The sequence below is a fragment of the Paenibacillus sp. 2TAF8 genome, assembly GCF_052114825.1.
Lineage (GTDB): Bacteria > Bacillota > Bacilli > Paenibacillales > Paenibacillaceae > Paenibacillus.
Genome location: NZ_JBFRFN010000006.1, coordinates 288,358 through 346,028, shown reverse-complemented (window position 1 = coordinate 346,028; position 57,671 = coordinate 288,358). Strand labels below are relative to the sequence as shown.

The 57,671-nt window shown below is 46.1% G+C and carries 55 protein-coding genes and 2 other annotated features (2 of these 57 only partly in view); of the genes, 8 read left to right on the top strand and 47 right to left on the bottom strand.

Annotation, left to right across the window (positions count from 1 at the left end; translation table 11 throughout):
* The 8 genes from AB4Z30_RS11655 to AB4Z30_RS11620 form a co-directional block, all read right to left on the bottom strand.
* Positions 1 to 297 carry the start of an APC family permease gene (locus tag AB4Z30_RS11655; RefSeq protein WP_441926387.1) on the bottom strand. It extends 1,521 nt beyond the left edge of the window, so only the first 297 of its 1,818 coding nucleotides appear in the window; its start codon is at positions 295 to 297; its stop codon lies off the left edge, out of view.
* A 339-nt stretch (positions 298 to 636) separates the two neighbouring features.
* Positions 637 to 1,488 (bottom strand): rhamnulose-1-phosphate aldolase, encoded by an 852-nt coding sequence (rhaD, locus tag AB4Z30_RS11650; protein ID WP_441926385.1) that lies wholly within the window; start codon positions 1,486 to 1,488, stop codon positions 637 to 639.
* A gap of 437 nt (positions 1,489 to 1,925) precedes the next feature.
* Positions 1,926 to 2,465, bottom strand: coding sequence for a GNAT family N-acetyltransferase (locus tag AB4Z30_RS11645; protein ID WP_441926383.1), 540 nt, complete (start codon positions 2,463 to 2,465; stop codon positions 1,926 to 1,928).
* 85 nt (positions 2,466 to 2,550) lie between these two features.
* Positions 2,551 to 3,240 carry a hypothetical protein gene (locus AB4Z30_RS11640; RefSeq protein WP_441926381.1) on the bottom strand — a complete coding sequence of 230 codons (690 nt, stop codon included), beginning with the start codon at positions 3,238 to 3,240 and terminating at the stop codon, positions 2,551 to 2,553.
* Between the two features lie 154 nt (positions 3,241 to 3,394).
* Complete coding sequence (locus AB4Z30_RS11635; RefSeq protein ID WP_441926379.1) at positions 3,395 to 3,676, bottom strand: hypothetical protein; 282 nt, start codon at positions 3,674 to 3,676, stop codon at positions 3,395 to 3,397.
* A 184-nt stretch (positions 3,677 to 3,860) separates the two neighbouring features.
* Entirely contained in the window at positions 3,861 to 4,349 is a 489-nt protein-coding gene (locus AB4Z30_RS11630; RefSeq protein ID WP_441926377.1) for a DinB family protein, read from the bottom strand.
* Positions 4,350 to 4,374: 25 nt separating this feature from the next.
* Positions 4,375 to 5,337: a DUF6597 domain-containing transcriptional factor gene (locus AB4Z30_RS11625; protein WP_441926375.1), complete on the bottom strand. Its 963-nt coding sequence runs from the start codon at positions 5,335 to 5,337 to the stop codon at positions 4,375 to 4,377.
* A 310-nt stretch (positions 5,338 to 5,647) separates the two neighbouring features.
* Positions 5,648 to 6,496: an AraC family ligand binding domain-containing protein gene (locus AB4Z30_RS11620; RefSeq protein WP_441926373.1), complete on the bottom strand. Its 849-nt coding sequence runs from the start codon at positions 6,494 to 6,496 to the stop codon at positions 5,648 to 5,650.
* 116 nt (positions 6,497 to 6,612) lie between these two features.
* On the opposite strand from AB4Z30_RS11620, the gene AB4Z30_RS11615 reads away from it, so the two are divergent.
* Entirely contained in the window at positions 6,613 to 9,753 is a 3,141-nt protein-coding gene (locus AB4Z30_RS11615; RefSeq protein WP_441926371.1) for a glycoside hydrolase family 2 TIM barrel-domain containing protein, read from the top strand.
* A gap of 108 nt (positions 9,754 to 9,861) precedes the next feature.
* On the opposite strand, the gene AB4Z30_RS11610 is transcribed toward AB4Z30_RS11615, so the two are convergent.
* From AB4Z30_RS11610 to AB4Z30_RS11570, 9 genes are all read right to left on the bottom strand, one after another.
* Positions 9,862 to 10,212 (bottom strand): hypothetical protein, encoded by a 351-nt coding sequence (locus tag AB4Z30_RS11610; RefSeq protein WP_441926369.1) that lies wholly within the window; start codon positions 10,210 to 10,212, stop codon positions 9,862 to 9,864.
* A 69-nt stretch (positions 10,213 to 10,281) separates the two neighbouring features.
* Complete coding sequence (locus tag AB4Z30_RS11605; RefSeq protein WP_441926367.1) at positions 10,282 to 10,518, bottom strand: hypothetical protein; 237 nt, start codon at positions 10,516 to 10,518, stop codon at positions 10,282 to 10,284.
* Positions 10,519 to 10,674: 156 nt separating this feature from the next.
* Entirely contained in the window at positions 10,675 to 12,306 is a 1,632-nt protein-coding gene (groL, locus tag AB4Z30_RS11600; protein ID WP_441926365.1) for a chaperonin GroEL, read from the bottom strand.
* A 74-nt stretch (positions 12,307 to 12,380) separates the two neighbouring features.
* Positions 12,381 to 12,662, bottom strand: coding sequence for a co-chaperone GroES (groES, locus tag AB4Z30_RS11595; protein WP_056694371.1), 282 nt, complete (start codon positions 12,660 to 12,662; stop codon positions 12,381 to 12,383).
* 461 nt (positions 12,663 to 13,123) lie between these two features.
* On the bottom strand, positions 13,124 to 13,906 hold the full coding sequence (gene tatC / locus AB4Z30_RS11590; protein WP_441926362.1) for a twin-arginine translocase subunit TatC: 783 nt from the start codon (positions 13,904 to 13,906) through the stop codon (positions 13,124 to 13,126).
* Positions 13,907 to 13,984: 78 nt separating this feature from the next.
* The gene (tatA, locus tag AB4Z30_RS11585; RefSeq protein WP_441926360.1) at positions 13,985 to 14,233 is read right to left on the bottom strand and encodes a twin-arginine translocase TatA/TatE family subunit; all 249 of its coding nucleotides are present in this window, start codon (positions 14,231 to 14,233) and stop codon (positions 13,985 to 13,987) included.
* Between the two features lie 150 nt (positions 14,234 to 14,383).
* Positions 14,384 to 14,869 (bottom strand): MogA/MoaB family molybdenum cofactor biosynthesis protein, encoded by a 486-nt coding sequence (locus AB4Z30_RS11580; RefSeq protein WP_017690080.1) that lies wholly within the window; start codon positions 14,867 to 14,869, stop codon positions 14,384 to 14,386.
* 37 nt (positions 14,870 to 14,906) lie between these two features.
* Entirely contained in the window at positions 14,907 to 15,410 is a 504-nt protein-coding gene (gene moaC / locus AB4Z30_RS11575; RefSeq protein WP_441926357.1) for a cyclic pyranopterin monophosphate synthase MoaC, read from the bottom strand.
* A 15-nt stretch (positions 15,411 to 15,425) separates the two neighbouring features.
* Positions 15,426 to 16,064 (bottom strand): 5-formyltetrahydrofolate cyclo-ligase, encoded by a 639-nt coding sequence (locus AB4Z30_RS11570; protein ID WP_441926355.1) that lies wholly within the window; start codon positions 16,062 to 16,064, stop codon positions 15,426 to 15,428.
* A gap of 275 nt (positions 16,065 to 16,339) precedes the next feature.
* On the opposite strand from AB4Z30_RS11570, the gene AB4Z30_RS11565 reads away from it, so the two are divergent.
* On the top strand, positions 16,340 to 18,304 hold the full coding sequence (locus AB4Z30_RS11565) for an ABC-F family ATP-binding cassette domain-containing protein (protein WP_441926353.1): 1,965 nt from the start codon (positions 16,340 to 16,342) through the stop codon (positions 18,302 to 18,304).
* A 637-nt stretch (positions 18,305 to 18,941) separates the two neighbouring features.
* On the opposite strand, the gene AB4Z30_RS11560 is transcribed toward AB4Z30_RS11565, so the two are convergent.
* The 7 genes from AB4Z30_RS11560 to AB4Z30_RS11530 form a co-directional block, all read right to left on the bottom strand.
* The gene (locus AB4Z30_RS11560; RefSeq protein ID WP_441926351.1) at positions 18,942 to 20,498 is read right to left on the bottom strand and encodes a 2-isopropylmalate synthase; all 1,557 of its coding nucleotides are present in this window, start codon (positions 20,496 to 20,498) and stop codon (positions 18,942 to 18,944) included.
* 280 nt (positions 20,499 to 20,778) lie between these two features.
* Positions 20,779 to 21,118 (bottom strand) — a binding site (T-box leader).
* A gap of 59 nt (positions 21,119 to 21,177) precedes the next feature.
* Positions 21,178 to 21,540, bottom strand: a binding site (T-box leader).
* 324 nt (positions 21,541 to 21,864) lie between these two features.
* Positions 21,865 to 22,923 (bottom strand): tRNA (adenosine(37)-N6)-threonylcarbamoyltransferase complex transferase subunit TsaD, encoded by a 1,059-nt coding sequence (gene tsaD, locus AB4Z30_RS11555; protein WP_441926349.1) that lies wholly within the window; start codon positions 22,921 to 22,923, stop codon positions 21,865 to 21,867.
* Positions 22,920 to 23,441, bottom strand: a complete 522-nt coding sequence (gene rimI / locus AB4Z30_RS11550; protein WP_441926347.1) for a ribosomal protein S18-alanine N-acetyltransferase — start codon at positions 23,439 to 23,441, stop codon at positions 22,920 to 22,922. Before rimI ends, tsaD begins: the two co-directional genes overlap by 4 nt.
* Before the next feature lie 16 nt (positions 23,442 to 23,457).
* The gene (gene tsaB / locus AB4Z30_RS11545) at positions 23,458 to 24,306 is read right to left on the bottom strand and encodes a tRNA (adenosine(37)-N6)-threonylcarbamoyltransferase complex dimerization subunit type 1 TsaB (protein ID WP_441926345.1); all 849 of its coding nucleotides are present in this window, start codon (positions 24,304 to 24,306) and stop codon (positions 23,458 to 23,460) included.
* Between the two features lie 4 nt (positions 24,307 to 24,310).
* A complete protein-coding gene (tsaE, locus tag AB4Z30_RS11540) occupies positions 24,311 to 24,790 on the bottom strand; it encodes a tRNA (adenosine(37)-N6)-threonylcarbamoyltransferase complex ATPase subunit type 1 TsaE (RefSeq protein WP_441926343.1) in 480 nt (159 codons plus the stop codon).
* Between the two features lie 311 nt (positions 24,791 to 25,101).
* Positions 25,102 to 25,281 carry an H-type small acid-soluble spore protein gene (locus tag AB4Z30_RS11535; protein ID WP_441926630.1) on the bottom strand — a complete coding sequence of 60 codons (180 nt, stop codon included), beginning with the start codon at positions 25,279 to 25,281 and terminating at the stop codon, positions 25,102 to 25,104.
* Positions 25,282 to 25,285: 4 nt separating this feature from the next.
* Positions 25,286 to 25,585, bottom strand: coding sequence for a hypothetical protein (locus AB4Z30_RS11530; protein WP_441926341.1), 300 nt, complete (start codon positions 25,583 to 25,585; stop codon positions 25,286 to 25,288).
* 173 nt (positions 25,586 to 25,758) lie between these two features.
* Here AB4Z30_RS11530 and ku point away from each other — a divergent pair, with 173 nt between their 5' ends.
* From ku to ligD, 5 genes are all read left to right on the top strand, one after another.
* Positions 25,759 to 26,670: a non-homologous end joining protein Ku gene (gene ku, locus AB4Z30_RS11525; protein WP_441926339.1), complete on the top strand. Its 912-nt coding sequence runs from the start codon at positions 25,759 to 25,761 to the stop codon at positions 26,668 to 26,670.
* A 506-nt stretch (positions 26,671 to 27,176) separates the two neighbouring features.
* On the top strand, positions 27,177 to 28,046 hold the full coding sequence (locus AB4Z30_RS11520) for a VOC family protein (protein ID WP_441926337.1): 870 nt from the start codon (positions 27,177 to 27,179) through the stop codon (positions 28,044 to 28,046).
* A 236-nt stretch (positions 28,047 to 28,282) separates the two neighbouring features.
* Positions 28,283 to 29,380 carry a GerAB/ArcD/ProY family transporter gene (locus tag AB4Z30_RS11515; protein WP_441926335.1) on the top strand — a complete coding sequence of 366 codons (1,098 nt, stop codon included), beginning with the start codon at positions 28,283 to 28,285 and terminating at the stop codon, positions 29,378 to 29,380.
* A gap of 63 nt (positions 29,381 to 29,443) precedes the next feature.
* Entirely contained in the window at positions 29,444 to 30,400 is a 957-nt protein-coding gene (locus AB4Z30_RS11510; RefSeq protein ID WP_441926333.1) for an ATP-dependent DNA ligase, read from the top strand.
* 13 nt (positions 30,401 to 30,413) lie between these two features.
* Positions 30,414 to 31,304, top strand: a complete 891-nt coding sequence (ligD, locus tag AB4Z30_RS11505) for a non-homologous end-joining DNA ligase (protein WP_441926331.1) — start codon at positions 30,414 to 30,416, stop codon at positions 31,302 to 31,304.
* 106 nt (positions 31,305 to 31,410) lie between these two features.
* On the opposite strand, the gene AB4Z30_RS11500 is transcribed toward ligD, so the two are convergent.
* On the bottom strand, positions 31,411 to 32,322 hold the full coding sequence (locus AB4Z30_RS11500) for a YitT family protein (protein WP_441926329.1): 912 nt from the start codon (positions 32,320 to 32,322) through the stop codon (positions 31,411 to 31,413).
* A gap of 352 nt (positions 32,323 to 32,674) precedes the next feature.
* Positions 32,675 to 34,114, bottom strand: a complete 1,440-nt coding sequence (gene cls, locus AB4Z30_RS11495) for a cardiolipin synthase (RefSeq protein WP_441926327.1) — start codon at positions 34,112 to 34,114, stop codon at positions 32,675 to 32,677.
* A 419-nt stretch (positions 34,115 to 34,533) separates the two neighbouring features.
* Here cls and AB4Z30_RS11490 point away from each other — a divergent pair, with 419 nt between their 5' ends.
* Positions 34,534 to 35,886 carry a hemolysin family protein gene (locus AB4Z30_RS11490; protein WP_441926325.1) on the top strand — a complete coding sequence of 451 codons (1,353 nt, stop codon included), beginning with the start codon at positions 34,534 to 34,536 and terminating at the stop codon, positions 35,884 to 35,886.
* Positions 35,887 to 35,954: 68 nt separating this feature from the next.
* Here the strand turns inward: AB4Z30_RS11490 and AB4Z30_RS11485 are convergent, their stop codons facing one another.
* From AB4Z30_RS11485 to AB4Z30_RS11385, 21 genes are all read right to left on the bottom strand, one after another.
* The gene (locus AB4Z30_RS11485) at positions 35,955 to 37,031 is read right to left on the bottom strand and encodes an AI-2E family transporter (protein WP_441926323.1); all 1,077 of its coding nucleotides are present in this window, start codon (positions 37,029 to 37,031) and stop codon (positions 35,955 to 35,957) included.
* A gap of 130 nt (positions 37,032 to 37,161) precedes the next feature.
* Entirely contained in the window at positions 37,162 to 37,962 is an 801-nt protein-coding gene (locus tag AB4Z30_RS11480; RefSeq protein ID WP_441926321.1) for an ABC transporter permease, read from the bottom strand.
* Positions 37,946 to 38,857, bottom strand: coding sequence for an ABC transporter ATP-binding protein (locus AB4Z30_RS11475; RefSeq protein ID WP_441926319.1), 912 nt, complete (start codon positions 38,855 to 38,857; stop codon positions 37,946 to 37,948). The genes AB4Z30_RS11480 and AB4Z30_RS11475 overlap by 17 nt, the downstream gene beginning before the upstream one ends.
* A gap of 593 nt (positions 38,858 to 39,450) precedes the next feature.
* Positions 39,451 to 39,945 carry a hypothetical protein gene (locus tag AB4Z30_RS11470; RefSeq protein WP_441926317.1) on the bottom strand — a complete coding sequence of 165 codons (495 nt, stop codon included), beginning with the start codon at positions 39,943 to 39,945 and terminating at the stop codon, positions 39,451 to 39,453.
* 95 nt (positions 39,946 to 40,040) lie between these two features.
* On the bottom strand, positions 40,041 to 40,598 hold the full coding sequence (locus tag AB4Z30_RS11465) for a VanZ family protein (RefSeq protein ID WP_441926315.1): 558 nt from the start codon (positions 40,596 to 40,598) through the stop codon (positions 40,041 to 40,043).
* 28 nt (positions 40,599 to 40,626) lie between these two features.
* Positions 40,627 to 41,544 carry an LCP family glycopolymer transferase gene (locus tag AB4Z30_RS11460; protein WP_441926313.1) on the bottom strand — a complete coding sequence of 306 codons (918 nt, stop codon included), beginning with the start codon at positions 41,542 to 41,544 and terminating at the stop codon, positions 40,627 to 40,629.
* A 40-nt stretch (positions 41,545 to 41,584) separates the two neighbouring features.
* Positions 41,585 to 42,916, bottom strand: coding sequence for a UDP-glucose dehydrogenase family protein (locus tag AB4Z30_RS11455; RefSeq protein ID WP_441926311.1), 1,332 nt, complete (start codon positions 42,914 to 42,916; stop codon positions 41,585 to 41,587).
* A complete protein-coding gene (locus AB4Z30_RS11450; protein ID WP_441926309.1) occupies positions 42,913 to 44,301 on the bottom strand; it encodes a sugar phosphate nucleotidyltransferase in 1,389 nt (462 codons plus the stop codon). The genes AB4Z30_RS11455 and AB4Z30_RS11450 overlap by 4 nt, the downstream gene beginning before the upstream one ends.
* Positions 44,302 to 44,355: 54 nt before the next feature.
* Entirely contained in the window at positions 44,356 to 45,348 is a 993-nt protein-coding gene (locus AB4Z30_RS11445; RefSeq protein WP_441926307.1) for a polysaccharide pyruvyl transferase family protein, read from the bottom strand.
* Positions 45,314 to 46,699 (bottom strand): lipopolysaccharide biosynthesis protein, encoded by a 1,386-nt coding sequence (locus tag AB4Z30_RS11440; RefSeq protein ID WP_441926305.1) that lies wholly within the window; start codon positions 46,697 to 46,699, stop codon positions 45,314 to 45,316. Before AB4Z30_RS11440 ends, AB4Z30_RS11445 begins: the two co-directional genes overlap by 35 nt.
* A complete protein-coding gene (locus tag AB4Z30_RS11435; protein ID WP_441926303.1) occupies positions 46,699 to 47,595 on the bottom strand; it encodes a glycosyltransferase in 897 nt (298 codons plus the stop codon). The genes AB4Z30_RS11440 and AB4Z30_RS11435 overlap by 1 nt, the downstream gene beginning before the upstream one ends.
* Positions 47,592 to 48,794: a glycosyltransferase family 4 protein gene (locus tag AB4Z30_RS11430; protein WP_441926301.1), complete on the bottom strand. Its 1,203-nt coding sequence runs from the start codon at positions 48,792 to 48,794 to the stop codon at positions 47,592 to 47,594. Before AB4Z30_RS11430 ends, AB4Z30_RS11435 begins: the two co-directional genes overlap by 4 nt.
* 45 nt (positions 48,795 to 48,839) lie before the next feature.
* The gene (locus AB4Z30_RS11425) at positions 48,840 to 49,985 is read right to left on the bottom strand and encodes a glycosyltransferase family 4 protein (RefSeq protein ID WP_441926299.1); all 1,146 of its coding nucleotides are present in this window, start codon (positions 49,983 to 49,985) and stop codon (positions 48,840 to 48,842) included.
* A 36-nt stretch (positions 49,986 to 50,021) separates the two neighbouring features.
* Positions 50,022 to 51,104, bottom strand: a complete 1,083-nt coding sequence (locus AB4Z30_RS11420; RefSeq protein WP_441926297.1) for a glycosyltransferase family 4 protein — start codon at positions 51,102 to 51,104, stop codon at positions 50,022 to 50,024.
* A gap of 1 nt (position 51,105) precedes the next feature.
* Positions 51,106 to 52,281: a glycosyltransferase gene (locus tag AB4Z30_RS11415; protein ID WP_441926295.1), complete on the bottom strand. Its 1,176-nt coding sequence runs from the start codon at positions 52,279 to 52,281 to the stop codon at positions 51,106 to 51,108.
* Complete coding sequence (locus AB4Z30_RS11410) at positions 52,278 to 53,591, bottom strand: O-antigen ligase family protein (protein ID WP_441926293.1); 1,314 nt, start codon at positions 53,589 to 53,591, stop codon at positions 52,278 to 52,280. Before AB4Z30_RS11410 ends, AB4Z30_RS11415 begins: the two co-directional genes overlap by 4 nt.
* A 1-nt stretch (position 53,592) precedes the next feature.
* Entirely contained in the window at positions 53,593 to 54,786 is a 1,194-nt protein-coding gene (locus AB4Z30_RS11405) for a glycosyltransferase (RefSeq protein WP_441926291.1), read from the bottom strand.
* Between the two features lie 49 nt (positions 54,787 to 54,835).
* Positions 54,836 to 55,801: a UDP-glucuronic acid decarboxylase family protein gene (locus AB4Z30_RS11400; RefSeq protein WP_441926289.1), complete on the bottom strand. Its 966-nt coding sequence runs from the start codon at positions 55,799 to 55,801 to the stop codon at positions 54,836 to 54,838.
* 32 nt (positions 55,802 to 55,833) lie between these two features.
* Positions 55,834 to 56,502, bottom strand: coding sequence for a sugar transferase (locus AB4Z30_RS11395; protein ID WP_441926287.1), 669 nt, complete (start codon positions 56,500 to 56,502; stop codon positions 55,834 to 55,836).
* Positions 56,499 to 57,407 carry a UTP--glucose-1-phosphate uridylyltransferase GalU gene (gene galU, locus AB4Z30_RS11390; RefSeq protein ID WP_441926285.1) on the bottom strand — a complete coding sequence of 303 codons (909 nt, stop codon included), beginning with the start codon at positions 57,405 to 57,407 and terminating at the stop codon, positions 56,499 to 56,501. The genes AB4Z30_RS11395 and galU overlap by 4 nt, the downstream gene beginning before the upstream one ends.
* Positions 57,408 to 57,639: 232 nt before the next feature.
* Positions 57,640 to 57,671, bottom strand: the end of a protein-coding gene (locus AB4Z30_RS11385) for a CpsD/CapB family tyrosine-protein kinase (RefSeq protein WP_441926283.1). It continues 652 nt past the right edge of the window; 32 of the gene's 684 nt are visible here — the last part of the coding sequence; the start codon falls outside the window, past its right edge; its stop codon occupies positions 57,640 to 57,642.

Genomic DNA, 57,671 nt, shown 5'->3' with positions numbered 1-57,671 from the left:
CTTGGCTACGATATATGCGCCGCCCCCTGTAGGATAAGCAAATATGGTCTGACGATACGAAAAAATTAAAATGACGAGCAATCCCAGCACGGCGATGGAAATCGGAACCGAGTACCACAAGGCGGCGAATCCGGCCGCAACCAGCACCAGCAAAATCTGTTCCGTACCGTAGGCCACGGATGATAAAGCATCGGAGGACAGGATGGCGAGTGCCTTCCATTTCCCCAATTTTTCTGCATCCAATTCAGCCGACTTCATTGGCTTGCCGATTAAGATTCTCTTCATTTTGCCAAGCATGATCATAACTTCCTTCCATCTCTCATCTGTAAGCTTTTTTTCTTCTCATCTGTAAGACAATGTATGTTCTTCAACTGTGAAGCATTGTTATTATGCAAAATCGCAGAGCCATTGACAATACGTCATTTCACCCGAAAATCGCCAGCGCGTGATAATGCATTCTACGATTCAATATTCGATAACAAAGCCATTCTTATTCGGATTTTTGAACGTTTTTGAGCTAAAACGGCGATTGTTTGCCTGAAAAAAGAAAAAGACCTTCAGTTCAGAGAACCAAAGGCCATGATAAGTATTTCATATGATCAGCTTCATATAACATAATTAACATATAGAGATTGTTTACAATGATCTTTCAATGATGCCAGGACGAGGAGTTACTCCAAATTGTTCTGCAAGTGCACGCAGCTGCTCATCCGTAATCCGCTGCCTGATATCGTGACCTGCAACAAGCATGTATACCTGTGCAGCCTTCTCGATGGTTTCAATCAAACCAAAGGCTTCATCAATGGTTGTGCCTGTTCCAAAGATGCCGTGCTGAGGCCAGATAACAGCATGATACTCCTGCATTTTCTCCGCCGTTGCGCGGCCGATTTCATTCGAACCGGGCATCATCCAAGGTATGATCCCAACGCCATCTGGAAATACCACCACACATTCGGTACACATCTGCCAAAGTGTCTTCGTGAACTTGGCCTCATCCAGCTCATGAATGAAGGTCATCGCAAGAACATGTGTCGCATGGTTGTGCATGACAACCCGGTGATTCGGGTCTCTTTTCAAACGTTCAATATGGCTCATAAAATGGGTCGGCAGTTCACTTGTCGGGTTCGCTCCGCCATTCAGTCCCCACAGTACCTCCAGCTCCTGTCCATCTGCCGATACACGAAGCACACCGAGATTACCCTCCGGGTCTGCCAGCACATTTTTGAAATATTTTCCCGATGCCGTAACGATAAAATACTGACCTGCCAGCTCTTGCACGGAAAAGGCAGGTGTAATGGTGCGAATTACCCGATGAATATCAATGTACGATGCAACCTCTTCCTCTTTCAGCAAATAGCTGACATTGCCGCCATTGCGCTCATCCCAGCCATTCTTCCACATATGCTGCGTAATCTCTGCCATCTCGCGTACAAATGGAATATCAAATCCAGCAGATTGCTGTCTTTCGGTCTGAAGGGTCACGTTCATGTTTATCCTCTCCCATGTTCAAGTTAAAATCGGGCTTTCACGATCAAAGTAAGTTCCTTTTTTCACATTTATTATACCTTTGTTTATGTTTGAAAGTCAATGATTTAGACTTGTTTTATCTTTTGTAATACTTTATTTACGTTTGTTTATCTTTGTTGCGGAATCAAAACATGATAACAAGATAGAAATAAAACAAAAAAAATACCCCGCCGTCGCCCGGCAGGGTCAGTCACACATCTATTTAACACGAGAAGGGGTTTACAAGAGTTATCTTATCCCTTTTACCTTAAAAGAAGCTGAAAGCGAAATAAATATAGCATAAAAAAACAGTGGATCATCCCGCATAATGCGAAACTCGTTCAATGACATGATATATGGTGCTGCCTCTAACTAGTTTCCAGCATATTCATTTGGATAACGCCACATGAGGGATGTATTCAGCAGGCTTCATTATTTTTTTGCAACCGATAGAATGGCTGGACCGTATCTGCTGCTTCATCCCGCCGATCCTCCATATGCTCAAATCCCAACTTAATTAAGATATGATATGCCGCTTCATTATCAGGATGATGCTCTGCAACCAGAGCCGAAACTTCTAACTTGTCAAAAGCATAGCGAACAACAGCCTGTGCTGCTTCCTGTGCATATCCTTGTCCCCAGTGATCGCGTGTCAGCAGGAAACCCAGCTCATAGGTATTCTCTTCCGGTGCATAAGGGTACAGACCACAGCAACCGACAAACACGTCAGAATCCTTTTGAAAAAGAGCCCAGTACTGAACCCCCTCCTGCTTCTCACGCTCGATTTCCTGAGTTAGCCTCGCCTCCACCTCCTCTTCACTCAGCACATCGCTGCCGCTGATCCATTTGGTCACCGCATGATCACCCCAGAGCGCAAATGCGAGTGCCTGATCCCGTTCGTCCCATGTCGTAAATACAAGTCGTTCTGTTTCCATTAATTTTGTTCGCTTACGGTTCATTCTATCAACCTCCCGAATCCGAGGCACGATCTCAAGCGTGCGGTCTATACTATTTAATTAATCGTACCGCGTTCGGGATAAACAATTATAGTTTTTTCGCAAGTTTCTCGAATTGCTGGATATAGGGTTTAATCTCTTTTTCTATACTTATGATAAAGGAACGAAACGCTTTGGGATCATACTCATCCCCGACACCAACATTTTTATGTACTTTTCCTTTTTGATACTTAAAAGAGAAGAAATCACCTTCTTTGAGCCCTTTCAAAATTTCTCCTGCCTCACCCAAAATTTGAAGTTGTATTTTTGCATCTTTATAAGCAAAGTAATATGGAGGGTCATACTCTCCCTTGCGCACATCATACCCGTCAATCCACTGATCTTTAGAAAATGTCCCTGTTTGCACTCGCGACTCCAGCATAGCTCCAGTCAGACTAATCTCGTTGACACGCAGCACTCCCTTGCCTTCTTTTCGATCGCTTTTCCAGGTTCCTTCATACTGTGTTTCTGAGATTCGGTCTGTTTCCTGCGTTATCGTCTTATAAACTCCCTGTCCTGAACGTTTGCCTTCAACCCAACTTCCATTGTAAGTTTTGGATTTCCCCCATGTCATTCTTCCTTCCCCGTGAGGTTTTCCGTTTTTGATCTCTCCGTAATATACTGCTCCATCACTGTAATTTAATGTTTGCCTTTCTGCTTGAACTAACATGGGCGCTGATAACAGCACGGTTAAACCTATACTTGCTCCTAGGATGTAACAGAATAATTTTTTAATCATCTTATCTCCCTTTCTTTTCCCTGCAGATTACACTGCTTAATATAGTAACTCATCACACCTTAGTATATTATCACTATAAATCCAAATCACACCAGAAAAAAAGACCCCTGCCGAACATGTCGGACAGAGGCCCATAAGTTTCTACCACACCGGATTACGACAAAGCAACTTCAATCGTACCGGAAGCAGCACCTCCCTGGTTCGCCAGCAAAGCGAAGACCAGCACCTGACTTGCGGTAATGCTCAAACTGCTGTTCACCGGAACAACGTAAGTGACAACTGGAGCATTTACACGAGTAATAACGAGAGATACTGGGAACGGTCCATTGTTGTTCACCGTAACACTTGCATTGGTACCGCCAGACAGGTTTTCATAGTAGGATTTACCCACACCCGCCGGCAGATTGTAGAACTGTATTGGTAAAAGGATGGCCATCAAAATCACCTCCTTTTTGCTGTGATACGGTATTCTATGTTTCAAATCTAGCAAAGTCACGGTGAATTGACCGTGGTAGAACGTACATTTATAGCTGACATGCAAGTTTAATAGACAGCTGTATATTCGTAAAAAATAAAACAACCCCACCGGAAATCGGCGGGGCTGCTTGTCCTAGAATATTTTAAGCATACAACATAAAGAAGTTCAATTCGTGTCCCTGTTGCTTGAGATAGTTGTAGAGCTGGGAGCGATGGTGGAACACATGAGTCAGCGTTTCGATCTGCCATTGCACCTGCAGATGACCATGCTCTGCATAGAAGGCTTTGGTTGAACGATTTAGAAAATCCTCTTCGCTAAGACTTGTGATATATGCTTTGTACGCCTCAAAATTACTCCATAGTGTCTTTTCCAGTTGCTCAAGATCCTGGTTGCCGGATAGACTGTTCTCGACCTGACCTACCTCAGCTTCACCTTTCTCTTGCATAATGACAAGATCGGAAGCGGTAATCTGAATAAAATGATGCACCAGCTCCACGAGTGAACGCATATTGTCCTGCGGACGATACGCCCAATCCTCATCACGAATCAGTCGAATTAACGAAGCACCTGTCCGCACGCCCGTCTCAAGCTCAGTTAATAGATGTTCTCGAATTTGCAATGTTCCATTCATTATCCATTACTCCTTTGTCAGTAGTCTATGATTCAAGTATAACGGAACGTTCTGTCCCATGATTGTACTTTTCGGACAACATCTGTTGATGCTCCTGAATAGCAATCAAGGGTGTATCTCCATAAAACTTGCGGAATTGACGGATCAGATGCGCCTGATCGTAGAAACCATGCATCTGTGCCAGTTCAGCTCCATCCGTAGCTCGACCTTTACGAATGCCATGCAACACCTCATGGAAACGAATAATTTCACTAAAACGCTTGGGACTGATGCCCACTTGTTCGGTCATTTTGCGATGTAACTGACGTTCACTGACGGCTTCATTCAGGGCAAGGTCTTGTACACTCAGCCGACCTTTTTCCTTGAAGATCCGATAGAGTACATTGCGAAGCAGATCCTGATCAGCATGATGATGAGCCCAGCTGTTGCGCAAGGTCGTTTGGCGAAGATAATGTTCCATCACCTGCACACGCTGGGCAAAATTCACCGTTTCCTCCATCTTCAGCTGCAACTCGTCCCATCGGGTTGGCCAGCAGTCTTCCAGCGGTATACGTCTGTCTGTGAACAAATCAAGTGATTGCCCGTGTAGAAAAGGCGCTCCACCTGGAAAAAAACGAACACCAAAGGTATATTCCCCCACCGGAGGCTCTGTAAACGACAATGGAAAAGCAAAAGGCTGCATGTAATTACCGCAATAGCTATACGTATACCTTGCTTGCTCCGGATTATAATCGATCAGGATGTCGGTACAGCCGTCTGGCAACACACGGGCAGAAGCCATAGACTTCAACATTAAGTCATTGACTTTCGATCCGATTGCCACCGTTCCACGTTCACCGTTATCTCTATATTTGCGGGTTCCCGACTCCCAGTAACAGGCTACATAAGGTGTAAGCACAGGCGAAGGATCGTGCTCAATATAGTATGTACGGGGATCAATTCCATTCATTTGTATCGGGCGATACAACGGGTGCAGACGAGCGTCCATTCACTTCCCTGCCTTTCCCTTTCATATCAAAATAGAGCTTCATCCGACCCCTATCGATCGGTTCCGTTATGTATCATTATGTTCATTCTTCTCTCTCATCATATCATGAGCATCATCGCTCAGGTAAAAAAAGTGCCCTGCTCGGAGGACAATCCGAGCAGGGCCAGTCACACATCTATTTAACACGAGAAGGGGTTTACAAGAATAATATTAAGCCCCCAACCTTAAGAGATACTGAAATTCAGATGAAGAACAGATCAAAAAACGAGCGAAAAACAGATAATAAATACATAGACATATATGCTCTTACTCAGCCTAAACCATGCAGTTTCCGAAATCGTTCGGGACTCATGCCCGTATGTCGTTTGAATATCGTACAGAAATAACTGGCATTTTCATACCCTACCCTGTCAGCTACTTCATAGATTCGCAGCGCCCTCTCGCTGAACATCAGCTGTTTACTGCGATTGATTCGTTCCTGGTTGACGTAAAATACAGGTCTCACATGTAAAGCTTTCTGAAACAACCGGCACAGATATTGAGGGGATACGACAGCAACGTCTGCCAACTCTTTCAGCGACAGAGGCTGATCCAAGTGCTCTTTAATGTAACGCAGCACGGGTTTCAGACGTTCCATTTCATCATTATCGTTGTCAAACACAATAAGCAAAGGCTTCAAGTCGAGAAGCAGGGCATACAGATGTTTGGAGCTATCCCGATCATCGACAGCATCCATTGTATCCCCTGTACCTTCTCCATTCACAAGCATCTGCTCCAAGCCTTGTAGCAATTCGGGTTTTCTGAGCTTATATACTCCTGAACTGGTTATTCCCGCATAGGCCAGTAGCTGACTGGCCTCCCGCCCCTGAAAGGATACCCACGCCAGCTCCCAGTGATCCGTAATAGGCCTATACTCATGCGGAATATCGGGGTAGGTGATAAACACCTCCCCTGGGCCAACGATATATTCTTCTTCACCCTCTATAATCAGCCTGCCTTGTCCCTGAATGACCTGATGAATCTGGTAATCGGGAAAGCCTTCCGGGCGTTCCGTTTCAAATTGATGTTCCCAATACCCAACGGTCGTCATATAGACGGGCAGACGTGCGGCTTCGTCTGTTTTACCAAAAAAGATTCGTGTATTCATCCGGGACACCATGCTCTCCCCCTTTAGTTTCATATTGTGATATATATGGGCAATATTCTTTATTTTCTAAGTATCTAATCAATTCTATACTGTGAATATATTATAACATGATCAAAGGAGCTGCTGTTATGAGAAAGAAACTCGTGCACACCCCTCCGGTTAACGGATATCCGGAATGGAACAACAATCCCGAGACGTTTCAGGTGAATCGTCTGCCAGCCCATGCCAATATGGTAGCGTTTCCAACAATAGAAGAAGCCTTGTCCAATGAATTCACTTCGTCCCCTTGGTACCAGACGCTAAATGGTTCATGGAAGTTCAGCTTTGCTGAAACGCCAGAACAGCGCATTACTTCTTTTTACGAAACCAGCTACGATGCCAGCAAATGGGATGACATCGCTGTCCCGTCCAACTGGCAGTTGCAGGGCTATGATTACCCTCACTATACGAACATGACTTATCCTTGGGTGGAGCGCGAGCCTGAGTTAAAACCACCTTTTGCACCAGCTACCTATAACCCGGTCGGTTCATATATTCGTACATTTACAGTTCCTGCGGACTGGAAAGATCGTCCGGTCCTGCTGCACTTTGAAGGTGTTGAATCGGCCTTCTATGTATGGGTAAATGGAGAACTTGTTGGTTACAGTGAGGATACCTTCACGCCTGCAGAATTTGATATCACGGCATACCTGACGGAAGGCGAGAACAAGCTGGCAGTCGAGGTTTACCGCTGGTGTGATGCAAGTTGGCTGGAGAATCAGGATTTCTGGCGGCTTAGCGGTATTTTCCGCGGAGTGTATCTACACTCGCCATCACCGGTTCAGATCGCTGATTTCTTCGTTCGTTCGGAGCTGGATGAGGCTTTTCAGAATGCAGAACTGCAAGTGGATGTGAAGCTCTTCAATCATAACCCGGGACAGCATGTAGACGGTTTGACGGTTCAAGCACAGCTTTATGATGCGGAGCAAAAGCTTGTTCTGAATCAACCGCTGGCGGCAGAGGTTACTTTTACTAATGAAGAAGAAGTGACGTTACATCTCTCTGCTCCGGTTGCGAACCCGCTCTTATGGAGTGCCGAAACGCCTAACCTGTACACACTTGTGCTGTCCATCCAGAATACGTCAGGCGAAACGGTAGAGGCTGTTCGTACCCGTGTGGGCTTCCGCAGGTTTGAAATCAAGGACGGCTTGATGAAAATTAACGGCAAACGCATCGTGTTCAAGGGTGTCAATCGCCATGAATTCTCTCCCGATTCAGGACGGGCCATCGGACGTGAGGATATGATTCGTGATATCGAGCTGATGAAAGCCTATAACGTTAATGCCGTTCGTACATCCCACTATCCGAACCAGACGATCTGGTACGAGCTGTGTGATGAATATGGACTGTATGTGATTGACGAGACGAATCTGGAGACACATGGTACGTGGTACTATGGGCAAAAAGAAATGAACGACGACAACATCCCAGCGAGCAAGCCCGAATGGCGCGATAATGTCATTGATCGCTGTAACTCCATGTTCCAGAGGGATAAAAACCATGCGTCCATCATCATCTGGTCACTTGGTAATGAATCGTTTGGCGGCGATAACTTTATCGCCATGTACGACTATCTGAAACAAGCCGACCCAACAAGGCTCGTTCATTATGAAGGCACGTATCACTACCGCCCTTCCGATTCGGCGAGCGATATTGAGTCCACGATGTATATCAGTCCGAATGATATCGAGCAGTACGCACGTATGAAAGGGGATAGAAAACCTTATATCATCTGTGAATACAGCCATGCGATGGGCAACTCCTGCGGCGGACTGCACCTGTACTGGGAGATGTTTGATAAATATGAGATTTTACAAGGGGCATTTATCTGGGACTGGGTGGATCAATCGATCCGAACCAAGACAGCAGACGGTGTAGAATATCTTGCCTACGGCGGAGATTTCGGCGAGTCACCTCATGACGGTAACTTCTGCGGCAACGGACTGATTTTGGCAGATAAAACGGTTACGCCTAAGCTCGAAGAAGTGAAAAAATGTTATCAGAACGTTCGCATGCAGGCGCTCAATCTGCAAACTGGGCTGATTCGCATCACGAATCATTTCCTGTTCACGGATCTGAACGAATATGCACTCGCCTGGACGTTGTCCCATAACGGAGTATCTGTGGAAAAGGGGCATTTGGACATTGCTGCGCAGCCGGGCGAATCCATTGAGGTTCATATCCCTTATACATCATCTTCCGACTTGTACACAGAAGCTGTTCTTACTGTCTCTCTGGAAACCAAGAAGGCAGTCAAATGGGCAGATGCAGGACATGAGATTGGTTGGGAGCAGTTTGTCGTATCTCCGCGTCTGCGTTCAATTCAGCAACCTGCTGCTGGAGCAAGTGATGCTCTTCAAGTGGAGGAACTACAAGATGGCGGATTGAAAGTGAATGCGGGTGAAGTTTCCATAAGCTTTAGTTCGGTTACTGGCGCACTTACTTCCTATCAGATTAACTCTCAGGAGCAATTACTAGCACCTGCTCGCGCGAACTTCTGGCGTGCGATGACCGATAACGATCTGGGTAACAAACTGAATGAACGTGCCGCTTTCTGGCGGGATGCTCACGCGACGAACAAGCTGATTCGTTTCGAACATCATACGAATGAGCAAGGCTGCCATGTGACAACAGATTATACGTGGGATGCCAGCCCGGGAAGTACGCTGTCCATCACGTATCATATCCAACCGAATGGCGAGCTTGAAATCAGTCAAACCCTCGTATCAGGTGCAGGTCTGCCTGAATTGCCTGAGTTCGGCATGTTGTTTGAATTAAAAGATAGTCTGGATACGATCTCCTGGTACGGCAGAGGTCCGCACGATAACTATATCGACCGTCTGACCAGCGCGCGCCTCGGCTATTACACCGGAGCCGTTCGTGATCAGTTCGTGCCTTACCTGAAACCGCAGGAGTGTGGTAACAAAACGGATGTACGTTTTGCGGAGATTACTTCGGCTGTAGGCGGAAATTCTGCAAATGGCAGCAGCGGTCTTCATTTTGAAGCCAATGCGCCGTTTGAAATCAATGCATTGCCATGGTCGCCTGAAGAACTGGAAGCGAACGACCACGTCTACAAATTGCCGGTAAGCTCACATACTATCGCTCGTATCAATTACGTGCAGATGGGTGTTGGCGGCGACGACAGCTGGAGTGCCCGCACGCATCCAGAGTACACACTTCAAGCCAACCGTCCGTATCACTTCACGTTTACGGTGAAACCTGTATAGAGCTTCCCCTCCATTTATTATAATTTCTTAGGTTCCACCATCGTAACAAAAACCAACAATCCCTGCTGGCATAATACTGGCAGGGATTGTTGTGTTGGAGATCGTTAACTATTCAAACGTTACACTATTACTTTTGTCATTCCAGCTAATGTTAAAGGTAACCGGATCTTTGTTATCCACTGGATTCAATGTACCGGACTCGGTAACCGGTGTTTGTTGTTCTTCAAGCGCACGTCCCTGCCGCTCAATGTTTGTTCCTTTAACATTGTAGACAAAATCTTTGACAGTACTCTCATCTCCTATGTAAACAATCCCGTATGAACCTGTTGAACGCTGCAAAGATACGTCCCAGTGCGCGCTCTTCTCATGTTTGATATCATCCGAACCACAGGCGGCCAACATAGCGAACATCAATAGAATACCTAACAACAGTGGTAACTTCATTCGTTTCACTTTCATTCTATCCCCTCCTAATTGGTATTTAACCAATATTGAAAGCGATGATAGAAACATTGAAACACTCTGCAGTTATCTCGTGTAATGATCTATATCCTCTTCCGCTGACTCGTGCACTCTTTTGTGGTATTCTTCGTGCTGGTGAACGTCATTTTTCAGCTTAGCCAAGAACCCCCAACCTGTAAAGAACATGAGTAGCACAGCAATCAACGCATAAGCAAAGCTAAATAGATTCATATAGAAATTCACAAAGATCCCGGCCAATATGAAACCCAGAATCCACAATACCCTTTTTGTACTTTTTCTCATCGCTGTCCCTCCACTCAGTTGAAATTACAAACTCTGTCTTACTCTATGTATTCTCATACATACGCTCTAAAAGAAACACGGTTGCGCCAAAAAGAAAAAAAGCTCCCTTTTCGGGAGCCTTTCCTCTATCGGCATAACGAAGGTTTTACAACCTTATTACATCATGCCGCCCATTCCACCCATACCACCCATATCAGGCATTCCAGCAGCGCCTGCAGGTTCTGGCTTATCAGCGATAACCGCTTCAGTTGTCAGGAACATTGCGGCTACAGAAGCAGCGTTTTGCAAAGCATAACGCGTTACTTTAGCAGGGTCAACGATACCTGCTTCGATCATGTTAACCCATTCGCCAGTCGCAGCATTGAAACCTACGCCCGTTTGTTCTTTTTTCAGACGTTCCACGATTACGGAACCTTCTTCGCCAGCATTAGCTGCGATTGTACGGATTGGTGCTTCCAGAGCTTTCAGGACGATGTTCACACCTGTTTGCTCGTCACCGGACAATGCTACACCAGCAACAGCATGATATACGTTCAGAAGCGCAGTACCACCACCGGATACGATACCTTCTTCAACCGCAGCGCGAGTTGCGTTCAGGGCATCTTCGATACGCAGTTTGCGTTCTTTCAATTCTGTTTCAGTTGCCGCACCGACTTTGATTACGGCTACACCGCCGGACAATTTAGCCAGACGCTCTTGCAGTTTTTCTTTGTCGAACTCGGAAGTTGTTTCTTCCAGTTGAGTACGGATTTGGCTAACACGTGCATCGATATCGGATTTGTTACCAGCACCGTCAACGATGATTGTGTTTTCTTTAGTTACACGGATTTGGCGAGCTGTACCCAGTTGTTCCACAACAGCGGATTTCAGGTCCAGACCCAGTTCTTCCGTGATCAATTGGCCGCCAGTAAGGGCAGCGATATCTTGCAGCATCGCTTTACGACGGTCACCGAATCCTGGAGCTTTAACCGCTACAGCATTGAATGTACCACGCAGTTTGTTCACAACCAACATCGCCAGTGCTTCGCCTTCGATATCTTCAGCGATCAATACGAGTGGTTTACCTTGTTGTACGATTTTCTCAAGCAATGGCAAGATGTCTTGCGTGCTGGAGATTTTCTTGTCTGTGATCAAGATGTACGGGTTATCCAAAACAGCTTCCATTTTGTCCGTATCTGTGATCATGTATGGAGAGATATATCCGCGGTCGAATTGCATACCTTCTACCACTTCAAGCTCCGTAGCGAATCCTTTGGATTCTTCAACAGTGATAACACCGTCTTTACCTACTTTTTCCATTGCTTCAGCGATCAGTTCGCCTACTTCTTCGTCAGCTGCAGAGATTGCTGCAACTTGTGCGATGGATTGTTTTGTTTCGATTGGTTTGGAGATGGCTTGCAGTTCAGCTACCGCAGCTTTAACCGCTTTGTCGATCCCTTTACGGATACCGATCGGGCTAGCGCCTGCAGTTACGTTTTTCAAACCTTCTGTAATCAGGGCTTGAGCAAGTACTGTTGCAGTTGTTGTACCGTCACCGGCAACATCGTTAGTTTTTGTTGCAACTTCTTTAACCAGTTGTGCACCCATGTTCTCAAATGCATCTTCCAGTTCGATTTCTTTTGCAATTGTTACACCGTCATTCGTGATGAGCGGGCTTCCGAATTTTTTCTCCAGAACCACGTTACGGCCTTTTGGTCCGAGCGTTACTTTCACTGCGTTAGCCAATGCATCCACACCACGAAGCATGGAGCGACGAGCGTCTTCACTGAATTTAATGTCTTTAGCCATTTAAGAAAACCTCCCTAGTATATTGTGTAAAATGATACTGCTATATGGTTCGGTTAACCGATTAAAATTTGAAATTAGTCGAGAATCGCGTGAATGTCGCTCTCTTTCATAATCAAATATTCTTTACCTTCGAATTTGATTTCTGTACCGGCATATTTGGAGAAAATAACGCGGTCTCCTTCTTTCACTTCCAGAGCTACACGTACGCCGTCTTTCAGCACTCCAGCGCCAACAGCAATTACTTTACCCTCTTGCGGTTTCTCTTTAGCAGAGTCCGGAAGTACGATCCCGAAAGAAGTCGTTTGCTCTTGCTCCAGTGGTTCTACCAATACGCGTTCACCTAAAGGTCTGATCATGAAAAATAGCCTCCTTTTGAAATTATATAGCCTTGCATTTGTAGGTTGCAGCCATATGTATTAGCACTCGACAGTGTTCAGTGCTAACAACCAACTTTATGATACTCAACTTGAAGCATGATTTCAAGTCTTTTTGATGAATTCTTGCGAGAATTTACGTTGAATTTACATCCATACAGCTTGACCACTTATATCCAGAAGCCAAATCACGCCTGACACAGCTGGATGAATGTTACATTCACGCTTCTATTTTACGAGATTCGTTGCCTTAGATGCAAACTTCGCCCCTCATCCCTTCTCCATTGTATCCATTGACCGGCATAATATGCCTGCGTGTCCACTCCGTTCTTCCTTTCGAACGGAACCCAAAGACCCGGAGCAGACCAAAACGTCTTCACCGGGTCCTATACTTATAACGAGTGAACTAGCTCTCCACCTGAACTCACCAACCCTGGACTTTTCTATCCTGAATGTTGGTTGTCCTCTTTCCGCACATAACGGGCTTCAATCTCTTGATCCGCTGCAAGCTGCTTGCGATACACAATTGCGGATAGAAACACACTGATCTCATACAACAACAATAGCGGAATCATGACGAGCAGATCGGATATTAAATCTGGCGGCGTAATGACCACTGCAATAAAAATCAGTACAAAATAAGAAATTTTGCGCATTTTACGCAGACGAATCGGATTGAGAATGCGCAGCCCCGTCAGGAACATGATGAGCAGTGGCAACTCAAACAGCAGTGACACTGGCAACACAATGCCAAACAGGAAACTGAAGTACTGCTGCATACCGTATGTCTCGACAAGCCCCATTTTCTCCGTAATCGTGGTTGTGAACGCAAGCGCCATTGGAAAAACAACATAATACGAAAAGGCGACGCCCACCAGAAACAGCAGAAATACATAAGGTACATACTTCAGAGATGCCTTACGTTCTTGCGGCCGCAGACCAGGACTAACGAACTTCCAGATCTGATACACCGTAAAGGGCAACGTAATGATAATCGAAAAGAGTCCAGCAATCTTCATATAGATGCCAATACCGTCCCAGAAGGAGAACGCATGCAGTACAAAGCCTTTGGCCGTCTCCGCCTTGGTCAAATAACGATAAACCGGGTCTGCCACGAAGAATCCAGCGATCAGTCCCAGAATAAAAATGCTCAATACATAGATCAGCCGCTTGCGCAGCTCACTCAGATGTTCGGTAAGCGTCATTTCTTCATTTTGCCGCGTCATGCCTGCCTCCCCCTGGAATTCAGCTTTAAAATACAAAACCCTTCCGGCAGGAAGGGGTCTCTCTCATAGCCATAAATCTTATTCCGGCAGGCGTTTATCTACAGGTTTATCAGCAGCCGTTGTATCTGTTGCCACGGGTTTCGCTTTTTCCTGCTCTTTGCGACTGGAAGCATCATCGTCCGAAATAATATCACGCGCGCCTTCCTTGAACTCACGGAACGTACGTCCGACAGCCCGTCCCAATTCCGGCAGCTTGTTAGGCCCAAACAAAAGCAATGCAATCACGGCCAGCAAAATAAATCCTGTTGGTCCAATCGAACTTAACATTGATCTTCCTCCCTGTTTCAAGCGTTCAACATACGCTTACCCGAAGTCATGTTCACAGATGTCTGAACTATATTTGGATTTATGCCCATCATACCACAGATGTAACCACTTACATAACCCGTAAAATGTTATAACTGTGCTTTATTTTCCTTACTGCTTGAATTGACCAGTAACCATCAGGAGTGCTTCCGGAAGCTGATCCATAATGGCTGCCAGATGTTCGTGCACACCCTTCGGCGTACCCGGCAGATTCACAATCAATGTGCGGCCACGAATCCCGCATACCCCGCGGAACAACATCGCAGAGCGATTTTTGCTCATCACACTGTATCTCATCGCCTCAGCCATACCAGGAACTTCACGTTCAATGACCCTTCTGGTCGCTTCAGGAGTAATATCCCGAATGGCCAGCTCCGTTCCACCCGTTGTTAGTACGAGATCGGCGTGAAAATAATCGGTCATCTCGATTAATGCCGCAATAATCTCATCGGGCTCATCCGGAACGATTCGATACTCCACGATCTGACCACCAAGTTCCTCTTCTACAAGTTCCCGTATCACTTGCGCGCTTGTATCCTCACGTTCTCCACGGGCCCCTTTGTCACTGGCTGTCAGGATTGCTGTTCTCCACACCATAAAGATCACCCTTCTCCTCTATGAAAATAAATATCCGTTATCGATTGAAATCACCGTTTTTACCACCGCTCTTGGACTGCAGCATCGTTGGGCCGATGACCATATCTTTTTGCATCGCCTTACACATGTCATAAACCGTAAGTGCCGCAGCCGAGGCCGCCGTGAGTGCCTCCATCTCGACACCTGTTTTGCCTTCTGTCTTGACGGTTGCTTCGATATGGAGTTCGTCCACTCCATTATCATGGAAACGAATATCAACACCATTCAGTGCAAGCGGATGACACATCGGAATCCAGTCAGACGTCTTCTTCGCCCCCTGAATACCCGCAATCTGAGCAACCGCCAGCACATCTCCTTTACCAATACGACCCTGACGGATGGCTTCCAGTGTATCGGGGTTCATCGTGACTTTCGTTACAGCGACAGCGGTGCGCACCGTCACGTCCTTACCCGAAATATCCACCATCCGGGCTCGTCCTTGTTCGTTAAAATGAGTCAGCTTCCCACTGGAAGATCGACCATGGTTTACTTCCGAGTTCAATCACATCACAACCCTTTATTCGATATGTAATATACCTTCGGGTGTTATCAACAGATTCAGCCGCAGATCAAGTGGATCCATCGGAATTTCCGGCTCCAACTGGCCAGGTAATACCAAAGCAGCCATGAGAGGTCTTTTGCTTCGTTCAGCACACTGCATCTCAAGCTGCTCTGCAAATCGGTCATAATAACCGCCACCGTATCCGATGCGTCCTCCTTGAAGGTCGTAACCCAGTCCCGGTACGAGCACCAGATCCAGATCGGGCCAGTTCTCAGGGTGCAACACTTCACAAGATGCCTTAGGTTCAGGTATGCCCCAAACGCCTGGTTCAATATCCTCCCGGCTCGTTACTCGCCGCAATTCCATCCGAGGCGGGTCAGCGAGTACTTTGGGCGCTAGCAACATATCCCCCTGCTTCCATCCCTCTTCAAAAAGAAAAGCGGTGGATGCCTCACTCCCATAGGACAGATAGCTGAAAATATTCAGCGGCTTACGCATGTGCCTGTTCTTGCTCAACCGCAGGCGATCCAGCTCACGCTTCAGTCCGTCATTCATTCGTGTGCTGGCCTCCTCCCGCATCTGCTCGTCCAATCGATCGCGCAATTTTCTGAGCCGGGAGCGAAGTTGCTTCTTCTGTTCCGTACGATCCTGCATAATACTGACGAACCTCCTGTTGATCTGGAAGGTAAGAAAATAATTCATGCCATTATTTATATGTTAAGACAAGATGTTATCTGGATGATCAGTTAAAATGATTCATTTTCTGCAAAATCCTCATGGTATAACATGTCTTCTTTCAGTTTATCATTGATTGACCAAAAAGACTACAAGCCGGAGCCGTTCCCAATCGGTGCATTTGCTCTGTATTTCATGTAAACTGGGATGTAAGTGTCTATATCAGAACTCGACTTATGGAGGAACTTAATTCTATGTTGCTGCAAGTATCCGGAATTATTAAACGTTTTGGTGTCGATCCAATCCTGGACGGCGTGAACTTACAAATATTAGAGCGTGAGCGCATCGGCCTGGTTGGTGTTAACGGTGCAGGTAAATCGACTTTGCTCAAAATAATCGCCGGGGAGATGTCCTATGACGGCGGACAAATCTTCAAATCCAAAGAAACTACGCTTGGTTACCTCGCTCAGAACAGCGGCCTGCAGTCCAATCGCAGCATCTGGGAAGAAATGATGCATGTCTTCGCGCATCTTACCCAGACCGAAGCAGAGCTGAGACAGATGGAGCATGATATTGCCGATCCTGCATTAATGGAAGATGAGAAACGCTATGCTGATCTGTTGGAGCGCTATGCAAGACGTTCAGACTGGTTCAAAGATCATGGTGGTTACGAGATGGAAACGCGTATTCGCAGCGTTCTGCACGGTATGGGTTTTGGAGAATTTGCACCTGATACCCCGATTGGTACCCTCAGTGGCGGACAGAAGACCAGACTCGCATTAGCTCGCATTCTGTTACAGGCTCCTGATCTGCTCATGCTGGACGAGCCGACGAACTATCTGGACATCGCTACACTTACATGGCTTGAGGATTATCTGAGGGGATACTCAGGCGCACTATTAGTCGTATCCCATGACCGGTACTTCCTAGACAGACTCGTAACTAACATTGTTGAGATTGAACGTCATCGCTCCAAGAAATATACGGGCAATTACAGCCGCTATATGGAGCTGAAAGCAGCCGAGTACGAGATTCAGATGAAACAATACGAGAAACAACAGGACGAAATCTCCAAGATGGAGGACTTTGTTCAAAAAAATATCGTACGCGCTTCGACAACGAAGCGTGCCCAGAGTCGCCGCAAAGCACTGGAGAAGATGGATCGTCTCGACAAACCGCTCGGTGATCTCAAGAAAGCCCACTTTTCCTTCGAAACTGCCGTTATGTCCGGCAAAGAAGTGTTGCGTGTAGAACAATTATCCGTTGCGTATGAAGAAGGTTCGCCTCTGTTCCGCAATGTGTCCTTTGATCTAAGACGCGGCGAAACCGTTGCACTGATCGGGCCGAACGGAATTGGAAAATCGACGTTGCTGAAGTGCCTCACCGGAAGTCTTCGTCCTGCGCAAGGCGATATTCAGTGGGGTACCAAAGTACAGATCGGTTATTATGACCAGGAGCAGACTGGACTGAATCCGTCCAACACCGTGCTCGAAGAGCTGTGGAGTGCTTATCCGGGCATGGAAGAAGCGCGCATTCGAACCGTACTGGGTAACTTTTTGTTCAGCGGTGATGATGTGCTCAAAAAAATTTCCTCGCTCAGCGGTGGAGAGAAGGCTCGTGTGTCTCTGTCCAAACTCATGCTGAAGGAAGCCAATGTGCTTATTCTCGATGAGCCGACGAACCATCTCGACCTCTTCGCCAAAGAAGTACTGGAAGCTGCTTTAATGGATTACGAAGGTACACTGCTCTTCATCTCCCACGACCGGTACTTCCTGAACAAAATGGCGGAACGGATCGTTGAGCTTCATCCTGGAGGTACCGAGCACTACCTCGGTAATTATGATGATTATGTGGAAAAAAAACAGGAACTGGAAGACATTGCACGCGAAGCAGCGGAAGCCCGGCAAACATCTTCAAAATCTGCTTCTACAGCAACTTCAAGTGTAAATCCAGCAGTTTCCGAGAAATCCGGTGCAGCTTCTTTTGAGGCAGATAAACAGGCGAAGCGCGAAGAACGAAACAGACAGCGCAGACAGGAAGCATTGGAGCAGCAAATTGCTGAACTGGAGTCCGAGATCACATCGCTGGAAGAACAGATGGCTTTGCCCGAAGTTTATCAGGATTATATGAAACTGCAGGAATTGCAACAGTCAACTGAAGAGCACAAGACACAGCTGGCTGAGGCTTATGAGGAATGGGAAACGCTGGCGATGGGATAGAGGATCTTAGTGAATAAGGAAAGAGATGGCCTAGTTACCCTTATTGTTGTGCTTGTGGAACACATCGAATAAATTATAAATGAGGCCCCGCGATACGAACGTAACGCGGAGCCTCTTTGGGTTAACAGGACAACAACTGTATACAGAGAACAGACTGACTTGAAATGCCTTTATAATACGCACCCCAACAACTCGCTCGAGATCAATAAATCTTGTTTTCACATTTGTCAAATATACTTGAATTACGTAAAATATTTTTGTGAAGACTCACCTCAGTTTTATCCACAAGAGCGAGCACTAATTCACGACTCATTTCACGTAATCAAACGTTGGTAGAATAAGCTTTGTATGAAAAAACCATATTTATCCACCGTTTTATCCACATTATCCACAATATTGTTGGTAACTCAGATGCATTCTATCCCCTGCAAACAACTTGTTTCGAAAACACTCGTTGCAAGACTTGACCTCAGTTACCCACAAATTACACTGGATATGTGGATAACTGTAGTCACATCTTGACAAATCCGATTATCGCTATTTGATTTTTCGTTTATTCCATTCCGCCCAAACCATGGGGAAAGAACCCCTCTTTAGCTCTTTTTTTGCTATATCATCCCCTTATTTCTAAGGCATCTTAATGTACAGATACCTCTTCACTTTCCAGAGATTCCGCTTTTAGTCCGGCTGCGTTACATGCCGCCACATACGCCAATCCTGCGGCCATAACGATATCATGGTGCGTTGCCGTTCCTCTGAACTCTCGGCCGGCACGTTCTACCGTGATCACGGCTTCTGCACTGGCTCCCTCTCCCCCACTCAAGGCATGCATCTCCATGTCTACAAATGTAATATCGTCAGAAATACACTGCCCAATGGCCTGAATTGTTGCATCTACAGGGCCTTTTCCTACAGCAGAATAAGAATGTTCCCCTGCACTTGTGCGAATACGGACCGCAGCCATACGGTCTGTCATGCTGCCTGCAGTAACCTGCAGTTCAAGCAATTCATAGTCCTGTGCCGGAATATTCATCGTTTGGCTTACCATTTGCAGCAACTGGTCATCACTCACCACTTTTTGCTGGTCCGCAGTGACTTTGAACACTTCGTACAACTGCTCCATTTGCTGTTCATCCGGTTCAAATCCGTATTTGCGTACCCGATCCTTCAGAGCGTGACGGCCGGAATGTTTACCCAAAATAATCATACTGCGCGGAATGCCCAGTGCTTCCGGGTCCATAATCTCATACGTGTTGCGGTTCTTCAGCAAACCATCTTGGTGAATGCCCGACTCATGCTGGAAGGCGTTGCGTCCAACAACCGGTTTGTTATAAGCAATCGGAAAGTGCATGGCCCGGCTGATCTGGCGAGATGTCTCATATAGCTGGTTCAGCTTGATATTGGTCGTTGCTCCAATCACATCTCCGCGTGTTTCCAGCGCCATAATCAGTTCCTCTAACGCGCAATTTCCTGTCCGTTCTCCTATTCCATTGATGGTCACTTCGATCTGTGAAGCACCATTGGCAATGGCAGCCAAACTGTTCGCCACCGCAAGCCCCAGATCGTTATGACAGTGCGCACTATAACGCACTTTATCTCCACCTCTTGCTCCCTCACGCACTCGTCGGAACATCTCTCCATACTCATGCGGCAATGCATAACCAACCGTATCTGGCAGGTTGATAATGCTTGCCCCTGCCTCAATGGCCACTTCGACCATTTCAATCAGATCATCCATCTTGGTACGCGCAGCATCCATCGCCGTGAATTCCACGGTATCCGTAAACTGACGTGCGTAGGAAACCATCTCCCGGGCCGTAGCTACCACCTCACTGCGAGGCCGGCGCAGCTGATGCTCAATATGAATATCCGACGAGGATATAAACAGGTGGATTCGGCGCCGGGCAGCATCTGCGGTAGCCTTCACCGCAGAATCGATGTCTCCTTTGACCGCGCGTGCAAACCCGCAGATTTCGACCTGCTGCAATTGTCTTGAGATCGCCTGAACCGCCGCAAACTCCCCTGGACTGGAGATTGGGAATCCAGGCTCAATGACGTCAATGCCAAGAGCTGCCAGCTGGTGAGCCAGTTCTATTTTTTGTTCAGGATGCAGGCTGGCTCCGGGTGCTTGCTCTCCATCTCGCAGTGTTGTATCAAAAATTTCAATCATGCGTTTATTCGGGTTTGTTGTCATTTTCATCAACCTCCATTACATTTTCGGGATATCGTTTTGCCGGGTCCATAATAAACCTGCCTATGCTGGTTTATTATGGAGATAGGCTTTTGATCTCCATCCCATTCTGCTCTGCTATGTTTGTTTGGTAGAAAAGTGATGTTCAATGGTTGGTTCAAAGTGTACGTCGACTTACACTCTGAAATGCTTCTGATTCGGACTGATGCCATGTGCATCCCATATGGTTGTAGCTTTTGCCCACCCTGCTGCCGGCAGCAATACAAATAACCCGCCATCTCATCAAAGAGACGGCGGGTTATTCTCCCCTCCGCGGTACCACTCTCGCTTGATAGCCCAGCCTGCGCTGACACCATCCACCTCGTGTTCTCGTGAAATGCATTGAACTACGCAACATTCTGCGTTAATTCAGTCATTGAATTCAAGAGAAACTCCCTGTAACGGGGGTTAGCCGTTGCCATGTACACATGGGCTTCCTCCTTGAAGGCAGCGGTTAAGCCTATCCCATGTTTCCAAAGCTCTGTTCCCGGGCGAGATTCAAACGTTTCCAGCCACTGCGTCGCACCACCCCGCAGCTCTCTGAGCGCCATCGTCGTTCTACTGCTCCCGTTCATTACATTTGTTTATATGTTAATATTGCTCCAAAATTGAAATCAAAAAAGCCTGCCTTCTCCTGCATAATGCAAGAGACGACAGGCTGTTCACCATCGCGGTACCACTCTTGTTGACTCCCATCCCGTTCAAACAACGGTCTGAAAGTCCCCTCAGTATTGTCCATCGATTCCTGAAACTTAACACTAGTGTAACGGAAGTTGTCTCCGTTTCATTCTAATCCTAAGTAAATCGATCACAATAACCCTTTCACGGAGGCAACCCGTAACGATATACTTCCGACTAGTTTCAGCCTTCGGCTGTCTTCTTGAAATAGCCGTGTTCCATCGTTCCGCTTCCAGGTGAGTTTCAGGTTTCCTTCGGCTGCGTTGCACCATCCCGCAGCTCTCTAATGACCGGGAGTGACCTTACTGTTCCTGTTCATCGCGTTTTTCGGTTCAGGAGATAATTCCTGTTTAATTTTGTAACTAATATACATTCTTCACAATCCGCTGTCAACCATTCATTTCAAAAATGAACAATCTCTTTGCAGAACAGGCTATATAAGTTGAACTAAAGATTTTACACATTTCACTCCGATAACAGAAGAACCTTCCAATCGCTGTTATCCCCAGATTTTTTTGAATTCCCTTCTCCAAAGGGAAAAATCCAGTGATAAAGGCGAGTGCTTCGTTTTTCCAGGTTTTTTCTGTCCTCTCCGTTAAAGTGCAAAAGAATAGTTTATCTTATATACGTTACGTTTCGCTCCCAGAGAACTTTACCCTTCGGATTGTACCGACCAAGCTTCCAGAGAAAGTCCAGGGTCTGCTTTTGCGTCAAAATCAGTGCCCTCGCCGCGAATCCATTTCAGATGTGCCGCCGCGCCGATCATGGCTGCATTATCCGTGCAGTATTCCATAGGCGGAATGACAAGTTCCAGCCCTTCCTTCTCACAGCGTTCTTGCAGAGCCGTCCGCAAACCACGATTGGCGGCAACCCCGCCGCACAGAAGTAACTGGCGTGAACCATATTCACGAACAGCACGTACCGCTTTTTCCACCAACACTTCAACGACAGCTTCCTGAAAACCGCGCGCTACTGCAGACGGCTCCAATGTTTCGCCGCGCATCTTGGCCTGATTCAGTGCGTTAAGTACAGCCGATTTCAATCCACTGAGACTGAAGTCATATGATCCCGCTTCAAGCCACACCCGCGGCAAAGGAACCACATCCTTAGCTTCCGACGCCATACGGTCTACATGCGGCCCTCCTGGATAAGGGCATCCGAGCGCACGAGCTACTTTATCATATGCTTCACCGACAGCATCGTCCCGTGTGCGGCCAATCAGCTTGAATTTGCCCTCTGACTCCAGATGCACAAGCTCTGTATGTCCCCCGGATACGACAAGAGCCATCGCCGGATATTGCAGTTCACGCACAAGACGATTCGCATAAATATGACCAGCAATATGATGGGTGCCGATGAGCGGTTTGCCAAGCGCCATCGCCAGCGTTTTGGCTGCGACGATACCCACCAGCAGCGCGCCGACAAGTCCAGGCCCCTGCGTGACTGCAATTGCGCTCAAATCACGCGGACGAATGCCGGACTGCTCAATAGCCTGTTCAAGCATCAACGTGATAACTTCAACATGCTTGCGTGAAGCCACCTCGGGTACGACTCCGCCAAACGCTTTATGTGTCTCGATCTGACTAGAGATCAGATTGGAGAGCACCTCACGCCCATCCTTTACAACGGCTACCGATGTTTCGTCACAGCTTGTCTCTACCGCCAAAATATAGGATGGCGTTCCGCCTTGATTATCTATAAGATCGTTCATGAATCCACTACGCTTCCTTCCTCTTCGCCGCTCCGGCCTGCAGGCGGAAGCACCGCCCACATGATCATTGCATCCTCTCCGTTATCGGAGTAGTACCCTTTGCGCAGACCTGCCGATTCAAACCCTTTTTTCTGATACAAATTCTGAGCTACGATATTCGACACCCGAACCTCCAGTGTCATTCGCTCCATGCCGAGATAGGCTGCCGTCTTCATTAGCTCGTCCAGCAATTTTTCGCCCAGCTTGCGGCCCTGGTATGCTTTTCTCACCGCGATATTGGTAATGTGTGCCTCATCCATAATGGTCCACATGCCCGCATACCCAATGGCAGTGCCGTCCAGCTCCATGACCATATATTTAGCAAAATGATTATGCTTCAATTCGTTGTGAAAAGCCTCTTCTGTCCAAGGGAGGGTAAATGCCTCATGCTCAACCTCCATCACGTCAGGAATATCTGCCACCGTCATGAGCCTGAACTGAAACCCTGTTTCCTGTCCTTCATTCGCTACGTTGTCCATCCACTTCCCTCTCCCTTCAGCCTTTGCGCAGCAGGTTGGCTTCCGCTTCGGACAGCTGGGTGTAGTTCGGCACCAGGGCATGTACGTCATCGCGCTGACCTGCAAGCAGCGCTTCGGCGCCGAGGCGCCCAATCCAGCGGCCTTCCAGCTCATACGGGACGAGATGGAGCGCCGTTTCTGCGGGGCAGCGGAGCTCTGCCGCTGCCGCCGCATGCTGGCCCGTCTCGCCGACAATCCAGACGGCAGCGGGCCGCTCTTCCGGCGCCGCCTCCGCCAAGCGGGCGGCGAGCTCTTCCAGCCATCCGTGCATCTCACGGATGGCATCCGGCGCCAGCCGGCGGGGCGCAGCGCTGCCGGCAGAGGCGAACAGCGCGGTATAGGCTTGACCGCGCCGCGCATCCACAAGCGGAACGATCCAGTGGACAGCGGCGGCACCCGTGCCGCCCTGGTCCGCGGATGGCGTTCCGCCAGCCCCGGCTGCGGCATCATCTGCCGCAGCTTGCGCCTTGGCGGCGAGGCCGCTGTACCAGCCGCCCCAGGCGAGGGCCTGCAGGCTGGACACCCCGGCAACGGGGATGTCCCAAGCCCAGGCCAGCGTTTTCGCCGCGGTCACCGCAATGCGGATGCCCGTGTACGAGCCTGGCCCAATACCGACGGCGATCCCGTCCAGCTGGCCAGGCTCTGTGCTACTGGCAGAAAGCAGCTGCTCCATCACAGGCACAACGTGCACCGAGTGATTGCGCTCAGCACGTTCATTGCGCTCTTCCAGCAGCGAACGTTCTTCCATCACCGCTGCGGCCATCACTGCGGTGGATGTATCCAACACCAAAAACCGCTGACGCGGCTTTTTTTGCAAATCTTCCATTATTTTAAACTCCATTCTGTCTGAACTGTTCGCATAGTGAAGCATACACCTCACCGTACCCATCCAGCGTTATCGTTCGATCTTCAAGTCCTGTCGTCTCAATCTGCACATGAAGATGCTCTTGCGGCAGCAACTCGGGAATGATGCTGGACCACTCAACCAAACTAACCCCCGTACCGTAAAAATACTCTTCAAGACCCAGCTCGTCCGCTTCTTCCAGCGAAATGCGATATACATCCATGTGATATAGCGGCAATCGCCCCTCGTATTCCTTGATCAGCGTGAAAGTCGGACTACTCACGACACCCTTCACACCCAAATGCCAAGCAAATTTCTGTGAAAAAGCGGTTTTACCCGCGCCCAAATCGCCATCCAGTGCAATGACCATTCCGGCATGCGCCTGCGCCGCAAGTGCGGACGCAAGCCTTTCGGTATCTGCAATGCTATGGGACTCATATACCCACTGCTTATGCGTCTGATTCAATATACGCCCCACCTTTGACGGTTCCCCGTCTGAGTTCACTTTTGAACCTATTATATCGGTCCCTTTCCTTGCCCGCAACATCGAAGGAACATTCTATAAAATCTAGGACTAATAACCATCTTCTATGTAATTCTCTGAAAGGATCATAACGAAAACAACCGGCACCATCCGGTACCGGTCGCACTTAACGATTTCCAATAGATCATCGCTGGTCTTACCCCATTATCTCATCCGGTATACTTCTACGACACTTCGCCTAAAATATCCCTGAATCATCCTGTATTTATACAGTACTTGTCACATTTTTATTGCTACTCCTCCTCCAGACGATCCACACGCACCGTTTGGGTATTGCCCGGTCTGCTACCCACCTGTACAGTCGCCATACCGTTGGCCTCATCTACATTTTCTATCCAGACAGGTTCTCCTTCAAGTGTCACAGCAATGGTATCTTTGGCATCATAAATCGCTTTAGCCCGCTTTGCATCCATCATATTATTCGTAGTCTCCTTCCGGATCTTCGTTATGCTTTTCCTGAACGATCGTATCTGTCGTACTGTCACCAATATAACCATTATCCTCCGTCACCTGACCGCCACCTAATCCCTCGTTCACCATACGATCGATATCCAGCATAAATGATTCACGATCCAGCGGTAGCTTTTCCGAAGTCACCGCTTCCCAATTTACATCGGCTGCTGGCGTATAAAACTCTTCTCCACTCTCAGCATCCTCCAGAGGATAGGGCGTGAACGTGTGCTTGTGCGCCTCTTCCTCATCTCGTCTGTTCATCATCTGGCACCTCCCCATCATGTTTCCGTTATCATCCCCGACTCTTGCAGAACCATTCAAAATGCTGGAGAGCAATCTAGATATCCCAAAACATCATATGATCAAGGGTTTTACGACTATCCCTTACAACACCTGCCCATACTATTAACAAAAAGAACTCGAAAGGAGCCGCCCTTATGCATACGGTCTGGAAAGGTGCAATAAGTTTCGGTCTCGTACATGTACCTGTCAAAATGTTCTCGGCTACCGAGGACAAGGATATCTCCATGCGTTACATTCACAACGTCTGCGGTAGTCCACTTGCTTATGTACGCCAGTGCCCTTCCTGTGAAGTTGAAGTGAAATGGGAAGAGATAACCAAAGGCTATGAGTACGAAAAAGGTAAATTTGTTCTGTTCGAAAAAGAAGAGCTCGAAGCACTTAACGAATCCAGCAACAAAACCATTACCATTCTGGATTTTGTGGATTTAACTGAAATTGACCCAATCTATTTTCAAAAGACATATTACCTCTCTCCCGATCAGGCTGGTGGAAATGCCTACCAATTACTCATGAATGCTATGCGGGATACAGGCAAAATCGGTATTGCCAAAATCTCGATTCGATCCAAAAGTAGTCTGGCTGCCATCCGGGTACTAGAGGATTGTTTGTCAATGGAAACTATCTTTTACCCGGATGAAATCCGTCCGGTGTCTCAGGTTCCCAATCTTCCCGAAATACAAAATGTGAACGAAAAGGAACTTACGATGGCTAAACTGTTGATCGACCAACTATCCACTCCGTTTGAACCTGGCAAATACACGGATGATTACCGAGCCAAATTGCTTGATCTCATTCAACACAAAGTCGCAGGTGAGGAAATCAAGATCGCTCCGGCCAAACCCGAAGCCAATGTAATGGATCTTATGGCTGCCCTTCAAGCAAGTATCGAAGCAGTGAAGCCTGTTCCTGCAGACCCTGGATCAATCACGGCCAAGCCCAAAAAGCGCATTCCGCGAAAAACAACCGTGCAGGCGGCTGCCGGAGGTGAAACCGATACACCTGCTGCCACGAAACGTAAAAAAGCCCCAACCAAACCAAAAGCGTAATCTATGCATGCTGGTGAAGTAGGACCAAGTCCAAAAGATGCATGTTCTGTCGACTCCCTGTTTTTATTTGCTCGCCTAGCTAGGTTCTCTGCTCATGTCTAACGAACCGTTATTGGGTCACATTAGCCAAAAACGACTTTCTCCCGGTTCGTTAGTAGTCGGCAGAATCCATTTTATTTATATATATCAATATCCTCGTCTCATCTACTTCGCGCACCTCCAGATCACTTAGACATTTATGACTATGGACAATCTACATATTTCGGATAAAGTTATTGACTAAAGAAATTAAATATTTTATATTAACTTATGAAAAGTAACTTATTTATTTTTATAAAGTGATTTATAACTAATTTTCAACATTTTGAAGTTATACACTACTTCTTCATTCGATTCCCGATACCAAGTACGCAGAACAAAATTGATATTTGCAAAATATATCCCCTCGTAATTTGTTGAACGCAGAACGTCCAACATCAAGCATCCATCATAAGGAGGAAATAACTATGAGTACCACATATCAAATTCCAGCCACTACCCACTTGGGTGAAGTGAGTCTCAAAATCAGTAATCTAGATCGATCCATTCAGTTTTATACGGACGTTGTCGGCCTCAAACTGCTGACACGCCAGGAGCATATCGCTACAATGACCGCTGACGGAAAAACCGTCCTTCTTCGCCTTGAAGAAGTAAAAGACAGCATCACTTTGCCCGAGCGATCCCATGCGGGCTTGTACCATTTTGCAATCCTGCTACCTGATCGTAAATCGCTAGGACTTGCTATTCGTAATCTTGTCGCATCCGGGATCGATATTGGCCAAGGGGATCATCTGGTGAGCGAAGCGTTCTATATCTCTGACCCCGATCTTAACGGGATTGAAATTTACGCTGACCGTCCTCGTGAAACTTGGAAACGGGATGTTGATAATAATTACATCATGGCGAGTGATCCGGTAGATGTGCAAAGCTTATTTGATCTCTCAGCTAATGAAACTTGGACCGGCCTGCCTGCTGGTACCGTTATTGGTCATGTTCACTTTCACGTCCGCAGTCTGGAAGAAGCCCGCAGCTTCTATACAGGCGTGCTCGGATTTGATATCGTGGGCAACTTTGCCAACATGTCAGCATTGTTTGTTTCTGCCGGCGGTTACCATCACCATCTCGGGCTGAACATCTGGGCTGGTGTCAACGCTCCAGTTAATCCTTCCAATGCTACTGGCATTGACTATTTTGCGATTGTGTATGCCGAGCCCGAAGAGGTGGAACAAGCCGTTGAACGTTTACGCCAAGCGGGCTTTGAAGTAACCCGGGATGCCGAAGCATGGTATGCGGTGGACCCACAAAATATCCGAATCCGCTTGGTTTCAGCAGCATAAAGTCTAATTAGTGTTTTTTTAGACGCAAGCTGCTGCCATCCACTTATTCAGCCGACTTTATTCGCTGCTCCTTCTTTTGACAAACGTGTTACTGCAAAAAGCCTGCCCAGGTTCCTCCAAAGCTTCCTCAGGAGAACAGGGGTCAGGCTTTTTTAATATGTTCACTGATAAAACTGGAAGTATTGGTACATCCTAACCCAGAATTAAACATTGTCAGACGAAGGAGATTTATTGGAATGATTGAAAAGGGACGTTTGACCGTCAGGCAGCTTGCTTCGCTGATGTTCCTTTGTACAATCGGTGAGCAGATCCTCTTTTTCCCATCGATGATCACATCTTTTGCTCAGCAAGATGCCTGGATCTCTTCCTTAGTTGGCGTAGGAGGCGGAATAGGCATACTTCTTATCACGCTCGCTGTATATCGCTTGGATCCGCGTCTGAATTTAATTGAACATGCGCTACGGGTACTGGGGCCTTGGTTGGGAGCTGTTGTCAGCGCATTCTATATTTTTTATTTTCTGATTGGTGCATCGACATTTATTCGTGAAATGGGAGACTTTATGACGACGAACATTCTGAGAAATTCGCCATTATGGGTGTTGCACCTGACATTTATCTGCGCTCTGACCTGGGGATTGCGGTCGGGACTGCCTAACATGGGACGGACTGCCGAAATCCTGTTGCCTATCGTTGTCCTGTTCTTGATTATTCTCACCCTATGTCTACTCCCCAAGGCAGAGTTCGATAATATAAAACCCATTCTTGGTCAGGGATTGCTTGGTCCTTTTAAAGGTTTTATCGCTGTACTTACATATCCGTATTGTGAATTATGTATTTTCATGATGTTATTGCCTTACACCGAGCAACGCCCTCATCTAAAAAGAGATTTTTTGCTCATGGGTATGATCGGCGGATTAATGTTAACGCTAATCATAAGTATGTGTCTGCTTATTTTAGGGCCATTCATGACACAGCATTACTGGTTCACGTCGTTTAATCTGTCCCGTTTGATTAACATCGGGAACTTTTTCGAACGCATCGAGGCTATTATGGCTTCCGTATGGATTATTGCTGTCTTTTTCAAAAGTGTGCTCTTTTTCTACAGCTTTGTGCTTGGCCTAGCTCATCTATTTCGGTTGTCCAGCTATCGGAATTTAATCTTTCCAGCCTCACTTCTTATCTTTGCCTGCTCCATACTGATCGCACCAACTGAAACTTTTTATCTTAAAGTGATCATTCCGTACTGGATTGACTGGGATTTAACTTGCGGTATTTTCCTTCCACTGCTGCTGATTCTGGTTCATCATTTTAAACAACGGTTGCAAAAAAATTAACCTTCTCCACCCACTTGGTTTAACCCGAATACACTGTGGCTGGTTGAGGGAAAGGAGCAGTACATGTTCAAACCCGTCATTCCCTTTGAACCCATATCCAGGGACACGCTACCTGCAGGCTCGCAATGGGTTGCACAGATCAAGTGGGATGGTGTACGTATGCTCGCTTATGAGAACGGGCAGGAATTGAGGCTGATCAATCGCAGGTTACACGACCGGACGACCCAATATCCCGAACTTGTGCAACCTCGCAATCTATGCGCTGGTGCCTCTTATATTCTGGACGGCGAGATCATTGCGCTCGATCCAGAAACAGGCCGGCCCTCCTTTTATCATTTGCTTCGCCGGGATCGGATGAGCAAGCCGGATAACATTGCTCTGGCCACACATCAGATCCCGATTACTTATATGGTATTTGACATTCTTTTTTATGATGGAAATTGGGTAACCAATCAGACACTGTCAGATCGCCAGCAGCTACTCCACCAAGTGCTCCATACCAGCCCTCAAGTACAGGAGGTTACCAACGCACCGGATGCAACAGCCCTGCTTCATGTCATGAGGCAGCATCACATGGAAGGCATCGTCTGCAAAGACCTCTCCAGCACCTACGGGATCGGAGGAAAAGACTCCCGCTGGCAGAAAGTCAAAATCATGCATGATTTGTATGCCATGATCGGGGGCGTCACATATCGTGATGGAATTGTGAATGCCGTTGCGATCGGCGTATATGACGGGCCTCATTTTATTTATATCGGTCATGTTGGAACAGGGAAGCTAAACATGAACCGCTGGCGAGAACTCACTTCACAGGTGCAGCCACTCATTATCAAGGAAAGACCGTTCCATAACGTTCCTGAGCGCAGCGCAGAGACAACTTGGGTAAAACCTGCGATTGGACTTAAGGTGCAGTATATGGAACTGACACATCACCGAACGTTACGGCATCCTAGCATTCAGACTTTCGCAGACGTGACTCCGGAAGACTGTCTGGCAAACCAGCTTCAGCATGAAGATTAAAAAGGAGGCCTCCATGCCACACAAAATCAAAGGCTCCATCATAATCGAAGGTGTAGAACTTACCGTCACGAACCCAGACAAGCTGTTATGGCCTGAAGCTGGTGTAACCAAAGCCATCTACCTGGAAAAACTGGCGGCGCTGGCCCCGTATCTGTTGACCTACACTCGTAACCGATTACTGACAACCATTCGGTATCCTCATGGCGCCGGGGGCACTTTCTTTTATCAAAAAAATGCGCCAGAGCCATTGCCTGATTTCGTGCATACTCAAGATCATGAAGGCATACGTTACATCGTCATGAATGGACTACCTGAGTTGCTCTGGCTGGGGAATCTTGCAGCGCTTGAATTTCACCCTTCGCTGCATGCCATTAACAGTACGCTTCCGTGTGAATGGATGATTGATCTCGACCCTTCGATGGAGCACGAGCCCAGAATCATGCAGGCCGCCTTAATTGTTGGCGAAACCTTGTCTTCACTTGGATTGCAATCCGTTCCCAAAACTTCTGGCGCTACAGGTGTTCAAATTATTGTACCGATTACTCCGGGTGTAACATTTGATGAACTACGGGACGTTGGACACTTCGTAGGTAAATATGTCACGCAAAAACATCCCAAATTGTTTACACTGGAACGGCTCAAAAAAGATCGGGGCGAGCGGATTTACTTTGATTATCTGCAACATTATGGCGGCAAAACACTGGCTGCCCCCTATACACCTCGCGCCAAGCCAAAGGGAACTGTCTCCACACCGCTCACTTGGGATGAGGTGCGCCGAGATGTCTCCATTCAGGATTATCACCTCATGAATATTACGGAACGCCTGAATATCATTGGTGATCTTATTGCGGCCGTACCTCCGCAGCCTCTGGAACTAATCCTGAAACATCTCAAGAAAAAATAGCCGATACCCTGTTATTCAGGATATCGGCTATTTGCTTACGACACATATGGTGCCGGTACTGTCTATTGTTTGATGTTGTTTGTGTCATATTGAGAAGAAAGGACCGCTAATGGATGCCTTTTTTCTTGAAACGTCCGCCCTTCACATCATGAATGTTGCCGATGGCTATAAAGGCTTGCGGGTCCCAATCCTCTACAATAGACTTCAGCTTGGCTTCTTCCAAACGGGTAATTACGACAAAAATAATCTTTTTCTCATCTCCACTGAAGCCGCCTTCGCCGTCCAGATACGTTACACCGCGTCCGAGACGATCCGTCAACGCTGAACCGATATCACGATACTTCTCGCTGATGATCCAGACCGACTTGGACTGATCCAGACCTTCATTTACGATATCAATCATCTTCATGGCAATGTAATATGCAATCATGGAGTACAGAGCGTTCGGCCAGCCGAATACAAATCCAGCACCCGCGAAAATAAATACATTAATAATCAATACGATCTGTCCCACAGACAGCGGTGATTTCTCACTAAACAAAATAGCAACGATCTCTGTACCGTCCAGTGAACCACCAGAACGAATGACCAGACCTACCCCCACACCCAGGATCAATCCGCCGAATACTGCACCCAGAAGTGGTTCACCTGGTGTAAGTGCTGGAACTTTGTGCAGCATCGATGTTCCAATAGACATCACGACGATCCCTAGCAATGTGGACAATGCAAAGGTCTTACCAATCTGCTTGTAACCAAGGATTAGAAAAGGCATATTGAGCAAAGTCAGGAATATCCCCAGCGGCAGATGTGTAAGCTCTGACACCATAATCGAGATCCCCGTGATACCGCCGTCGATGACGCCGTTTGGCACGAGGAATACTTCAAGCGATACAGCCATGAGCACAGCACCGATCAGGATCATTACAATACGTTGCAACAACTTCAGCGTAAACACCGAGCTTTTGACGCCGCGGTCGGCTTGCTTGGCCGTTAGTTCTTTCACCGTTACATTGGACATGGTATCCCCCCCGTAAAATCAGAATGTGAATCCATTTTATATATCCATTAAATTACTCCACGGGGAAGCTCCATGCAGAGATTGAGCAAACTGTATTCTGCATGTACTCTGACCCACCATAAAAACGGGCATCTAAAGGCGATATAAAATAGATTCAAGATGTACTGCTTGCCGGATCACACTTCCAAAAGAGAGCAAAAGGGAGCCTGTTTCCCCAGACTCCCCTCCTTCATCACGACATGATTTATATAACTATTATATCATAAAAGATCAAATTGGAGCAAAATACTTAGCAAAAAGAAGATAAATTCAAAAAAAGTGAATTTATCCTCAGAAATCTGCCCTAAATCGGCTAAAGAAGCGGAGAAAGCATCCGAGAAAGTATTTCTGCCCCTTTTTGCAGACGTGAGCGATGCTGGAATGCGAAGGTATCAATCTGACTGCACTCCTCCAGGTCACGTTCAAAATCATGAAGCAAACGATGAATTGCAGAGCTCTCGAACAATACAGCCGTTAATTCAAAATTACAGAAGAAACTACGCATGTCCATGTTGGCTGTGCCCACCGTAGCCAGCAACTCATCTACGATCATCACCTTGGCATGCACAAAACCTTTGCGGTATTGATAAAACTTCACACCTGCGCGCAGCAACTCCTCAACATAAGAAAGGGAGGCCAGATGCACCAGCCGCGAATCGGATTGATAGGGAATAAGTATTCGCACGTCCACGCCGCTGACGGCAGCGGTCTTGAGAGCCTCGTAAAGAGCTGGATCTGGTATGAAATACGGTGTGGTAATATAAATCCGTTCACAAGCGACGGAAATCGCGCCAAAACACATTTCTTGTATGGCATCCCAATCCTGATCAGGGCCGCTTCCCAAAATCTGAATGCGTTCCCCCCCACTGCAAATATGCGAAGGGAATAATTCCGCAAGCTGCGGTTCCATAATTCGTTTTCCCGAAGCGAGTTTCCAGTCATTCAGAAACGTGCTCTGGAGAAAATAAACCGCATCACCTTCAATCTGCACGTGAGTATCCCGCCAAAAACCCACCTCCGGATATTGACCAAGGTAATCATCTCCGACGTTAATTCCACCAACAAAACCAACCTTACCATCCACAACTACAATTTTACGATGATTTCGGTAATTGACTCTGCGATCAATCGTAGCAATGAGCGGCGGCAGAAAAAAATGGAACTCCACGCCCGCATCCTGAAGCTTACGAATAAAACTCCAGCTAAGGTTATGACTGCCAAGCCCATCGCAGATGAATCTGACTTTGACTCCCTCCTGTGCTTTACGGATCATCACCTGCTGAAAGCGAGTACCAATTACATCATCTCTGAAAATATAAAACTCGACATGCAGATGATGCTTCGCCTTTTCCATCTCTCTAAGCATAGCGGCAAAAGCCTCTTCCCCATTTGTAAGCACTTTGCTCCGGTTACACCCTGTAATGGGGCTCTCGGACAGATGGGATAACAGATTAAACAAGCGGTGCTGATGGTTATACCTGTCACCTGGCATTTGAGCAATCTCATCTACGATGTGGGCCTGCTTCCAAATTGTTTCACGCATTTCCCGAAAAATTCGCGACCCACCCTTTCGTAGTTTTTTGCGTTTACTGTAGTCTTGGGCCACGAAATAGTACACGACGAATCCAATCAGAGGCACGCAAAATAATATAAACAACCACGCCACCGCTTTGGCCGGGTTGCGGAACTCCAGCACAAGAATCGTAGCCGCTTGGAAAATAAAAACAAGTAAAATAATGACCAGCCAGAACATGCGGCCTCCTCCTCAACTTCCTACTATCTAATTTGATTTTCACATTCTTCATTATCTTTTTATCTGGCTTCATATCCTTACACTTCTTTCATTCTAACCAGCTTTGACGATATTGTTTCCAGCTAATCATAGATACCCAATGTCGACCCCATTCGTAACGAACACGTAGATAAAACTTTACATAAGCAGATAAATAACATATTTTGGTATATAACTGTTCTGATTGCAGCTTGTTACAAATGACTATGTCATCAAAGGTATATGGGCTTAAACAATGATAAAACCTGCTTCCAACATGGTTTCCTAATAATATGTCTTCCAGACTCTTCCTCTATTCTTCAGGAGAAGGTGGTCTTCTTACGTAAAATTAGATATAATACTCGTTAAAAACTTATGACTTAAAAGGAGAAGAGTAGTGAATGGACAGTGAGAGGTATGCGATAAATTTGGTTTTAATTGCACTTTTGATAGGGCTATCGGCATTTTTTGTGGCAGTGGAGTTCGCTCTGGTACGAGTACGTATGAGCCGGATCGATCAAATGATTGCGGAAGGGAACAAAAGGGCGCTTGCCGTGAAACAGGCCGTCGCCAATCTGGACGGATACCTGTCTGCTTGTCAGCTCGGGATCACGATTACGTCTCTCGGACTGGGCTGGCTCGGTGAACCTACGGTAGAGAACATTCTCCACCCGTTGTTCAATAGTATGAGTATCCCGGAATCACTCGCTTCATTCTTGTCATTTGTCATTGCCTTTGTAGCGATCACGTATCTACACGTAGTTGTGGGTGAACTTGCACCAAAAACGATAGCGATCCGCAAAGCTGAGACTGTTGCATTGCTGACGTCCGGCCCTATCATCTGGTTTAACCGAGTAATGTATCCTTTTATCTGGCTATTAAACGGCTCTGCGAACCAGTTGGTTAAATTGTTTGGCATCAAGCCTGCTTCCGAACATGAAGATGCACACTCCGAAGAAGAGTTGCAGATTATTATCAATGAAAGCTTCGAAAGCGGGAAAATCAATCAGGCTGAATTTGGTTATGTGAGCCGAATTTTTGCTTTTGATGAGATGCTGGCCAAAGAGATTATGGTTCCCCGGACCGACATGGTCTGCCTTTATCTAAATAGAACGAACGAGGAAAATCTCGAGATCATTCGGGAAGAACAATACACTCGCTTTCCAGTTGTTAATGAGAGCAAAGACGATATTATTGGTATCATTAATACGAAACAATTTTTCCTGGAGCTATACGGCAATGAAGAACCTGTAGACCTGTCTTCCCTGATTCAACCCGTGTCTGCCGTTCATGAGACAACTCCGGTTAAGGATCTGCTGAAAAAAATGCAGAAGGACGGCGTGCATATTGCCGTATTGGTCGATGAGTATGGAGGCACCTCCGGCATTGTAACAATTGAGGATGTACTCGAACAGATCGTTGGCGAGATTCGTGATGAGTTCGATGCAGATGAAGAAGAAGAAATCCAGATTGTGAATGAACACTATGTCATTATGGATGGCAAAGTTTCGTTGTCCAAAGTCAACGATATGTTTATGGCTTCGCTGGATGCGGATGAATGGGATACCATTGGTGGATGGCTCTACAGCCACCGTCCAGAGATGAACGAACAGGATGAGTATGAATTCGAGAACCTGACATTTGTCCTGCTTGAAAAAGACAAAAATCGCTTCTACAAAGTTGCCATTGTTCCAAAAGAACCACTGAACATGTCGGACTATACAGATGACGATGAAAAAGAGACAAACATTTGATCAAAACAAAGGTCTGTCCACCGTGATTTATGACGGTGGACAGACCTTTTCTTCATGCTGCGCCGAACTCATTGGGCATCTGCTCGATCTTCGACAATGCGGTTCTGGATTTTACGAAAAATAATCTTGAGAATCATGTACAGCGGAATGATAATAATCATTCCTAGAATGTTGCCAAGGTCGGCTCCGACGAGCAGCAGGATGACCGTGGTCAACGGATGAATATCGAGCTGTTTGCCATACACATAAGGGGAGATGAGATTATCCTGAATTTGCTGTGCAATGACGATAATGATCAGAGACCAGAGCGCCATGGAAGGCGAGTCGATAAAAGCAACGATCACCACAGGAATGGCCGCCAGCAAAGCTCCCACATAAGGAATAAAGTTCAGAATAATAGACACCACCGTTAATAACAGCGCATAAGGCAACCCGATAAAAAGAAAACCGATAAACATGAGAATGCCCAGCGCCACATTAACGATAACACGGCCCACAATATAATTGCTCAAGGCCTCATCAATTTCATGCACCGTTTCTTCTCCGTCTTTTCGATAATGTCTAGGCAATAAAAGCGTCAAGTTGGTTCCGAATTTACGGCCTTCCTTGAGCATGTAATAGAGCATAATCGGAAATGTTGCCAAAATAATAACCAAGTTGGATACGACGGAAAACAGACTAGAGACATAATCCGTAACCTGCGTAATCCCCTGACTTAGATACTCGGACAATCTGGTAAACAAGTCTGAATCCTCAGGCAGGTAACGGGCAAGAAAACGATTGTTTTCCAGCGCTTTAATCTGCTCCACAAGGGAAGAAACAAGCTTAGGTGTATTTTCGATAAAATTCCATAACTGCTCTCGCAGGGAAGGCCACACGAGTACACTAAATACAGCGATGAACAGTCCAACAACGACATAAATAATCAGGACAGACAGTGCCCTTTTGATTTTGTGCCGTTCCATGAAGTCCACGAGCGGACGCAACAGATAGTAGAAAAATCCTGCGATCAGGAGCGGGATAATAATGATATGAATCAGCGAAGTGAGAGGGCGGAAAATAAAGTTGACTTTATCCCCCAAATACACGATCAGCAACAGTAAAATAATTGCTGTGCATATGCGGTAAAATTTGTTGTTAATCAAGAAACGTGATCCCTCCATGCGCTGCCCTGCCAAAGTGACTGCGACGATAATATGATTCTAACATTACAATACCAGTATGTACCCTGAATAGACAGCTATGCCACATGCAAACAAAAAAAAGAGGCAGGAATTAACCTGCCACATCTCTTTTGTTAAATACAACCCAGGATATCACCATAAAGATGACATAATATGCAGCGAGAACTGCCAAGGAGAACCCTAGAGTCATGCCCCCACTTGATCCATTCATCAACCCCATATCCGATGAAGAGTTCATATATTTGCTCAAGTTCATATTATTGAACAGAACATATTTAGCCCATACATAACGATCCGGATTAAAGATCAGCGAGAATATATTTTGTGTAAACATAATAAACAAGGACAAACCAATCGCAAGTGCACCTGAACGAAACACCGAAGAGACCATAAAGGCAATCGCAAGTGTAATAAACAGGTCGATATACAGATATCCCCACATTGTTAGCGCATTCGCTGCCGATACCCCACTACCTGCCGGAGCATCATGGGAGAACAGAACATATGAGCTGAGCAACGCCATTCCAATGACCAGCAGTGTACTCATTATACTGAAGCCCACTACAGTGAGATATTTGGAAGCCAAGATTTTACTGCGTGACCATGGTCGGATAAGTAACAGTTTGATGGTTCCCCATGTAAATTCACCCGCCACCGTTTCTGCAGCAATGACTACACAGAAGATGGTATTCAGAAAAAATGCGATCTGCACTGTTGTAGCCGCAGGCTGCCAAAACAAGGTATCGCTTGTCCCCATACCCTGCTTCATTAACACGGGCATTAGCAGCGATATCAGAACAAGAATAGCTAACATAACCCAAGTACGTGCACGACGGAACACTTTCATATTTTCATTCAGCAGCAGATTGCCGAAACTACCCAATACCGCCACCTCCAGTCACTTGCAAGAATTGATCTTCCAATGTACGAGTCACACTACGAATGCCGTAAACCTGCACACCTTCACGGACCAGCTTGGCATTGACCTCCGGAATCTGTTCCCGTGAGAGAGACAACACGACAACATTACCCTGAACAGTTGCCTCTTCTCCCAAGAGTTCAACAGCACGTTCAACAGCATTGACTTCAAACGCAACTTCAATTAAAGCATCTGAGCCTTGCTCATCCCGCAGATTTCGAACATCAATCAGTTTACCGTTCTGAATAATAGCCACAGTGTCACACATCAATTCCATCTCGGATAACAGATGGCTTGATACAAAAACAGTAATCCCCTCTTCATGGGTGAGGAGCCGCAGATAATCTCTCAACTCCCTTATGCCTTGAGGATCGAGACCGTTCGTTGGCTCATCCAGAACTAACAGCTTAGGTCTATGTAATATAGCCTGTGCGACACCAAGGCGCTGACGCATCCCCAAAGAATAGGTTTTCACCTTATCGTGAATGCGGGCTGTCAAGCCTACACGCTCAATGGTCTCTGCAATACGTTCTTTGGTAACACCAGGTGACATGCGGGCAAAGTGTACCAAATTCTGATACCCGGTCAGAAATTTGTACATCTCCGGATTTTCAACAATTGCCCCTACCTGGGATATCGCCTGTTCAAACTCATTCTTCACACTGTGTCCAGAGATGAAAATATCTCCTTTACTGATGGACATCAAACCTACCATCATTCGAATCGTTGTTGTTTTCCCCGCGCCATTCGGTCCTAAAAAACCAAAAACCTGCCCCGGAGAAATATCCAGGGTCAGGTCACTGACCAATGATCGGGAGGAAATGATTTTACTGACGCCTTGAAGTCGGACGACCGGCTCCTGCTGCATTCAATCCTCTCCTTCATGGACGGACATATGTTATGCCCGTTTCTCATATGAGCATAGTGTATCATAATCTTTAGTATATTGTCCTGCAAACTGGGATTTACCTTCTCGTTTTGACTCAGCTACACACGCCTCACAGCATCCAAGCGGCATTTCACTCCGGTAAAATCCAGTACGAAACACGTGATTGCCTCCATTGCCCTCTGGCTTCTGGACGGCGTCTCTAGCGACCGACACAATCATCCCACAACTGACACAGTAAAAGCGGCCCGCTTCATTCAATGGAATACCTTCCCCTCACAGGGAGTCTCTAGTCCCTGTTATTTGTCGTTAGACGCTGAAAATTGATACATTTTGTATCCTAATTCGTAATTTACTTGACACCGGGACTATTGTCAAGCTTTTTCAGCACAAAATTAGGTTGAAATTTCAAAAAAGCGCTATAAATGCGACAAAGGTCTCGCATTTATAGCGCTTAATCAAGGACTAATGATACAAAACGGTGTGATCAACCTCCATTTACATTACAACTTATGTAATATTTACTCCTCATCCTGATATAGTACCATATCACGCATCATGATGAAGTTTCAGTGTTATGTTTTCCTCTCATCTGGATAATACCAGAGCAGAGTCCACTGCTTACCATCTTGCACAAGGTAACAAGTCTGCACCAGACTGAACTTTCCAAAGGTCCCGGAATACGTTTGGATAACTTTTATTTTGTAAGCTTCGGAAAAGGGCTTCACGCCCTGAATGATCTCCACATCAAATTCCCGTTCCGGCGCTTCCATCTCCAGTTCAAACGTATGCACGCCGAAATGTTGCATAAAGATGTGTGCTCTATTCTGCACGTAGGCACTCTTCGGAAATCGCTCTTTCATTAAAGGATGAAAAAGCTCCCATGAGCTTCCGAAGTCACCCGTTTGCTCATATTTGTAAAACTCTTCTGCTACAGCAGCAGCCTCTGCAGGCGCATCTGCACGGAACAATGCAGGAACACTCCTAAAAATCAGCCATAGCAAAAGCACTACAAATACAATAAGTCCACTTTTTTTGAGCAGTGCATTACGGTTTCTTCTTCTTAACATCATTCCGCCCCCTTGTCCTGCCTACCCCATATGTATGATGGTTTGCAAGCAAGTAGAAGCCATGCTCTGAGCTTTCAACTGCATTTCCTGGGAAATCAATGACGTCTTCTACCCAGCAAAGCTCGAATACCTATATAAATCGCAATACCACAACTTCCGCCAATCAAGTCTACAACGACATCCCAAATTGAACTCGTACGATTGGAGCTGAATTGTTGAATGTACTCATCAATGGAAGCAATAATCACAACGATCATCAGTGCCACCGCAATGCATGTCATGACACGCACCCTTTTGTAACGCAGGCTGCCGTATATTAATACTGCGAGTACAGCGTAGATTACTAGATGTGCAGTCTTGCGGAAGAGAAATTCTACAAAAGCATATGGTCTTTCTCTTAAAGAATACTCGTGGCCATTATAAAACAGGTGCACATCGGGCAGTGTAACCCCGATGTGCACCTGTTTGGTCAAACGCTGAAGCCATGGCTGAATATTTTGCTGTTGATAGGATTGGGAAGACATCAGCCAGATGATAACAACCCAGACCCCAGCCAATATTAGCCAAAATATTGTTTTATACGAACGATGTTTCCGTTGATGTTTTTGTTTTCTTGTTTCTCTTTCCTCCGCTTTCAGCAATGTCTTCACCACTCTCCTTGCTGTTTCACGGACATTGTCTTTACTGCTCCAGGTGCTGTTTCAGTATTCCGTGAATGCGCTCCTTTTCCTCTTGACCTACTATAAAATAATAAATACCGTTGATCTTCTCGCCTTTTCCCTTGATCTCAACTGTATCGATTTCTTCCAGGTCGCTACGATAATCCAGAAGTAGTTCTTTCATCTCATCAAATGTCAGATCTGTTCTGACATGTGTACCCAGCTCATCTAACATATTCTGAAGGTGAAGCACACTGGAGAATTGCATCGTATTCTTGAGCATCTGCTTCAGGACCTCTCGCTGACGATCATTCCTTCCCAAGTCGCCCTTCGGATCATCATAACGCATTCTGGAAAATCCGAGAGCAGCAACACCATCCAGATGAATATTGCCCTGCTCATAACGTTTACCCTCATAGTCAAAGGCAAACGGGTTGTTTACATCCACACCACCAACAAGATCAATGATTTTGGAGAACCCCTCCATATCTACTTTCATATAATAGTGAATGGGAATTCCCAAAAATTGTTCAACTGTTGCAAGAGACATATCCACGCCCCCAAAAGCATAAGCGTGATTGATTTTGTCTTCGGTGTTGCGTCCTACAATTTCTGTTCGTGTATCTCGCGGAATATTAAACATCAGCACTTTCTTTTTCCCCGGATTCACACTTAGTACAATCATCGTATCTGAACGTCCTCGATCATTCTGGCGCTCATCCACCCCCAGGATCAAGGCATTAAAGGGCTCTTTGCGATTGAGTTCAACCTGGAGTCCGCCCTTCGCATCGGTTACCGAAACAGGCTTTACGGGATTACGAGGCTCATAAATCTGATCAGCGGTTGATTTAACCGATTGATAGAGATATATCGCATAACCAAAAACAACGATGATAAAAAGTGAAACCATCCACGCTATCCATTTCATCCACTTTTTCATGGGGATCTTCCTTACTCATATTGTGATATTCACTGGCAGATTAGATAATTGCCGTTGCTTTCCCTTCCAGCTTCATGAGACCTGGACGTCCGACAGAATAATAGTGGAAAGTAGATGCCTGAATCTGCTCAGCACTATACACATTACGACCATCAATCATCACAGGCTCCTTCATTGTTTTGGCTAAGGTTGTCAGATCAACTTCGGCAAATTCCTTCCATTCTGTCAGCACACATAATGCATCCGAGTCTTGAGCAGCAAGAAGCGGGCTATCCTCCCACGAAATCGAAGCAATGTCGATCTCTTTACGGAAGTTATCCGTTGCAATCGGGTCGTAAGCTTTGACCGTTGCTCCAGCATCAATAAGATGTTGAACAATATCAATAGCCGGTGCGTCTCGCACATCATCCGTATCCGGTTTAAATGCGAGTCCCCAGATGGCAATCGTTTTTCCTGAGAGTGACCCCAGCGCTTCCTGCAGCTTGTAGATGACTTGCATGCGTTGGTCCTGATTGACTTGCACCACGGATTTCAATAGTCTGAAATCATAATCCACCATACCTGCAATCTGAATCAGTGCCTGTGTATCTTTAGGAAAACAAGAACCGCCATAACCGATACCTGCCTTCAAAAAAGCAGACCCGATGCGTTTATCGTACCCCATACCTTCTGCAACGCGTGTAACATCGGCCCCGACTTTCTCACAAATATTCGAAATTTCATTGATAAATGATATTTTGGTTGCAAGAAATGCGTTGGATGCGTATTTAATCATCTCCGCTGAGCGGACATCTGTAATAATCAGATTGCTTGTTAAGGGCCGATGAAGTTTCTTTAACGTCTGGATGGCCCGATCACTGCTGGTACCGATGACAATCCGGTCGGGGTTAAGCGTATCCTTGATTGCGGAGCCTTCTCGCAAAAACTCGGGAACAGAGGCCACGTCGAATGGCTGGGAGGATATACTGCGAATCAGATCGCGGATACGGTCATTGGTTCCTACAGGAACTGTGCTTTTGGTCACGATAATTTTGTAGCTTTCAAGATGGGTGCCGATCTCCATAGCCACTTGCTCTACATAACTTAGATTGGCCTCGCCATTTGGCAGAGAAGGTGTGCCTACGGCAATAAAGACAATATCTGACTGGTGTATTGCCTCACCGATGTTTGAAGTAAATGACAGTTTACCTGCTTGCATATTAGAAATCATCAACTCTTTAAGACCAGGTTCGTAGATCGGAACGATACCCTCATTCAGCATTTGTACTTTTTCCTCATTGTTGTCTACACAGATCACCTGGTTGCCAATCTCCGAAAAACAAACCCCTGATACCAGACCTACATAACCTGTTCCAATTACTGCAATATTCATCTTGTTTTCCCCCAATTCACGCAATTTTGGATTATATCTTCCCATTCCATCTCAACGCGAACGATGTCCTCTTCCACCAGTTCACTGCCCATCTGTACCTCAATAATTTCGAGTTCAGTCAACGCTTTGACACTGTGCTTCCCCCCTGCTGGAATCACAATGACATCTCCTTGATGAAGCGGTCTGAGCTCGCCGTCCATAATGAATTCACCTTGTCCTGAGACAACGGTCCATACTTCATTTCGTTTAAGGTGGTACTGGTACGAAAAGTTTTTATGGGGCTCGATGATGATGCGTTTGGTTAATACTTCTTCGCCTTTTTTATTACGTGTGTAGTCAAGCACTCTGTAACAGCCCCAGCGCCGTTCTTCATACATGGGACGCTCAGCGCTGTCTTTCAACACTTCTTTGATCTGAGGACTCGCCTCTTTTTCACTGACCAGAATGCCATCAGGACTTGTTGCCACGATTAAGTTGGATACTCCCAGTACACATACCGGAATGTTTAATTCATTAATTAGATGTGTGTTCACCGTGCTGCTCGTCATGACACCTTTGCCCACAATATTTGTACTCATCTCGTCTGTGAGCGTATTCCATGTGCCGAGGTCTTTCCAGTACCCCTCGTAAGGTGTAACCACAATATGCCGAGCCTTCTCCACCACCTGATAATCAAAGCTGATTTTCTGCAGTCTCCCGTATTGTTTGAGCATTTCTTCATATTGGATAGGCAGTTCAAGCGAGATGAGCAGATTGATCAAATAATTGAGTTTGAATGCAAAAACCCCGCAATTCCAAAGGGCAGATTGTTCGATCATCTCTGCCGCTTCAGCTTCACGGGGTTTCTCTTGAAAACGGGATACTTTGGCATAACGTTGTTCTGCTTTGGTTCCGGATTGCTCTGGAATGATGTACCCATACTTTTCAGAAGGATACGTTGGCTTCACTCCGATCAACGCAAGCTCCGCACCCGAAGCATCCAATATATCCTCAAGCTCTGTTACCTTATAAAAAAAAGACTCCTCCACATAGGGATCAACCGGAAGCATCGCGACCGTTTCATTTAAATTGGCTCCCTGCACGGAGTACAAATATACGGCCGCCAAGGCGATTGCGGGAAAGGTATCTCTTCGTTCAGGCTCAACGACCAGATCCACTTCATACCCCAACTGACTTCGCAAAATCTCCACCTGAGGTTTGCTCGTTGCAATCGTTGCTTGTTCGCTCAGCCCCGTATGCTTCAGTTGTCTCCATACGCGCTGTACCATCGATTCCGTCTGCCCATCCTCACCTTCAAGCACTTTCAGGAATTGTTTAGATCTCGTGTCGTTGGACAACGGCCATAATCGCTTGCCCGATCCACCGGAGAGAAGTACGATTCTCAATGCAACCACTCCACTCTATATATTTTAAGATGATACGGGACACCTTTTTGTTCGTTACACGGTTGCCGTTGATTCCATATATTTGGGCACGGGTGCAGCACTCGCCTTGGAAGAGGAGTCCATATTGGCTGTGTTCACTTCATGTGTCCATATCCGGTAATATCCCGAGTTCTTTCCATAAGAGTTATCAATTAACAGATTGGGTTTCGCCATCAGACAAGACAGGATGTGACCATGTAATCTGGATGTGTGAATCATGCGATAATCCGAGAAGCAGCGTACAGCCTTATTCACAAGGTAGTCACTATATTTCATCCATAATAATTGGGAGATAGCTCGCGAAGCAGGTTTCTTTAACCCTTTACTGATATAGTAGATTAGCTTTCTCTCGTATTTGTTATACAAGGTGGGCCAATCCAGGTAATCTCCATCTGATTTCGAGTCTGTTTGCTCTGCATTTTTCTCAATATCGGTTCTAAAAAAATGAAGGTCCTTCCTGGTTGGTGTTCGCTTAACTTCGATAGGCCAAAGCTGATGTGCCATATCTGGAAGAAGTTTTACGTGACAATGTTGGAAGTACGTCGTAGCCAGTTGAAGAGATGACTCATCCCGTACATACAAGTGGAGATCCTTGTGCTGGTTAAAAAGATCAGCGGTTTTCTGAATATTGCATTCTTCTTTATAAAAAATAGTTTGCGGCAAAATAACGACTCTGTGACTAGGATAATTTTTAACAATTGATTCTCTCACGTTCTGGTGAGCATCATACAAATCTCCGAAATTACCTCCCCCGCTAAGAACGATGATATGATCATCGGGGATGCGAATGTTCTCATGAAAGTCATGTACACTGTATCTTGCAGAAACCCTAATGTTATTGCTTTTAAAAAAGGCTTCCGCTCCCTTCATAATTAGTATATCGCCACCGTTACTATAGACCGGATAATCAATGTAATAGATCTTCGAATGAGGAGGCACAACTTCAAGGATCGATTCAAGTCGTTTTTTCAACTCATCCATGGGATGAATCTTTTGCACGTTTGACATCTCTTCTGGCTCCTTTAAATAGATTTTTCTCTTTCCATTTTTGCTTGAGGAAGGCCATATCTTCCTTGTTATACATCATTTTGTGCATCGGCATTTTGAAAATAATCGATACGGATATTAACGACATCAACATACGTACAAAGGAACCCAGCAACAAAGCCAGCCCTAAACCGTATAACCCGAACATCGGCGTAAGCACAAAAAACAACGTAATCGTCACAGCAAGTGCGATAACCTGCCGAAGCACGATAACGCCTGGTCTACCGAGCGCATTAAATGCCGAAGCAAGAATCCATGAACCCCCGCCAACAATACACTCCAGAGATAACAGATAAAACACACCGCTGGCCTCCAGAAATTCTGGGCCAAACAACAAGCCAATAAAAAAACGACCAATCAGCATACTCGGTATGATGATGATCGTCATAAGTACCATACTAATGCGAAAAGCTCTGCCAACAAGAGACAACACCTGTTGCTGCTCCATGCCGGCTACCTTTGGAAAAATAACATTGGTGATTGCCGTCTGCACAACATTAAACATACGCGATAGGGCAAACACAACCGAATATAACCCGAAGTCTTTGGGTGTCAGCAGAGCCAAAATAATAATTTTGTCAAACTGGCTATACAACGTGCCGAGCAACTCTACCCCATATACACGAAGTCCATAGCTGAATAAATGAATCCCTGTTCGAATCTGAGCCACCAGCTTGCTGACGGAACTGAATATTTGCTGGCGCATCGCAATCATATAACAGGTCAATACCAGTATAGTGCTGGCAAAACTGATGATAATGGCTCTTTCCACAGTTAATACCTGAGCTATCCACAACAGTACCAACCCTGCAAGATTCAATAAGGGAGCCAGCAAGCGCGACAGATTGTAAATATGGAACTTGTCTGTACCTTGTGCTGCTGCTGCAAGTACACCCATGAGCAACATCACTGGAACCATGGATACGGTATACCACCGTGCAATCGTAATAACGGATTCGGAATATCCGGATAGCCAGACAGGGATACCAAACCAACTGATCAACCCGGCGATGATACTGATCGGAATCTGAACGGCAAAACTCATGCTGATATAGACAGGGAGTTGCTGACTGTTTTTTTTGACATTGTAAATTAACGAAGTGGGCAGACCAAATGCGGCCAGACCCGAAATGAATGCAGGCCAGAATAAAACAGCAGCGAGTTCTCCCTTCCCCGTCGCTCCGAACATACGGGCTGTAATAATCGAGGTTAGCGTGGTCACAGCCATAATGAGAATATTCACCATGCTGGTCATGACAATGGTCTGAATGATGCTTCGCTGCCTTGGTTTACGGGCAATCGCCATGTTCATCAGGTGTTCAGCCCTCTGCCATTTCGGAAAGATCCCACAATCGTGCCGTTCCGATAAGATATTTTGACTAATTGGCTCATGACCTTCTGTACATTATTCATACATAACAACATAATCAAACCTGCTTGTGCAATTCGAACAATATGTTTGAACACACCCCAGCCGCTCTTGTTATAACGTGTCGCATCACTGATTCCCTGCCAATACATGCGTCGCAAAAGCCAGCGTTTATTTAATCTGCTTTTGGAGATTTTGTGCTGCACTGACCCATATGGCGTATAAAATATGTCGTATTTCTCTCGAATTCTGCTGATAAGTTCGCTCTCTTCGCTTGAAAGCAAATTATTCCCTACACGCCCTAAGTCTTCACGAAACGGCTCAATGGAATCAAACACGCTTTTTCGAAAAGACACATTTGCCCCAAAGGGGAAATAGGGAGGCTTCATCTCGGTAACCTGATCCGAAAAGTCCATCAACGTATACAGTCCAATAATCTCATCCGGAATCCAATCCGGCTTGCCACCTTCCCAGATCGGATCAATTTTCCCGCCTACACAGCCAATACGCTCATCCCGTTCGAACACATGGATGACCTCACGAATCCAGGAAGAAGAGGCCAGAGCATCATCGTCCAAAAACATGATAAATTCTCCTTGCGCTTCTCGTATGCCACGATTCCTAGCATAAGATAGGCCCAGCTTACTCTCAAAGATGTAGCGGACGTGATTAGGCCAATCGGTATTCTGAAATAATTCCCTGGTGTTATCTTTGGAGTTATTATCGATAACCAATACTTCAAATTCAATATCTTGATCCTCTTGTGCCAGCACACTTTGGACAGCTTCAACGGTATCCTTCGCTCTGTTATGTGTACAAATGACTACCGATGCTCTCATAATTCCACCTCAATGCTTTGTTTTCGTTTCATTCTTCCAGCATGGCTTCCACTGTGTTTCAAGTAGTCTTCGTAGCTCTCCAAATAGGTGAGAGACATTTTCTTCCAATCATTTCGAAGAGCCACTTCTCTGGATACCTTACCCATCTCATTCAGATAGGATTTATCCTGTATTAACGTGTTAAGAATGACTGCCAGCCCATCTACATCATTGGCATCTTGCAAAATAACACCGGGAGGGATACTTTCATGATCGTTCTTGATCATTTCAGTTACCCCCGACTCCTCCGTGATAACAACAGGAATACCTGAGGCAAGGGCCTCCAACACGACCAAACTGCAAGCCTCATAACGCGAGGGGAAAATAAAAAGATCCACATTGCGCATGAGATCCCCCATATCTTTCCGATAGCCCAGAAAATGGACCCGATCTTCTATATTTAATTCTTTAGCCATTTGAGGATAAATACTTCGATCTGTGGATCCCGCTACAACGAGTTCTAACTCAGGTACAGACACCATCGATTTCAATACCGTATCCAGATTTTTTCTCGGGCTACTAATATCACCTGCAAATAAACCTACGACTCGGCCAGTGTTGATATCCATTCTGCTCTTCTCCCCAGCATCACTGGGGTAAAATTCATGGACATCCACTCCATTATGAATGACCTGCACCTTATCGGGATGCGTGCCTAATTGAATCAATTCATGCTTTACTTTCTCGGAAACCGCAATGATTCTACCACTTTTGCGAAAGGCGAATCGTTCCAGATACGCATTCACCAGCGTGTACAGACCAAAATACCATCGTTTCCAGGAGCCGTGTACACGGAAGCTATGTACGGGGGATTTTATCCATGTACTGTGCACAAAGTGAACCGCATTGATGTCCCCTCTAGCCCAGGTGATAAAACCATTGACCATCACAAGATCAACTTGCTTTGTTTTTCTTAATTTGCGGATATGAGTGGCACTGCTCCAGGCAAATATTTGGTATCGTAACAGCTGGGGTAACTTGAGCGAAGGAAAAACTTTAATCCATGTAGCTCCCTCATATTCAAGAAGTTCCGGTTCCACCTCATTGGAGATCATTACAACTTCATGACCTTGTCTTAGAGTTTCAATTGCAATCTCATAATTAACTCTACCCTGACCCTCTCCTTTGACAACCCTATGAGTAACGATACATATTCTCATCCTTAATCCTCCCTATTAGGACATGAAGATTGTGGAACCCGTCCATTAGGCCAATTGCTTCAACAATTGTCCGCGATGCGACCACAGACAATAGTTGACCACCCAGTCGTATCCGTTATCCCCCATCGCTCTCGCTAGCCCATCGTCGGTCATTAATTGTTGGATACGCGTAGCAATCTCCTGATCATTAACCGGGTCTACGAGATAACCGGTGATATTATCCTTCACGGCGTCGGGAATACCGCCACTGTTACCTGCAATGACAGGTAATCGATAATAGTTGGCTTCCAGGAATACAATTCCGAACCCTTCCACGTCACCCTTCTCCTTGATATCTCGACTAGGCATAATGAAGAGATCCGCACATTCATATAATTGCTGAAGCTCATGGTCTGTAGTACGTCCTGTAAATACAACAACAGATTCGAGTCCGTACTGAGTTACCAGTCGTTCGAGTTCTCCCTTATACGGCCCATCTCCGCAGATGACATACTTTAGATCAGGAATATGCGTAATAACCTGACTCATGGCTTTCAGGGTGACATCATGACCTTTACGTTCCACAAGTCGCGAGACGGTGATCATCACTTTTTTGCCATGCAGACCATACTTATCCCGTAAATCCCCCTGGCTCCCTGTATCCGCGTTTAGCTTGTTCACGTTAAGTCCCGGTGGAATAATGATAATCTGAGATTCCGAAATCCCCAGTTCTACCAGCTTTGACTTCGTATATTGACTATTGGCAATCACCTTGTCCGCACGCTTCAGAATGAACAACAGCAGTGGGAATAATCGGCTATTAACCATCCCCATCACATCCAGGCCGTGAACATAGGGAAAGTATTTTACTCTGAAAAGGAATTTCATGAATGGACCGGCTAAGCCAACAGGGAATATATTCACAAAATGAATCTCATCTGTTTTTTTGCGCCATTTCAGCAGAATCAGTTGCGTTACCAGAACGAGCTGCGAGAGAATCATCATCCATTTATTAGAATCTGAAAAAATCCGTTTCCGAATAATTTCGAAATCATGCTTCCGGTCGAATTGCTCGGACTCTGCGGCATTAGTTATTTTATTGGTCAGCACCGTTGTCTCTTCTGCCGGAATCTGTGATATGAGCCCGTAGGCATAATCATGAATCCCTCCCTTTTCAGGCGGGAAATCAATCGCGACAAACAGTTTGTTCATAGCTTTATCTCCCTCACAAGATTGCATTTCGCATGCTTACACCGTGCTCATAATAATGTTGACTGTATCCTTGGCACATTTGTTCCAGGAGAAGAAGGCCGAGTGCTCTTTGCCCTGAATGGACATTCGCTGCCCAAGCTCCGGATCAGACATCATCTCTACCAGACGTGAAGCTGCTTCCTGCGGATGATGAGGGTCAAAGTACAGTCCTGCCTCTCCGCATACTTCCGGGATCGAACCGCGGGAAGACACGATAACCGGGCAACCAAGCGCCATCGCCTCCAGTGGCGGTAAGCCAAACCCTTCGTACAAAGAGGGGAAAATAAAACCGGTGGCATGTTCGTAGAGCGCTTTTAACTCCTCATCCGTCACATATCCTACCCAATTCACACCTTCCGAATCGTTCACGGCGTGATTGCTGAATACTTTACTGTTCTTGGACCCGACGATGACAACACTCAAATTCTGCGCTTTCACCTCAGGTAAAATGTCCAAGATCAGCTTAAAGTTTTTGTACGGGTTCATCGTACTGACAGCAAGTACGTAAGGGGACTTAATCCCATATTTCTCAAGTGTGCCTTGAGCCGCCTGCCTATGATGAATATGATCGATGCCCAGATGTGTAACGGATACTTTCTGTGCGGCAATTTTGCAATGCTGAATCAGCTCACCTTTGGAAAAGTTAGACACGGTAATGACCTTTTTCGAAATCTTGCCTAATCGAACCGTTAAGAACTGATACCATGACCGAAAGGCAAACGAAAATGCCTTCGGATAACTGAATACAGAAGCGTCATGGATCGTCACGACCTGATTGCGTTTGAATGCCGGGCCTGTGTTACACAGGTTAATCAGCAATCCTTTTTTCGCGTAAAATGGCAACTCCAGCTGTTCCCACACATGTCCCTTCAGTCTGCCAACAATCCGGTGACGGATATGTTTCAGTTCAAGATGAGTAACCACATTCGCGGGTGAGAGTAGACAAAACTCCACCTTCGTACCGTCCACTTCTCCAGCGTCAATCAAATTATCGATTTCCTTCACGAGTTCAATGGCATATCGCTGAACCCCGGTAACGGTCTGTGTCAGGAAACGGGCATTGATATAGATTGTATTCATGCTAATCTCCATTTCTCTTTGAAATTTCTAAACGGGAAGCCGGCTGAGCGGTTTGGAAGCTAACCTCTACATTTCTCGCTTCGTAATAGAGACTCACGAACTCCTCATTCATTCGAGCCGAGCTGAACTTCTCTTTATACACCTGATGTCCCGCTTCGCCCATAGTTACTAGCGTCTCTTTGTCGAGTTGCATTAAAGTCTCTCTCAACCCTTCGAGTTGTTCGAGTTCAAAGATGTAGCCGTTCACGCCATGTGTCACTAGCTCTGGCAACGAGGAGCGATTGCTTGCGATGACGGGTTTATGGTTTTTCATAGCCTCCAGCGCGACCAACGGTAGCCCTTCCCACCTGGAAGGCATAATGATTGCATCACATTGTTCGTAATAGTGATCAATTTCTGCATTATTGACCCAACCTAACCGGATCATATTGTCGGTAAAGGTCCACTCATTCTTTTCCAATACGCTGTCTCCGATGATGTATAACTGAATGCGCTGCTGTAGCTCTGGATATTGTCTGAATGCGTCCAGCAACAGATCCAGTCCTTTCTGCCGATCGTATCTGCCCACAAACAAGAGCCTAATCATGCTAGCGTCCTCTTCCTTCTCATGCTTTTGCCCAATCGTTTGTGTTTGTGGCTGTTCTTCGTCCTTGCGGGGCCTGCGATCACGCAGGCCACTGTATACGAATCGGGATTTGGCTGGAGACATGCCCATTTGAATCGATTGCTGCATCTCATATTTTGAAATGTTCACGATATAGTCTGTTTTGAATTCCAGTATTTTCTCGATCATGAAATAAGCCTTTTTATGCAAAGGTTTGGTATCCATCAAAAAAGACCAGCCATGTGAACAGTAAAAGATACTCGCTTTGCGCGGGGTGAAAAAAAACAAGCCCCTTGCGAGCATACCCGCAAATGAGCTGTGTACATGAATAATATCCGGCTCTATCCGCCGAATAGCTTGGTGAATCTGTCTCATCGCTGAGAAAAAGTGTTTCGGGTGGCGTTTGTAACTGTAACGAAATATACGCTCTGGCTCCAGATCAAAATCCTTTGCCGAGTTATAATCACTCATCAATACATAAACCTCAAACCGGTTACGCTGGTAAGACACCAGCTCGTTTAAATATGTGGCAACACCGCCCACCACATATTCTCCGATGTGCAAAACCTTCATTTTCGCTCACCCGCTTCATATGGTATATCACCTGCATTACGATGCTGATATAGAGCTATGCCTACGAACATCCAGAAAAAAACGTTCGCAGGAAACAACTCAAGAACGTTGGTCGTCATACTTGCCGCAGCCACTCCTGCGCCGAGGGCTATAGCCACCTGAGGAAGTCTGGAACCTGCCGAGTAGGGTGAAACATTCATTCGTCTAACCAGTGTGATCAACAGCCACATGAATAACATCAAAAAATAAGCGAGCCCGATCCAGCCTGTCTGTTCGTACAAGGAAAAGTATTGATTATCCACCGCAAAATTACTGGAGTTTAGACCCATCATATGTGTGCGCCGGCTGGCAGCACCAACCGAACCAATTCCGTTGCCGATCATGCCATTCATCGTAAATGGCGAGGTCAGGCTGCTTCCCCATGTCTGTAATCGATCAAGCAAAGATGAACTGGAGAGCAGATTTTTAGACTGTAGCAACCTGCCTCCGAAAAATACAACCACAGGCAGAGTCAGAAAAACAACCGCCAGAACCAAAATATTCTTTTTGCTGTACTTTCGAATCTGAAGTAAAAAAAGAACCACTTGATATACCAACCAGAGTAATAAAGCCGATCGAATCGTAGATAAGAGCAAAAAGCCGATCGTCAGCAGCTGGATCATCAGGCGAAAACTGCGATGTTTAACTGCCATCCTGGTATGTTCCGCAATGATGCCTGTCATTAACAGCGCATACGCATAACCATCCGGTGAATACGTAATGGAAGATAAACGCGGCACACCTTCAAGGTAGTTTTTGATATTCACTCCGTATACGAATCCCATAGTGATTAACTTTTCTATACCCAGCGCATATTGGGCGCACCATCCTGCAATGAGCATAATAAAAATAACCAGATTGGTTCTGGCAAATGCGTACATACCCCCATGCTCAGCCATAAACATGCCTGTAAACAACATCACCAGCGGTAAAAGTGTAATTTTAATGCCATAGACTAATGTGACCACACTGGAACCCAGAAGGACATTTAACGATCCCAGCACGATGAGGGAGGCCAGTATAAACAGGAATAGATTCAGAAAATGAATCTGCTGGCGATATACCCTGGCAAGTGTATATACCGCAAGTAGCAACATGCCTGCATCCTTTAAAGAACGAATCACAATATTATCGACGTAGATCGAAATCAAACCATATATGGATAGATAGAGAAGTAAGAAGTGAATCAACATCATAATGACAGAAGAAGGCGCTTCAGACCTCGTTTGAACTAATGATGACGATTTGACGTTCAGAGAAGTCATGTACATCTTAACCTTCACCTCCAATTAACTTCTCGTAAATAATCGCATGTCTGGTGAGAAGATAATCTTCATTAAAGGATAAGCTGTGTTCGTAGCATTTCAGCATTAATTCATTTTTTCCAGCTTCAGATAATGCGTAGTAATGAAGAATTGCGTCACGGATCGCATCGGCACGATGAGCGGTAAAGGAGAAGGTGTCCGCATCCAGCAAAATCTCAGGCATTCCCCCAACCTTGGACGCGTAGACAGGCGTACCTGCTTGATACGATTCAATGACCACTCTGCCAAAAGGTTCATCCCAGGTGGACGGTACAATCGTGAGATCCATCTTTTTCATCTGGGAATTGATCTCTTTTTTATCGATTTTCCCCACAAATATGATCCGGGGATCCTCCCCTGCAAGTTCTTGCAATGACTGGAGCAGCGGGCCATCCCCATGGATGAAAAGCTTCCCCACGATCTGCTGATCAAGCTTTTGCACCGCTTCAATCAGATACTGAATACCTTTGACCTCGGTAAGTTGTCCAAAATATCCAACGTGCAGGGGTTGCTGGTGACGAACCTTTTTCCCCGCATTAACATGCTGAACCTGATCATCACGCTCTACAATGTTATGAATGACATGTTTGGACGCATGCGCGAAAAAACCCAGTTCGATATGCTTGTTAAGCACATGCTCGGATATGCCAATAACAGAAGAAACTCTGCGGCTGTAGTGTTTGGAAATCTGTCTGTAGAACCTTGAATATGCCGTGATGGCAATAGGCTCAATTAATGAAAAATCGCGCAAGGTATGCACTACCGGAATATCCAGTTCAAATGCCGCTTTCCAGATCGCGAGACTCAGCCCAGGAATATTCTGAGTGTGGATCAGGGCAGGACGTTTCATCATCAGATATTGTTTAATATGCTGATACTGCTTCACATTAAAAATATCCTGGATACGCCATAACACTTTGTCAGAAGTGCTGGCCTGCCTTGCCGTATCACCGATCCAGTACCGATTATTAAATGGCAGGCGCGAGATTTCAATCCCGTTCACTGTATCCGTCTGCACCCCGCCTTCCTTGTGTCCGCCAACCGTAATGACTTTAACGTCATAACTGGACTCCAGCGTCTGGGCCAAAATTTGTGTCGATATCTCGGCTCCCCCAATAATGTGGGGTGGATATAAACTGTGAGCAATCAATATAGTTTGCACGGTTCTCAACTCGCTTTTATTCAGCTTCATTGTTATCAGTTCAGTTTTATCAAGTTTCCTGTACCTGCAACGTGGCTCGATAATGATCTATCGTACGTTTCAATCCTTCTTCCAGACCAATCTCTGGCTCCCAGTTTAATATTTCTCGGGCTTTATCAATCACCGGACGTCTAACCTTCGGATCATCTTCAGGCAAAGGCAAGAATACAATCTTACTGTCCGATTGTGTAAGTTGTTTCACCAAATGAGCGACCTCAAGGATCGTGTATTCTGTAGGATTGCCGATGTTGATAATCTCCCCATCAGCCCGATCTTCTGCCATGAAAGCTTGTAATCCCCGAATGTTATCATCCACATAACAGAAGGAGCGGGTCTGTGAACCATCTCCATACACCGTAATATCCTGACCCGTCAGCGCCTGCGTTACAAAATTAGATATCACCCTGCCGTCATCATTGCGAAGCCCTGAAGAATACGTGTTAAAAATACGCGAAACTTTCACGGAAACCCGTTGTTTTGTGTAGTATTCATAACAAAAAACTTCGCCCAACCGTTTGGCTTCGTCATAGCAGGCTCGTGGCCCCCACGTATTTACATTGCCTCGATAACTCTCCGGCTGCGGATGAATCTCGGGATCGCCATAGGCTTCACTTGTACTGGAATACAGAAACTTGGCTCCTTTGACCCGGGCCAGCTCCAGCATATGATAGGTTCCTCGCGTGTTCACCCAGATCGTGCCCATCGCATCCGCTTGATAGAACTTAGGAGAAGCAGGCGAAGCCAGATGATAGATTTCATGCACCTGCTGATCAAGGAAAATATCCAGTGCTTCGGGACGTGTAACATCTGCTTCATGGAATACGAATAGAGGATTCTCCATAACCTCTTCCAGATTGCGCATCACACCTGTTGAAAGATTATCGACCCCTGTCACCCGATGACCCTGATGCATTAAAGATCGTACGAGATGAGAGCCTAGAAAGCCGGCTGCACCTGTCACTACAATATGTTTCATTACATCACGCTCCAAATTATGATCCAAAATGGTCAAAAGGTATTACTTTTAATCATTACACCGATCGTTTTAAAAATGATCGTAATGTCCATTTTCATGGATACATTCGAGATATAGTGGAAGTCATACTGGAGATTATGGTGAATAGGCTCCTTCCGAGCCTCGCTCACCTGCCACAATCCTGTAATTCCCGGTTTCACCAGAAAACGCCTGCGTTCCAGATCGGTATAACATTCCTCCACAATACGTTTCATCTCAGGTCTTGGGCCGATAAAACTCATATCGCCTTTGATAATGTTAAGCAGTTGTGGCAGTTCGTCCAGACTCGTCTTGCGCAGTATTCTACCCAGCCTTGTAATCCTCGGATCATGGCTGGTCGTTGGCGAAAGACCATATTTTGGTGCGTCTGTACGCATCGTTCTGAATTTATAAATGTTAAATTTGACTCCGTTTTTCCCATACCGCTCCTGCTTGAATATCACGGGTCCTTTGGAATCCAGTTTGATCAAAATAGCTGAAAGCAGCATGACCGGAAATGTGATCAGCAGCAACAGAATGGCGATAACAAAATCGGCCAATGGCTTCATCACATCCGTATACCCGCCAACACGTTGTGAGTATGGTTGCTCAAGTACAGCGGCATTCCCCTCTTTAACCAAGGTTTCCCCACTCCCAAAGTATTCCGGTCCTGATAGCTTCACAGACTATCCCCTCCTGCTACAAGGATTTGATTCATTTGTTCCTTCATTAGAATCTCTTCAATCGCCATCAGCACCGGTGCACGCAACTCTTTATTTTTGAGAGCGAAATCTAAAGTTGTAAGGATGTAACCCAGCTTCTCCCCTACATCAAAGCGGGAACCTTCAAAGTCATAGGCACTAATTCCTTGATCATGATTCAACTTTTGCAGTGCATCTGTAAGCTGAATTTCGCCACCTGCGCCTACATTTTGTTCTTCCAAATACTCAAAAATTTTCGGAGTCAAAATATATCGTCCCATAATCGCCAGGTTGGACGGCGCCGAACCTAGTGGCGGCTTTTCAACCATACTCTTTACTGAAGATAAGCGTCCTTCTGTGTGCAGTGGATCAATAATCCCATAGCGGTATGTTTCACTCGGACTTACCGTTTTCACACCAAGTACCGACTGCTCTACCTTTTCATACTGCTGGATGAGCTGTTTCAGGCACGGCACTTCTGAAACGACGATATCATCACCAAGCAGTACAGCAAAAGGTTCATTGCCTATGAAATTCCGGGCACACCAGACCGCATGCCCGAGTCCAAGGGCTTCCTTCTGTCTTATGTAATGAATATCCACGTTGGAGGACTTTCGAACTTCTTCCAGCAAACTGAGCTTCCCTTTCTCAAGCAGGTTATGCTCCAGTTCAAACGCACTGTCAAAATGATCTTCAATCGCACGTTTTCCCTTGCCCGTCACGATAATAATGTCTTCGATGCCGGAAGCGACCGCCTCTTCAACGATGTACTGGATAGTCGGTTTGTCCACAATAGGGAGCATTTCTTTAGGCATTGCCTTTGTAGCAGGTAAAAATCGGGTTCCCAATCCAGCAGCAGGGATAATCGCTTTTCTCACCTTTGTCATAGATATCACCCTATCCATTTAGTTTTTTTATTTAAACTCAAAACCATGAAAACATGAAACATATCATTCATAAATAGGGCATTGAACCCCTCCTCACGTCACACCCTTGACGATACACGTCTAAGGTACACTACCCACAGTGTGACCGAGTGCCTACCTTGATAGAGGTATAGTAGACATGACCTTTGAAGACGATCTGAAAATTGAACTTGGGACTGTTCCAGTTCACCGCCTATCCTTTTTCCCCATAACTGTTATTGCGGC

Bases quoted from the DNA above. Each gene is read 5' to 3' on its own strand.
- rhaD (WP_441926385.1), bottom strand. From the start codon at position 1,488: ATGAACGTGACCCTTCAGACCGAAAGACAGCAATCTGCTGGATTTGAT.
- AB4Z30_RS11645 (WP_441926383.1), bottom strand. From the start codon at position 2,465: ATGAACCGTAAGCGAACAAAATTAATGGAAACAGAACGACTTGTATTT.
- AB4Z30_RS11640 (WP_441926381.1), bottom strand. From the start codon at position 3,240: ATGATTAAAAAATTATTCTGTTACATCCTAGGAGCAAGTATAGGTTTA.
- AB4Z30_RS11635 (WP_441926379.1), bottom strand. From the start codon at position 3,676: ATGGCCATCCTTTTACCAATACAGTTCTACAATCTGCCGGCGGGTGTG.
- AB4Z30_RS11630 (WP_441926377.1), bottom strand. From the start codon at position 4,349: ATGAATGGAACATTGCAAATTCGAGAACATCTATTAACTGAGCTTGAG.
- AB4Z30_RS11625 (WP_441926375.1), bottom strand. From the start codon at position 5,337: ATGGACGCTCGTCTGCACCCGTTGTATCGCCCGATACAAATGAATGGA.
- AB4Z30_RS11620 (WP_441926373.1), bottom strand. From the start codon at position 6,496: ATGGTGTCCCGGATGAATACACGAATCTTTTTTGGTAAAACAGACGAA.
- AB4Z30_RS11615 (WP_441926371.1), top strand. From the start codon at position 6,613: ATGAGAAAGAAACTCGTGCACACCCCTCCGGTTAACGGATATCCGGAA.
- AB4Z30_RS11610 (WP_441926369.1), bottom strand. From the start codon at position 10,212: ATGAAAGTGAAACGAATGAAGTTACCACTGTTGTTAGGTATTCTATTG.
- AB4Z30_RS11605 (WP_441926367.1), bottom strand. From the start codon at position 10,518: ATGAGAAAAAGTACAAAAAGGGTATTGTGGATTCTGGGTTTCATATTG.
- groL (WP_441926365.1), bottom strand. From the start codon at position 12,306: ATGGCTAAAGACATTAAATTCAGTGAAGACGCTCGTCGCTCCATGCTT.
- groES (WP_056694371.1), bottom strand. From the start codon at position 12,662: ATGATCAGACCTTTAGGTGAACGCGTATTGGTAGAACCACTGGAGCAA.
- tatC (WP_441926362.1), bottom strand. From the start codon at position 13,906: ATGACGCGGCAAAATGAAGAAATGACGCTTACCGAACATCTGAGTGAG.
- tatA (WP_441926360.1), bottom strand. From the start codon at position 14,233: ATGTTAAGTTCGATTGGACCAACAGGATTTATTTTGCTGGCCGTGATT.
- AB4Z30_RS11580 (WP_017690080.1), bottom strand. From the start codon at position 14,869: ATGGTGTGGAGAACAGCAATCCTGACAGCCAGTGACAAAGGGGCCCGT.
- AB4Z30_RS11570 (WP_441926355.1), bottom strand. From the start codon at position 16,064: ATGCAGGATCGTACGGAACAGAAGAAGCAACTTCGCTCCCGGCTCAGA.
- AB4Z30_RS11565 (WP_441926353.1), top strand. From the start codon at position 16,340: ATGTTGCTGCAAGTATCCGGAATTATTAAACGTTTTGGTGTCGATCCA.
- AB4Z30_RS11560 (WP_441926351.1), bottom strand. From the start codon at position 20,498: ATGACAACAAACCCGAATAAACGCATGATTGAAATTTTTGATACAACA.
- tsaD (WP_441926349.1), bottom strand. From the start codon at position 22,923: ATGAACGATCTTATAGATAATCAAGGCGGAACGCCATCCTATATTTTG.
- rimI (WP_441926347.1), bottom strand. From the start codon at position 23,441: ATGGACAACGTAGCGAATGAAGGACAGGAAACAGGGTTTCAGTTCAGG.
- tsaB (WP_441926345.1), bottom strand. From the start codon at position 24,306: ATGGAAGATTTGCAAAAAAAGCCGCGTCAGCGGTTTTTGGTGTTGGAT.
- AB4Z30_RS11535 (WP_441926630.1), bottom strand. From the start codon at position 25,281: ATGGATGCAAAGCGGGCTAAAGCGATTTATGATGCCAAAGATACCATT.
- AB4Z30_RS11530 (WP_441926341.1), bottom strand. From the start codon at position 25,585: ATGATGAACAGACGAGATGAGGAAGAGGCGCACAAGCACACGTTCACG.
- ku (WP_441926339.1), top strand. From the start codon at position 25,759: ATGCATACGGTCTGGAAAGGTGCAATAAGTTTCGGTCTCGTACATGTA.
- AB4Z30_RS11520 (WP_441926337.1), top strand. From the start codon at position 27,177: ATGAGTACCACATATCAAATTCCAGCCACTACCCACTTGGGTGAAGTG.
- AB4Z30_RS11515 (WP_441926335.1), top strand. From the start codon at position 28,283: ATGATTGAAAAGGGACGTTTGACCGTCAGGCAGCTTGCTTCGCTGATG.
- AB4Z30_RS11510 (WP_441926333.1), top strand. From the start codon at position 29,444: ATGTTCAAACCCGTCATTCCCTTTGAACCCATATCCAGGGACACGCTA.
- ligD (WP_441926331.1), top strand. From the start codon at position 30,414: ATGCCACACAAAATCAAAGGCTCCATCATAATCGAAGGTGTAGAACTT.
- AB4Z30_RS11500 (WP_441926329.1), bottom strand. From the start codon at position 32,322: ATGTCCAATGTAACGGTGAAAGAACTAACGGCCAAGCAAGCCGACCGC.
- cls (WP_441926327.1), bottom strand. From the start codon at position 34,114: ATGTTCTGGCTGGTCATTATTTTACTTGTTTTTATTTTCCAAGCGGCT.
- AB4Z30_RS11490 (WP_441926325.1), top strand. From the start codon at position 34,534: ATGGACAGTGAGAGGTATGCGATAAATTTGGTTTTAATTGCACTTTTG.
- AB4Z30_RS11475 (WP_441926319.1), bottom strand. From the start codon at position 38,857: ATGCAGCAGGAGCCGGTCGTCCGACTTCAAGGCGTCAGTAAAATCATT.
- AB4Z30_RS11470 (WP_441926317.1), bottom strand. From the start codon at position 39,945: ATGTTAAGAAGAAGAAACCGTAATGCACTGCTCAAAAAAAGTGGACTT.
- AB4Z30_RS11460 (WP_441926313.1), bottom strand. From the start codon at position 41,544: ATGAAAAAGTGGATGAAATGGATAGCGTGGATGGTTTCACTTTTTATC.
- AB4Z30_RS11455 (WP_441926311.1), bottom strand. From the start codon at position 42,916: ATGAATATTGCAGTAATTGGAACAGGTTATGTAGGTCTGGTATCAGGG.
- AB4Z30_RS11445 (WP_441926307.1), bottom strand. From the start codon at position 45,348: ATGTCAAACGTGCAAAAGATTCATCCCATGGATGAGTTGAAAAAACGA.
- AB4Z30_RS11440 (WP_441926305.1), bottom strand. From the start codon at position 46,699: ATGAACATGGCGATTGCCCGTAAACCAAGGCAGCGAAGCATCATTCAG.
- AB4Z30_RS11435 (WP_441926303.1), bottom strand. From the start codon at position 47,595: ATGAGAGCATCGGTAGTCATTTGTACACATAACAGAGCGAAGGATACC.
- AB4Z30_RS11430 (WP_441926301.1), bottom strand. From the start codon at position 48,794: ATGAGAATATGTATCGTTACTCATAGGGTTGTCAAAGGAGAGGGTCAG.
- AB4Z30_RS11425 (WP_441926299.1), bottom strand. From the start codon at position 49,985: ATGAACAAACTGTTTGTCGCGATTGATTTCCCGCCTGAAAAGGGAGGG.
- AB4Z30_RS11420 (WP_441926297.1), bottom strand. From the start codon at position 51,104: ATGAATACAATCTATATCAATGCCCGTTTCCTGACACAGACCGTTACC.
- AB4Z30_RS11415 (WP_441926295.1), bottom strand. From the start codon at position 52,281: ATGAAGGTTTTGCACATCGGAGAATATGTGGTGGGCGGTGTTGCCACA.
- AB4Z30_RS11410 (WP_441926293.1), bottom strand. From the start codon at position 53,591: ATGTACATGACTTCTCTGAACGTCAAATCGTCATCATTAGTTCAAACG.
- AB4Z30_RS11400 (WP_441926289.1), bottom strand. From the start codon at position 55,801: ATGAAACATATTGTAGTGACAGGTGCAGCCGGCTTTCTAGGCTCTCAT.
- galU (WP_441926285.1), bottom strand. From the start codon at position 57,407: ATGACAAAGGTGAGAAAAGCGATTATCCCTGCTGCTGGATTGGGAACC.